This is a genomic window from Kitasatospora sp. NPDC101108, from assembly GCF_055584725.1.
Map to the genome: position 1 here is coordinate 45351 of NZ_JBVJLM010000016.1, position 56752 is coordinate 102102.

At 73.2% G+C, this 56752-nt stretch carries 52 protein-coding genes (1 of these 52 running past the window's edge); 25 read left to right on the forward strand and 27 right to left on the reverse strand.

Going from position 1 to position 56752, the window contains the following annotated elements; translation table 11 throughout:
• Positions 1-128 precede the first annotated feature (128 nt).
• Positions 129-845, reverse strand: coding sequence for a hypothetical protein (locus ACZ6Z8_RS28465; protein ID WP_465612885.1), 717 nt, complete (start codon positions 843-845; stop codon positions 129-131).
• Positions 846-1171: 326 nt separating this feature from the next.
• Here ACZ6Z8_RS28465 and ACZ6Z8_RS28470 point away from each other — a divergent pair, with 326 nt between their 5' ends.
• The 3 genes from ACZ6Z8_RS28470 to ACZ6Z8_RS28480 all read left to right on the forward strand — a co-directional run bounded on the left by ACZ6Z8_RS28470 (position 1172) and on the right by ACZ6Z8_RS28480 (position 2339).
• Positions 1172-1516: a rodlet layer protein gene (locus ACZ6Z8_RS28470; RefSeq protein ID WP_402824283.1), complete on the forward strand. Its 345-nt coding sequence runs from the start codon at positions 1172-1174 to the stop codon at positions 1514-1516.
• Between the two features lie 83 nt (positions 1517-1599).
• Positions 1600-1944 carry a rodlet layer protein gene (locus ACZ6Z8_RS28475; RefSeq protein WP_465612886.1) on the forward strand — a complete coding sequence of 115 codons (345 nt, stop codon included), beginning with the start codon at positions 1600-1602 and terminating at the stop codon, positions 1942-1944.
• Between the two features lie 128 nt (positions 1945-2072).
• On the forward strand, positions 2073-2339 hold the full coding sequence (locus ACZ6Z8_RS28480; protein WP_465612887.1) for a hypothetical protein: 267 nt from the start codon (positions 2073-2075) through the stop codon (positions 2337-2339).
• Between the two features lie 71 nt (positions 2340-2410).
• Here ACZ6Z8_RS28480 and hemB read toward each other — a convergent pair whose 3' ends face one another.
• From hemB to ACZ6Z8_RS28515, 7 genes are all read right to left on the reverse strand, one after another.
• The gene (hemB, locus tag ACZ6Z8_RS28485) at positions 2411-3397 is read right to left on the reverse strand and encodes a porphobilinogen synthase (protein WP_465612888.1); all 987 of its coding nucleotides are present in this window, start codon (positions 3395-3397) and stop codon (positions 2411-2413) included.
• Between the two features lie 84 nt (positions 3398-3481).
• Entirely contained in the window at positions 3482-5128 is a 1647-nt protein-coding gene (locus ACZ6Z8_RS28490; RefSeq protein ID WP_465612889.1) for a bifunctional uroporphyrinogen-III C-methyltransferase/uroporphyrinogen-III synthase, read from the reverse strand.
• Positions 5125-6132: a hydroxymethylbilane synthase gene (gene hemC, locus ACZ6Z8_RS28495; protein ID WP_465612890.1), complete on the reverse strand. Its 1008-nt coding sequence runs from the start codon at positions 6130-6132 to the stop codon at positions 5125-5127. The genes ACZ6Z8_RS28490 and hemC overlap by 4 nt, the downstream gene beginning before the upstream one ends.
• A 41-nt stretch (positions 6133-6173) precedes the next feature.
• Positions 6174-7514, reverse strand: coding sequence for a glutamyl-tRNA reductase (locus ACZ6Z8_RS28500; protein ID WP_465612891.1), 1341 nt, complete (start codon positions 7512-7514; stop codon positions 6174-6176).
• 25 nt (positions 7515-7539) lie between these two features.
• Complete coding sequence (locus ACZ6Z8_RS28505; RefSeq protein ID WP_465612964.1) at positions 7540-8436, reverse strand: redox-sensing transcriptional repressor Rex; 897 nt, start codon at positions 8434-8436, stop codon at positions 7540-7542.
• Positions 8437-8543: 107 nt separating this feature from the next.
• Entirely contained in the window at positions 8544-9290 is a 747-nt protein-coding gene (locus ACZ6Z8_RS28510; protein ID WP_465612892.1) for a 3'-5' exonuclease, read from the reverse strand.
• Between the two features lie 162 nt (positions 9291-9452).
• Positions 9453-9728: a glutaredoxin family protein gene (locus ACZ6Z8_RS28515; RefSeq protein ID WP_465612893.1), complete on the reverse strand. Its 276-nt coding sequence runs from the start codon at positions 9726-9728 to the stop codon at positions 9453-9455.
• Positions 9729-9926: 198 nt separating this feature from the next.
• Between ACZ6Z8_RS28515 and ACZ6Z8_RS28520 the strand changes: the two genes are divergently transcribed.
• The 3 genes from ACZ6Z8_RS28520 to ACZ6Z8_RS28530 all read left to right on the forward strand — a co-directional run bounded on the left by ACZ6Z8_RS28520 (position 9927) and on the right by ACZ6Z8_RS28530 (position 13934).
• A complete protein-coding gene (locus ACZ6Z8_RS28520; RefSeq protein WP_465612894.1) occupies positions 9927-10964 on the forward strand; it encodes an HAD family hydrolase in 1038 nt (345 codons plus the stop codon).
• Positions 10965-11534: 570 nt separating this feature from the next.
• A complete protein-coding gene (locus ACZ6Z8_RS28525) occupies positions 11535-12356 on the forward strand; it encodes an ECF subfamily RNA polymerase sigma factor, BldN family (RefSeq protein ID WP_465612965.1) in 822 nt (273 codons plus the stop codon).
• Between the two features lie 288 nt (positions 12357-12644).
• A complete protein-coding gene (locus ACZ6Z8_RS28530; RefSeq protein ID WP_465612895.1) occupies positions 12645-13934 on the forward strand; it encodes a DUF5667 domain-containing protein in 1290 nt (429 codons plus the stop codon).
• Positions 13935-14004: 70 nt separating this feature from the next.
• Here the strand turns inward: ACZ6Z8_RS28530 and ACZ6Z8_RS28535 are convergent, their stop codons facing one another.
• From ACZ6Z8_RS28535 to proC, 7 genes are all read right to left on the reverse strand, one after another.
• A complete protein-coding gene (locus ACZ6Z8_RS28535) occupies positions 14005-15012 on the reverse strand; it encodes a lysophospholipid acyltransferase family protein (RefSeq protein WP_465612896.1) in 1008 nt (335 codons plus the stop codon).
• Positions 15013-15018: 6 nt separating this feature from the next.
• Positions 15019-16125 carry an NAD-dependent epimerase/dehydratase family protein gene (locus tag ACZ6Z8_RS28540; protein ID WP_465612966.1) on the reverse strand — a complete coding sequence of 369 codons (1107 nt, stop codon included), beginning with the start codon at positions 16123-16125 and terminating at the stop codon, positions 15019-15021.
• A 151-nt stretch (positions 16126-16276) separates the two neighbouring features.
• Positions 16277-16393 carry a 30S ribosomal protein bS22 gene (locus ACZ6Z8_RS28545; protein ID WP_425311139.1) on the reverse strand — a complete coding sequence of 39 codons (117 nt, stop codon included), beginning with the start codon at positions 16391-16393 and terminating at the stop codon, positions 16277-16279.
• Between the two features lie 174 nt (positions 16394-16567).
• Positions 16568-16777, reverse strand: coding sequence for a helix-turn-helix domain-containing protein (locus ACZ6Z8_RS28550; RefSeq protein ID WP_045699258.1), 210 nt, complete (start codon positions 16775-16777; stop codon positions 16568-16570).
• A gap of 225 nt (positions 16778-17002) precedes the next feature.
• A complete protein-coding gene (locus ACZ6Z8_RS28555) occupies positions 17003-18199 on the reverse strand; it encodes an acetoin utilization protein AcuC (protein WP_465612897.1) in 1197 nt (398 codons plus the stop codon).
• Between the two features lie 76 nt (positions 18200-18275).
• Positions 18276-19490: an MFS transporter gene (locus ACZ6Z8_RS28560; protein ID WP_465612898.1), complete on the reverse strand. Its 1215-nt coding sequence runs from the start codon at positions 19488-19490 to the stop codon at positions 18276-18278.
• Between the two features lie 86 nt (positions 19491-19576).
• Positions 19577-20404, reverse strand: a complete 828-nt coding sequence (proC, locus tag ACZ6Z8_RS28565) for a pyrroline-5-carboxylate reductase (protein ID WP_465612899.1) — start codon at positions 20402-20404, stop codon at positions 19577-19579.
• A 228-nt stretch (positions 20405-20632) separates the two neighbouring features.
• Here proC and ACZ6Z8_RS28570 point away from each other — a divergent pair, with 228 nt between their 5' ends.
• Together ACZ6Z8_RS28570 and ACZ6Z8_RS28575 are read left to right on the forward strand one after the other, a co-directional pair.
• Positions 20633-21082 carry a hypothetical protein gene (locus ACZ6Z8_RS28570; RefSeq protein WP_465612900.1) on the forward strand — a complete coding sequence of 150 codons (450 nt, stop codon included), beginning with the start codon at positions 20633-20635 and terminating at the stop codon, positions 21080-21082.
• Between the two features lie 125 nt (positions 21083-21207).
• On the forward strand, positions 21208-21522 hold the full coding sequence (locus ACZ6Z8_RS28575; RefSeq protein WP_465612901.1) for a hypothetical protein: 315 nt from the start codon (positions 21208-21210) through the stop codon (positions 21520-21522).
• A 3-nt stretch (positions 21523-21525) separates the two neighbouring features.
• Here ACZ6Z8_RS28575 and ACZ6Z8_RS28580 read toward each other — a convergent pair whose 3' ends face one another.
• The 9 genes from ACZ6Z8_RS28580 to ACZ6Z8_RS28620 all read right to left on the reverse strand — a co-directional run bounded on the left by ACZ6Z8_RS28580 (position 21526) and on the right by ACZ6Z8_RS28620 (position 33075).
• A complete protein-coding gene (locus tag ACZ6Z8_RS28580; RefSeq protein WP_465612902.1) occupies positions 21526-22038 on the reverse strand; it encodes a hypothetical protein in 513 nt (170 codons plus the stop codon).
• A gap of 86 nt (positions 22039-22124) precedes the next feature.
• Entirely contained in the window at positions 22125-23969 is a 1845-nt protein-coding gene (gene ilvD, locus ACZ6Z8_RS28585) for a dihydroxy-acid dehydratase (protein ID WP_465612903.1), read from the reverse strand.
• Positions 23970-24111: 142 nt separating this feature from the next.
• The gene (locus ACZ6Z8_RS28590; RefSeq protein ID WP_465612904.1) at positions 24112-24882 is read right to left on the reverse strand and encodes a class I SAM-dependent methyltransferase; all 771 of its coding nucleotides are present in this window, start codon (positions 24880-24882) and stop codon (positions 24112-24114) included.
• Between the two features lie 45 nt (positions 24883-24927).
• Positions 24928-25731 (reverse strand): sugar phosphate isomerase/epimerase family protein, encoded by an 804-nt coding sequence (locus ACZ6Z8_RS28595; protein ID WP_402824413.1) that lies wholly within the window; start codon positions 25729-25731, stop codon positions 24928-24930.
• Positions 25732-26266: 535 nt separating this feature from the next.
• Positions 26267-27229 carry a Ppx/GppA family phosphatase gene (locus tag ACZ6Z8_RS28600; RefSeq protein ID WP_465612905.1) on the reverse strand — a complete coding sequence of 321 codons (963 nt, stop codon included), beginning with the start codon at positions 27227-27229 and terminating at the stop codon, positions 26267-26269.
• 165 nt (positions 27230-27394) lie between these two features.
• Positions 27395-28252, reverse strand: coding sequence for a glycerophosphodiester phosphodiesterase (locus ACZ6Z8_RS28605; protein WP_465612906.1), 858 nt, complete (start codon positions 28250-28252; stop codon positions 27395-27397).
• A 106-nt stretch (positions 28253-28358) separates the two neighbouring features.
• Complete coding sequence (locus tag ACZ6Z8_RS28610) at positions 28359-29651, reverse strand: SUKH-4 family immunity protein (protein ID WP_465612907.1); 1293 nt, start codon at positions 29649-29651, stop codon at positions 28359-28361.
• Positions 29652-29774: 123 nt separating this feature from the next.
• On the reverse strand, positions 29775-32594 hold the full coding sequence (locus ACZ6Z8_RS28615) for a toxin glutamine deamidase domain-containing protein (protein ID WP_465612908.1): 2820 nt from the start codon (positions 32592-32594) through the stop codon (positions 29775-29777).
• A 28-nt stretch (positions 32595-32622) separates the two neighbouring features.
• Positions 32623-33075 carry a hypothetical protein gene (locus ACZ6Z8_RS28620; protein ID WP_465612909.1) on the reverse strand — a complete coding sequence of 151 codons (453 nt, stop codon included), beginning with the start codon at positions 33073-33075 and terminating at the stop codon, positions 32623-32625.
• A gap of 246 nt (positions 33076-33321) precedes the next feature.
• On the opposite strand from ACZ6Z8_RS28620, the gene ACZ6Z8_RS28625 reads away from it, so the two are divergent.
• Positions 33322-34137 (forward strand): DUF3109 family protein, encoded by an 816-nt coding sequence (locus ACZ6Z8_RS28625; protein WP_465612967.1) that lies wholly within the window; start codon positions 33322-33324, stop codon positions 34135-34137.
• A 76-nt stretch (positions 34138-34213) separates the two neighbouring features.
• Here the strand turns inward: ACZ6Z8_RS28625 and ACZ6Z8_RS28630 are convergent, their stop codons facing one another.
• Both ACZ6Z8_RS28630 and ACZ6Z8_RS28635 read right to left on the reverse strand, forming a co-directional pair.
• Positions 34214-35383 (reverse strand): NADH-quinone oxidoreductase subunit D, encoded by a 1170-nt coding sequence (locus tag ACZ6Z8_RS28630; protein ID WP_465612910.1) that lies wholly within the window; start codon positions 35381-35383, stop codon positions 34214-34216.
• Positions 35380-36396, reverse strand: a complete 1017-nt coding sequence (locus tag ACZ6Z8_RS28635; protein ID WP_465612911.1) for an SAM-dependent methyltransferase — start codon at positions 36394-36396, stop codon at positions 35380-35382. The genes ACZ6Z8_RS28630 and ACZ6Z8_RS28635 overlap by 4 nt, the downstream gene beginning before the upstream one ends.
• Before the next feature lie 129 nt (positions 36397-36525).
• Here ACZ6Z8_RS28635 and ACZ6Z8_RS28640 point away from each other — a divergent pair, with 129 nt between their 5' ends.
• From ACZ6Z8_RS28640 to ACZ6Z8_RS28710, 15 genes are all read left to right on the forward strand, one after another.
• A complete protein-coding gene (locus ACZ6Z8_RS28640; RefSeq protein WP_465612912.1) occupies positions 36526-37755 on the forward strand; it encodes a sensor histidine kinase in 1230 nt (409 codons plus the stop codon).
• Positions 37756-37781: 26 nt separating this feature from the next.
• Positions 37782-38471, forward strand: a complete 690-nt coding sequence (locus ACZ6Z8_RS28645; RefSeq protein WP_465612913.1) for a response regulator — start codon at positions 37782-37784, stop codon at positions 38469-38471.
• 143 nt (positions 38472-38614) lie between these two features.
• A complete protein-coding gene (locus ACZ6Z8_RS28650) occupies positions 38615-39574 on the forward strand; it encodes a Rossmann-like and DUF2520 domain-containing protein (protein WP_465612914.1) in 960 nt (319 codons plus the stop codon).
• Positions 39574-40479 (forward strand): pantoate--beta-alanine ligase, encoded by a 906-nt coding sequence (gene panC, locus ACZ6Z8_RS28655; protein ID WP_465612915.1) that lies wholly within the window; start codon positions 39574-39576, stop codon positions 40477-40479. Before ACZ6Z8_RS28650 ends, panC begins: the two co-directional genes overlap by 1 nt.
• A gap of 43 nt (positions 40480-40522) precedes the next feature.
• Positions 40523-40972, forward strand: coding sequence for an aspartate 1-decarboxylase (panD, locus tag ACZ6Z8_RS28660; RefSeq protein ID WP_465612916.1), 450 nt, complete (start codon positions 40523-40525; stop codon positions 40970-40972).
• Positions 40973-40987: 15 nt separating this feature from the next.
• Positions 40988-42661, forward strand: a complete 1674-nt coding sequence (locus ACZ6Z8_RS28665) for an L-aspartate oxidase (protein ID WP_465612917.1) — start codon at positions 40988-40990, stop codon at positions 42659-42661.
• A gap of 4 nt (positions 42662-42665) precedes the next feature.
• Positions 42666-43637 carry a carboxylating nicotinate-nucleotide diphosphorylase gene (nadC, locus tag ACZ6Z8_RS28670; RefSeq protein ID WP_465612918.1) on the forward strand — a complete coding sequence of 324 codons (972 nt, stop codon included), beginning with the start codon at positions 42666-42668 and terminating at the stop codon, positions 43635-43637.
• Between the two features lie 59 nt (positions 43638-43696).
• Entirely contained in the window at positions 43697-44482 is a 786-nt protein-coding gene (locus ACZ6Z8_RS28675) for a type III pantothenate kinase (protein ID WP_465612919.1), read from the forward strand.
• 83 nt (positions 44483-44565) lie between these two features.
• The gene (locus tag ACZ6Z8_RS28680; protein ID WP_465612920.1) at positions 44566-45312 is read left to right on the forward strand and encodes a hypothetical protein; all 747 of its coding nucleotides are present in this window, start codon (positions 44566-44568) and stop codon (positions 45310-45312) included.
• A gap of 106 nt (positions 45313-45418) precedes the next feature.
• Positions 45419-46975: a bifunctional lysylphosphatidylglycerol synthetase/lysine--tRNA ligase LysX gene (gene lysX / locus ACZ6Z8_RS28685; RefSeq protein ID WP_465612921.1), complete on the forward strand. Its 1557-nt coding sequence runs from the start codon at positions 45419-45421 to the stop codon at positions 46973-46975.
• A gap of 251 nt (positions 46976-47226) precedes the next feature.
• Positions 47227-47679, forward strand: a complete 453-nt coding sequence (locus tag ACZ6Z8_RS28690) for a BlaI/MecI/CopY family transcriptional regulator (protein WP_465612922.1) — start codon at positions 47227-47229, stop codon at positions 47677-47679.
• Between the two features lie 9 nt (positions 47680-47688).
• A complete protein-coding gene (locus ACZ6Z8_RS28695) occupies positions 47689-48225 on the forward strand; it encodes an amino-acid N-acetyltransferase (protein WP_402824175.1) in 537 nt (178 codons plus the stop codon).
• 91 nt (positions 48226-48316) lie between these two features.
• The gene (locus tag ACZ6Z8_RS28700) at positions 48317-48667 is read left to right on the forward strand and encodes a histone-like nucleoid-structuring protein Lsr2 (RefSeq protein ID WP_402824173.1); all 351 of its coding nucleotides are present in this window, start codon (positions 48317-48319) and stop codon (positions 48665-48667) included.
• A gap of 663 nt (positions 48668-49330) precedes the next feature.
• Complete coding sequence (locus tag ACZ6Z8_RS28705) at positions 49331-51850, forward strand: ATP-dependent Clp protease ATP-binding subunit (RefSeq protein WP_097237352.1); 2520 nt, start codon at positions 49331-49333, stop codon at positions 51848-51850.
• A gap of 276 nt (positions 51851-52126) precedes the next feature.
• Positions 52127-54478 carry an immune inhibitor A domain-containing protein gene (locus tag ACZ6Z8_RS28710; protein ID WP_465612923.1) on the forward strand — a complete coding sequence of 784 codons (2352 nt, stop codon included), beginning with the start codon at positions 52127-52129 and terminating at the stop codon, positions 54476-54478.
• 107 nt (positions 54479-54585) lie between these two features.
• Here ACZ6Z8_RS28710 and ACZ6Z8_RS28715 read toward each other — a convergent pair whose 3' ends face one another.
• A complete protein-coding gene (locus ACZ6Z8_RS28715) occupies positions 54586-55218 on the reverse strand; it encodes a TetR/AcrR family transcriptional regulator (RefSeq protein WP_465612924.1) in 633 nt (210 codons plus the stop codon).
• A gap of 221 nt (positions 55219-55439) precedes the next feature.
• Between ACZ6Z8_RS28715 and ACZ6Z8_RS28720 the strand changes: the two genes are divergently transcribed.
• Positions 55440-56752, forward strand: partial view of an MDR family MFS transporter gene (locus ACZ6Z8_RS28720; protein WP_465612925.1) — the 5' portion only. The gene runs 280 nt beyond the window's last position; the window shows 1313 of its 1593 coding nt (coding positions 1-1313); its start codon is at positions 55440-55442; its stop codon lies off the right edge, out of view.

The following is a 56752-nucleotide window of genomic DNA, read 5'->3' on the forward strand; positions in this document are numbered from 1 at the left end:
TGTACTCGCAGGAGGGGTTGGGGGGCGGGCTGGGGGGGGCCCGGCGGGCAGGGCGGGCGGCCGGGGCGGGCCCCCGCCCCCCCGCCGGGCCCCGGGGGGGGCGGGCCCCCCCCGCGTCCGGGACGGGCTCAGAGCCGGGCCAGGCCGGCCAGACGGCCGAGGTCGGCCTGCTGCACCAGGCCCGCGGCGGTGCCGGTGGCCGTCTCGGTCGCGTTGGTCTGCTGCAGCACGCCGGCGGCCGTCGCGGTGGTGGTGTCGGCCAGGTCGTTCACCGCCTCGGTGGCGGAGAGCCGCTGCTGGTCGCCGCCGAGGCTCGCGGTGGCCCCGGGGACGGTCTGCACGGCGGCGGGCACCAGCCGCGGGTCCACCTCGTCCACCCGGAGCCGGCCGTCGGCGAGCTGGCCGGTGCCGTCCTGCACCAGCGCCAGCGGCTTGCCCACGTCCAGGCCCGGGGTCTTGGCCTGCAGCGGCGCCGCCGGGGCCTCCAGCAGCACCTCGCCGAGGTCGGCGCTCTGGTCGACCAGCGGGAGCGGCAGCTGGGCCTTGGCGCTCGGGCCGAGCTTGCCGGTGGCCAGCTGGGGCACCACGTGGTTCGGGACCAGCCCGTTGTCGGTGGTCCGGCCGGGTGCCGGCGGCATGAGCAGCGAGGTCGGGATGCCGGCGGTGAGGTGGCTGCCCAGCGGCGTCAGCGGTACGTCCGCCGGGACCTGCTGGGTGGACAGCTTGTCCTCCAGGGCTCCGACCTGGTCGGGGGTGACCTTGGCGGCGGAGGCCGCTCCCTGGGAGGCGAGCACGCCCGCACCGACCGCCAGCAGCATCGCGCCGGCCCGCTTGGAGAACTTCATGCTTTTCACCGTTCTGCCTGTCCGTACTGGGGACGTCCTGGGGATCCAGGACTGTGGATCCATCGGGGAGGGCTGCGGGGCCGCAGCCGGAAAGCAATCTGCGCAACGAGTGACCGTGAGTTCGGATTGCGGGCGTTAACCGATTCGGCGTAATAATCCCACCGGAAACCACCCCCGGACGCGCCTCCCGGACTCTTTTCAAAAATCCCCGTAACCTTCCGTGCCGTCATTCTTTGATCTGGACGTCAGTGACTGCAGACCGGGTCTGAGCGTTCGACGCGTTGCTACGCACGGAAACCGAAAGCATTTCAGAGAGGGATCTCCCCATGATCCAGAAGTCCTTCGCCGCCGCCGGCCTGGCCGTCGCCGCGCTGGCCGGTGCCGCCGCGCCCGCCTCGGCCATCGCTGACGCGGACGGCGCTGCCGCGTCCATCGAGGGCAACGGCGGTACCAACTTCACCGGGACGGTCGGGAACAACAGCCCGAACTTCCACTTCCTGGACAACCCGAACATCTGCCTGCCGGAGATCCACAACATCGCTGTCGCGGTGCTCGGCGTGGCCGTCCCGGTCGAGGTCCCGGTCGCCAACAGCGGCGGCAAGCAGTACTGCACCGTCGGCCAGGGCACCCAGAGCCACGGCGACGGGGGCGTGTCCCACCTGGTCGGCTGACGACCCCACAGCTCTCCCCCGCACAGCTCCCCCGAACCACCCTCGAATCGCTCCCCGATTCATCCTTGAGAGGAAAACCGGAAATGATCAAGAAGACCATCGCCGCCGCCGGCCTCGCCGCCGCCGCTCTCGCGATGTCCGCCGGCTCGGCTTCCGCCATCGCCGACTCGGACGGCGCGGCCACCACCGTCCAGGGCAACGGCGGCACCAACCAGACCGGCACCCACGGCAACGGCAGCGCCAACTACCACGCCCTGGACAACCCGAACATCTGCGTGCCGGAGGTCCACAACATCGCCGTCGCCGTCATCGGCGTCGCGGTTCCGGTCGAGGTGCCGGTCCTGAACGTCAACCCGAAGCAGTACTGCAACGTCGGCCAGACCACCCAGTCCGCGGGCGACGGTGGTGTCTCGCACCTGATCGGCTGATCAAGGCGCATGGCACGGACGGAGGGCCCGGGGAGGAAGGTCTCCCCGGGCCCTCCGGGCTTGACCGAAGAAGAGCACGAGTCAGAGGCAGAGCGCCCGCGGGGCGCTCCCACAGAGAGGGCAGATCCATGAAGAGCACGCTGGCCAAGGCCGTCCTGACCGCCACTGCCGCGCTGGCGCTCGCGGGTGCCGCCACCCCGGCGTTCGCGCACGTCGGCCTGGAGGGCGGCGGCGGCCTCGTCGCCACCGCCGACCAGCCGTTCCTGGCCGGGGGCGAGTGGGGCGTCGCCCACACCTCCGACATCATCGCCGGCGGTGCCGTCGGCGGCGCCGCCACCTCCACCGACCTGGTCGGCGGCGGCGGCGGCTTCGCCCACATCAACGGCTGGAAGTAGCGGCACGCCGGAAGGCCGGGCCCCCGCACTGAGCGGGGGCCCGGCCTTCCGTCTGCGCCACGGCGCCGTGCCTACTGCTGCTTGAGCATCCGGGCGGCCTCGACCGCCCAGTAGGTGAGGATCTGCTCGGCACCGGCCCGGCGGATCGAGGTGAGCGTCTCCAGGATGGTGCGCTCCCGCTCGATCCAGCCGTTGGCGGCGGCGGCCTCCACCATCGAGTACTCGCCGGAGATCTGGTACGCGGCCACCGGCACCGGCGAGGCGTCGGCGACCTGCCGCAGGACGTCCAGGTACAGCATGGCCGGCTTGACCATCACCAGGTCCGCGCCCTCGGCGAGGTCCAGCTCCAGCTCGCGCAACGCCTCGCGGGCGTTCGCCGGGTCCTGCTGGTAGGTCTTGCGGTCGCCCTTGAGCGAGGAGTTGACGGCCTCGCGGAACGGGCCGTACAGCGCGGAGGCGTACTTGGCGGTGTAGGCGAGGACGCTGACGTCCTGGTGCCCGGCCTCGTCCAACGCCCGCCGGACGACGGCGATCTGACCGTCCATCATCCCCGACGGGCCGACCATGTGGACGCCGGCCTCGGCCTGGACCACGGCCATCTCGGCGTAGCGCTCCAGGGTCGCGTCGTTGTCCACGCTGCCGTCCTCGGCCAGCACACCGCAGTGGCCGTGGTCGGTGAACTCGTCCAGGCAGAGGTCCGACATGACCACCAGCCGGTCGCCGACCTCCGCGACCACGTCGCGGATGGCCTGCTGCAGGATCCCGTCCGGGTTGGTGCCCTCGGAGCCGACGGCGTCCTTCACCTCGGGCAGACCGAACAGCATGATGCCGCCCACGCCCGCCTCGGCGGCCTCCACCGCGGCCTTCCGCAGGCTGTCCCGGGTGTGCTGGAGCACGCCCGGCATCGAGGCGATCGGCCGCGGCTCGGCGATGCCCTCGCTGACGAAGGCGGGCAGGATCAGCTCCGCCGGGTGCAGCCGGGTCTCGGCGACCAGTCGGCGCATCGCCGGGCTCTGCCGCAGACGACGGGGGCGAACGTACGGGAATTCAGCGGACACGGCTTCTCTCTCCGAACGGTTGTGCAGCACTGGGGGCGGCGAACCGCCGCCCCCAGCGAGATGGTTGGCGACCCTCAGCGGGTCTCAGCGGGCCTTGCGGCGGGATCCCGGACGGCGCTCGCTGGGCCGGTAGACCGGCTCGCCCGCGGCCGTCGCGGTGTCGCGGCGCTTGGCTCCGAAGTCTGCCAGCGCCTGGGCCAGCGCGGCCGCCGACGGCGCCGGGGCCATCACGTCGACCCGCAGGCCGTGCTCCTCGGCGGTCTTGGCGGTGGCCGGCCCGATGCAGGCGATGACCGTGACGTTGTGCGGCTTGCCGGCGATGCCGACCAGGTTCCGGACGGTCGAGGACGAGGTGAACAGCACCGCGTCGAAACCGCCGCCCTTGATCGCCTCGCGGGTCTCGGCCGGCGGCGGCGAGGCGCGCACCGTCCGGTAGGCCGTCACGTCGTCGACCTCCCAGCCGAGCTCGACCAGGCCGGCCACCAGGGTCTCGGTGGCGATGTCGGCGCGCGGCAGCAGCACCCGGTCGATCGGGTCGAAGACCGGGTCGTACGGCGGCCAGTCCTCCAGCAGCCCGGCCGCGGACTGCTCGCCGGAGGGCACCAGGTCCGGCTTGACGCCGAAGTCCACCAGCGCCTGCGCGGTGGTCTCGCCGACCGCCGCGACCTTGATCCCGGCGAACGCCCGGGCGTCCAGGCCGTACTCCTCGAACTTCTCCCGGACGGCGCGCACCGCGTTCACCGAGGTGAACGCGATCCACTCGTACCGGCCGGTGACCAGGCCCTTGATGGCCCGCTCCATCTGCTGCGGGGTGCGCGGCGGCTCGACCGCGATGGTCGGCACCTCCTGCGGCACCGCGCCGTACGAACGCAGCTGCTCGGACAGGCCGTGGGCCTGCTCCTTGGTGCGCGGCACGAGGACGTTCCAGCCGAACAGCGGCTTGGTCTCGAACCACGAGTGCGAGGCCCGGTGGGCGACCTGCTCGCCCACCACGGCTATCACCGAGGTCGCCGGGTCCACCGGGGCGGACACCGGCGAGGGCAGCACTCGGGCGGCCTTGAGGTCGGCCGCGATGGCGGACAGCGTGGAGGTGAAGGTGCGCTGACGGGTGGTGGTGCCCGACAGGGTGGCGCTCAGCGCCGAATCCGGCTTGCGGCCGTTGGACACCAGCGCGCTCGCGGTGGCCGGCAGCTGGCCCAGGGTGGTGCGCACCACCAGGGTGGTCTCCGGCGCGCCCAGGTCGACCTGGGCACCGGACAGCAGCTGGGCGCCGTCCACGAAACGGACGTCGGTGCCGGCCGCGCCGCGCAGCGGGACACCCGCGTACGCCGGGACGCCGACCGACTGGGCGACGCCCGGGATCACCTCGAAGGGGATCCCGTCACCCGCGCAGCTGAGCATCTCCTCGGCGGCGCAGCCGTCCAGGCCCGGGTCGCCGTCGACGGTGCGGACCACGTGCTTGCCGGCCCGGACGGCCTCGGCGACCAGCTTGGCCAGGTCGAAGTCGGCGCCCTCGGCGGCCGGGGAGTGCACCTGCACGCCGGCCGGGCAGTGGGTGCGCACGGCCGCGGCGGTCAGCGGGTCGGCGACCAGGACGTCGGCCGAGGACAGCACCTCGACCGCGCGCAGGGTCAGCAGGCCCGGGTCCCCCGGACCCGCCCCCAGGAAGGTGCACCGTCCGGTGGGCTGCCCGGCCGGGAACAGGGCGTCGGTGGCGGCGGTGGGGCTCATCGGGCTCGCTCCCCCATCAGGGTGGCCGCGCCCGCGTCGAGCAGCCGGGCGGCCAGCGCGTGGCCGAGGGCCCGTGCCTGCTGCTCGGCGGTCTCGTCGAGGACGATCGGACCGTTGGCGGACATCTTCAGCAGGGCGGCGCCGTCGGGGTCTCCGACCACACCGTCCAGCTGCAGTTCGTTCTCCCGGCTCCAGGTGGCCAGTGCGGCCACCGGCGCCGAGCAGCCGGCTTCCAGGGTGGCCAGCAGGGCGCGCTCGGCGGCCACGGCGACCCGGGTGGGGGCGTGGTCCAGCGCGGCGAGCGCGGCGGTCAGACCGGCGTCGGAGGAGTTGCACTCGATCGCGAGCGCGCCCTGGCCGGGGGCCGGGATCATCAGCTCGGGGTCGAGGTGCTGCGAGATCTCGGCGCCGCGGCCCAGCCGGTTGAGGCCGGCCGTGGCCAGCACCACGGCGTCCAGCTCGCCGCCGGACACGTAGCCGATCCGGGTGTCCACGTTGCCGCGGATCGCGACGGTCTCCAGCTGCGCCCCGCGGGCCCGGGCCCAGGCGTTCAGCTGGGCCATCCGGCGCGGCGAGCCGGTGCCGATCCGGGCCGCGCGCCCGGCGCCGGCCAGCTTCTCCACCAGCTCGTCCAGGGTCAGGCCCTCGGCCGCGACCAGGGCGTCGCGGGCGTCCTCGCGCTGGGGGACGGCGGCCAGCGCCAGGCCCTCGGGCGCGGCGGTCGGCAGGTCCTTGAGCGAGTGGACGGCGAAGTCGATCCGGCCCTCCAGCAGGGCGTCCCGCAGCGCGGAGACGAACACGCCGGTGCCGCCGATCTGCGCGAGGGCCTCCCGGGAGGTGTCTCCGTAGGTGGTGATCTCGACCAGCTCGACGGGGCGGCCGGTGAGCCTGGTCACCTCGCGGGCGACCATGCCCGACTGGGCCATGGCGAGCGCGCTGCGCCGGGTGCCGAGCCGCAGGGCGGCGGCTCCCGGAGCCTGCTCGGTGAGCGGTTGACCATTCATGAGGTGATCGTCCCGGTGGTACTCGTGGGATGGCTGACGGTTCATCTGGTGCTCCCGCCCGAAGGCTGGGGCCGGCCGCCGACGGGCGTGCCCGACACGGCGTGCACGGCCGCCGGGTCGAGGTCGAACAGCTCGCGCAGGGCGTCCGCGTAGGAGGCGCCGCCGGGCTCGGCGGCCAGCTGCTTCACCCGGACGGTCGGGGCGTGCAGCAGCTTGTCGACGACGCGGCGGACGGTCTGGGTGATCTCGGCGCGGGAGCGTTCGTCGAGGTCGGGCAGCCGGGAGCCCAGCCGGCCCAGTTCGGCGGCGACCACGTCGGAGGCCATCGCCCGCAGCGCGACCACGGTCGGCGCGATCCGGGCGGCCCGCTGGGCGGCGCCGAAGGCGGTCACCTCGTCGGCGACGATCCGGGTGACCGCGTCCACGTCGCCGGCGCCGGGGCTGGCGGCGTGCGCGTGGGAGAGGCTCTCCAGGTCGACCAGCAGGGCGCCGTCGAGCTCGTGCACCGCGTGGTCGACGTCGCGCGGCATGGCGAGGTCGAGCAGGGCGAGCGGTTCCGGGGAGGTGCGGACGGCGACCGCGGCGGCCACGTCCTCCGCCCGGACCACCACGCCGGCCGCGCCGGTGCAGGAGATCACCAGGTCGACGTCGGCCAGCGCCTCCGGCACCTTGGCGAGGTCCAGGGTGCGGGCCACGTCCGGGCCGAGGATCTCCACCAGGCGCTCGGCGCGGGCCGCCGTCCGGTTGGCGATCAGCAGGTCGGTGACGCCGGAGCGGACCAGGGTGGCGGCGGCCAGCGAGCTCATCGAGCCCGCCCCGACCACCAGCGCGCGCTTGCCGGCGATCTCGCCCGCGCCCGCGGCGACCTGCTCCAGGCCGAAGGTGACCAGCGACTGGCCGGCCTTGTCGATGCCGGTCTCGCTGTGCGCCCGCTTGCCGACCCGCAGGGCCTGCTGGAACAGCTCGTTCAGGCCGCGCCCGGCGGTGTGCTCGTCCTGGGCCTTGGCCAGCGCGTCGCGCAGCTGGCCGAGGATCTGGCCCTCGCCGACCACCATCGAGTCCAGGCCGCAGGCCACCGAGAACAGGTGGTGGACGGCGCGGTCCTCGTAGTGGACGTACAGGTGGGAGGTCAGCTCCTCCAGGTCCACCCCGCTGTGGTGGGCCAGCAGCAGCGACAGCTCGGCGACGCCGGCGTGGAACTTGTCCACGTCCGCGTACAGCTCGATCCGGTTGCAGGTGTTGAGCAGGGCGGCCTCGGCGACGGTCGAGGACGCGGCCGCGTCGTGCAGCAGCCGGGTCGGCACCTCACCGGTCAGGGCGGCGCGCTCCAGCACGCCGACCGGCGCCGTCCGGTGGCTCAGTCCGACGACGAGAAGACTCATGCCCGCCCCCCACAGCTCTCGGTGTTCATGCGGGCATCACCGCGGACAGCTCGCCCTCGCCGCCCTTGGCGGCCTTGCCCTTGGTGGCCTGCTCGGCCTGGTCCTTGGCCACCGGCTCGGCTCCGGCGCGGCCCTTGCCGTTGCCGCCGGCCGCCCGGCGCAGCTTGGCGGCGGCCGCCCGGACCGGACCGGGGGCGCGGTCCAGCACCGACTCGGTGCGGTCGGGCTCCTCCCCGGCCTTGCGCTGCTCGTGGAAGGCGAGGATCTGCAGCTCGATGGAGAGGTCCACCTTGCGCACGTCCACGCCGTCCGGGACGGTCAGCACGGTCGGGGCGAAGTTCAGGATGCTGGTCACGCCTGCCTCGACCAGCCGGTCGCACACCTGCTGGGCGGCGCCGGGCGGGGTGGTGATCACGCCGATCGAGACGTGCTGGCTCTCGACGATCGACTCCAGCTCGTCCATGTGGCGCACCGGCAGTCCGGCGGCGGTGGAACCGACCACGTTCGGATCGGCGTCCAACAGGGCGGCGACCCGGAAGCCGCGGGACGCGAAACCGCCGTAGTTGGCGAGGGCGTGGCCGAGGTTCCCGATGCCGACGATGACGACCGGCCAGTCCTGGGTCAGACCGAGTTCGCGGGAGATCTGGTAGACGAGGTACTCGACGTCGTAGCCGACGCCGCGGGTGCCGTAGGAGCCGAGGTAGGAGAAGTCCTTGCGCAGCTTGGCCGAGTTCACGCCGGCCGCGGCGGCCAGTTCCTCCGAGGAGACGGTCGGCACCGAGCGCTCGGAGAGTGCGGTGAGGGCCCGCAGGTAGAGGGGGAGCCGGGCGACGGTCGCCTCCGGGATGCCCCGGGCACGCGAGGGTCGGCGCGCGGCGCCCTGGTCAGGCGTCTGCGAACTGCTCTGTGGTGATCGGCCGATTGCCACGGTGCTCCTGTGGGTGAAGCTGGGCTTTGGCAGCCAGGCTAAGCGTTTGTGAACGTGTGCACAAAGATGGTGTCCGATTTGTCCCCGCACAGTGATGCGCATCACGCCGTCGAACACATAGCACCGGCCTGCGTCAGGACGAGCTCCGGGGCCGCGGCACCGGGCAGCCAGGGGCCGTACGGCGCCTCCCGGCGCAGCAGCGGCACGGGTTCTCCGGACGGACGGGAGCGGGCCCGGCCCAGCCGCGGCCAGGGCACCCGGGCGGCCTCGCGCAGCGGGCCGGCCCAGTCGTCCGGCGGACAGGACGGGGCGCCCACGCAGTGCCGCAGCAGCTCGGCGGTCACCCGGGCGTCGCCGAGCGCGGTGTGCGCCGGATACCAGCCCAGACCGGCCGCCTCCGCGCAGGCCGCCAGCCCGTAGCCGCGGACCTCCGGCAGGTGGGCGCGGGCCAGCCGCATCGTGCACAGCAGCGGGACGGGCGGCAGCGGCACCCCGATCCGGGCGAACTCGCGGTCCAGGAAGGCGTGGTCGCAGCTGACGTGATGACCGACCAGCACCCGGCCCGCCAGCAGCTCCAGCAGCCGGGGCGCGATCTCCCGGAACCGCGGGGCGCCCTCGACGTCCGCCTGGCGTATCCGGTGCACATGGGTCGGGCCGACCGGGCCCAGCGGATCCAGCAGGGTGGCGAACTCCCCCTCGGGGCGGAGCCGCTCGCTCAGCAGCACCACCGCCACCTCGACCACCCGGTGCCGCCACGGGCTGCGGCCGGTCGCCTCGACGTCCACCACGGCGAAGCCCCGGCCACCGGGCAGGGCTTCGGGCGTGACGGGGGTCGGACGGGGAAGCATGGCGGCACTCCTCGGTGCTCAGCCCCCCACGGGCGCAAACGCGTCCGATCGTAAGCCGACCGAGGCACCCCGCCCCAAGCCGAAACGGAGTGTCTTTGGCAACGATTCGGCGAACCGCCCCCGCCGGTCGGCGGGGGCGGTGGCACGCGGACGAACGGTTCCTCAGGCGCCCAGGGCCTTGCGCAGCCGGCTCTCGTCGACCCGCCAGAAGTCGTGCTGTCGGCCGTCGATCAGGGTGACCGGGATCTGCTCCCAGTAGCGGCGGTAGAGCTCCTCGTCCTGGGTGATGTCCTTCTCCTCGAAGGACGCGCCCAGCTCCGCCGCCACCCGGACGATCACCTCCCGCGCCTCGTCGCACAGGTGGCAGCCGGGCTTGGCGACCAGGGTCACGGTACGGTCCGCCGGCTCGGGGCTCTTGCGTCGCAGCAGTGGGCTCACCCCGTCATTGTGCGCCAGTGCGGCCCGCCCGCCGCCTCCGGGACACCCCGGGGACACCCCGGGGGCGGGCCGGGGGTGGGCCGGGGGTAGGCCGGGGGTGGGCCGGGGGTAGGCCGGGGGTGGGCCGGGGGAGCTGTTCACCGCACGGGCACGGCTCCGTCACGGCCGCTCCCCTCCCGGCTGGATATGCTCGATGACATGGCCGTGCTCCGAAGGCTCACCCAGGCGAGGCGCTCCTCCACCGAGCGGAGCGCCCTGGCGGGCGAGGCCGCCGCCGCGGCCGCCGAGGCCGCGCTGCGCGCCGAGCCGCTGTCCCCCCTCGCGACGGACGGCCCCACCGCGGACGCCCCCGGCCCCGGGCAGGCGACGGCGGCGAGCACCACGACCGGGGCCCCCGCCGCCGGCAAGCCCGGGAAGGCCCCCAAGGCGCCGGCCGGGAACCACACCCCCGACCGGGACGACCCGCGCGCCGCCGCCTTCTTCGACTGCGACAACACCATCCTGCGCGGCGCGGCCATCTTCTACCTCGGCGTCGGCCTCTACCGCCACGGCTTCCTCACCCGCCGGGACATCGCCCGCTTCGCCTGGCAGCAGGCCATGTTCCGGCTGCACGGCACCGAGGACCCGGACCACATCTCGGACGCCCGCACCACCGCCCTCGGCATCGTCGCCGGGAAGCGCACCGCCGACCTGGAGGCGATCTGCGAGGAGGTCTTCGAGCAGGTCGTCGCCGACAAGATCTGGCCCGGCACCCGCGCACTGGTCCAGATGCACCTGGACGCGGGCCAGCGGGTCTGGCTGGTGACCGCCGCCCCGCTGGAGGTCGCCCGGATCATCGCCCGGCGGCTCGGCATGACCGGCGCGCTGGGCACCGTCGCCGAGGCCCGGGACGGCCACTACACCGGGCGGCTGGTCGGCGACCTGCTGCACGGCCCGGCCAAGGCCGCCGCGGTGGGCGCGCTGGCCCGGTGCGAGCAGCTGGACCTCGACCGGTGCGCGGCCTACAGCGACTCGGCCAACGACATCCCGATGCTCTCGCTGGTCGGCCACCCGTACGTGGTGAACCCGGACGGCGCGCTGCGGCGGCACGCCCGGGCGCAGGGCTGGCGGGTGCGCGACTTCCGGACCGGCCGCAAGGCGGCCCGGGTCGGGCTGCCGGCGGCGGCCGCGCTCGGGGTGGCGGCCGGCGCGACGGCGGCCGCGGTGGCGCTGCGGCGTCGTCGCCGGCACGGCTGAGCCACCCCCGGGCCGGGCCGGACGGCCTCCCGGCTCCCGTCCGGGGAACCGTTTCTGCCCCTCCCCCTGACGGGTGACGATGCGTCAATCAGTGCCCTGACCTGCCCCCTCGTACGAGCGAACTCCCCAGCGCCACCCGGCCGTCCGCGTCCGCTGTACGAACTTGTCACCCCGTGACCGGTTCTGATCGTTCGCCAGTCCGGGAAAGTCGGGGGTTGCCGAGCCCCAAGGCTGGGAAACCGCCCGCAGTACCGCCGAATTGGTCACCCTGGGCGCCCGAACGGTCACGTTGAGCCGGATGAACGATGACATCTCCGGTCATTGTCGGCCGAATATGCACAACAAATGGATCCCAAACGACCACTTCGACCACACGGTGTAGCTGTCATTGCACAAAGCGTTATTCTCTCCTGGATGCACGTCACCCATGCATCCCGCTCGAACGGGTGCCATGGGGAGTGCTCTCCGCGCAGGCGGAGGTGATCCGTCCACAGTTCTGCCTCTGGGAGTCCCGTGTACCCACCCGTCCGGAACGACGCGCCTGCACCCTCCCGCCCGTCGTCCGCGCCCCTGCGCCCCCGCACCGGCCTCCGCGGGCGCCCGACCGCCGAGCGGCAGATCTCCACCGGCCTGGACCTGCTGCGCACCCTGCTCCGCAGCCAGCTCGCCGCCTCACCCCAACTCGTGCCCGCCGGCGTGCCGTTCGGCCACCAGCACGGCCCCGGCCTGGCGCTGCGCACCACCGCCGCCGGCTCCACCGGCACCGGCTCGCGCGGCCGCACCGGCACCACCGGGGTCGGCCGCAGCCGCGCCCGCACCGCGCCGAGCCCCGGCTACGAGACCGAGCACAACCCGATCATGGAGCTGGTCGAACGGGCCCAGGCGGGCGAGAGCGAGGCCTTCGGCCGGCTCTACGACCACTACGCGGACACCGTCTACCGCTACATCTACTACCGGGTCGGCAGCCGGGCCACCGCCGAGGACCTCACCAGCGAGACCTTCCTGCGCGCGCTGCGCCGGATCGGCACCTTCACCTGGCAGGGCCGGGACTTCGGCGCCTGGCTGGTCACCATCGCCCGCAACCTGGTCGCCGACCACTTCAAGTCCAGCCGCTTCCGGCTGGAGGTCACCACCGGCGAGATGCTCGACTCCAACGAGTGCGAGCGCAGCCCGGAGGAGTCGGTGCTGGAGTCGCTCTCCAACGCCGCCCTGCTGGACGCGGTGCGCCGGCTCAACCCGCAGCAGCAGGAGTGCGTGACGCTGCGCTTCCTCCAGGGGCTCTCGGTGGCCGAGACGGCCCGGATCATGGGCAAGAACGAGGGCGCCATCAAGACCCTCCAGTACCGCGCCGTGCGCACCCTGGCCCGGCTCCTCCCGCCCGACGCGCGGTGAGGCGGCGGTGACCGAGGGGGCGATAGGGCCCGGACGGGCCCTGTTCCGGCGACGGCCCGGAGGCCCGTCACCACGCGTACCCGACCGACACGTCCGGGTGAACGGTCGGTCCGATGATCAGCCGTGCGTAACCGACCGCCCGCACCGCTCGTTGCCCAGCGTGCAAGCCCCCACCAGGCGTACGGTCAAGCCGAATTGCGACCTGTCACCCGATGGAGTGGCTTTGGCCCGCCGGGGCAACCGTCCGGCAGGCCGGGGTGTCGACAACGACGAAGGGAGGTGTGGCCCGTGACGGCAAACGTGCTGGAGCACCGGCGGGCGAAGGCCTTCGCCGAGGCGCTGGAGGCCCACCAGGCGGAGCAACGCCGCGCGGCCGGCGCCGATTCGGCCAACACCGCTTCCGCCGAAGCGGGTTCGGTCGCGATGGCCGAACTGGTCGGCCTGGCCGACGCACTGGGGGCGCTACCCGGACCGGCCCTGGACCAGGAGGTCCGGACGGTCCAACGAGCCCAGCTGATGGCCGCGTTCGAGCAGGCCTTCGCGGGCGGGCCGGGCGCCGCGGTGCCCCGCCAGCGCCGCCACCGGGCCATCCGGACGGCGCCACGCGGCCGGTGGAGCCGCCGGTTCGCGATCGGCGGGCTGGTCGCCGGGCTCGCCGTCGGCAGCCTGGCCGGGGCCGCCGCCGCGAGTTCCAGCGCCCTGCCCGGGGACACGCTGTACGGCATGAAGCGCGGCCTCGAAGGGCTCCGGCTGGACCTCGCGGACTCCGACTCGGAACGCGGCCGGCTGCTGCTCGACAACGCCGCCACCCGGCTCGGCGAGGCCAACGACCTGGTCGGCCAGACCGGTTCGAGCACCGTGCTCAGCCCGGCCACCGTCGACCGGGTCCGCCGGGCGCTGGACGACATGCACGCCGACGCCCTCAAGGGCCGCGACCTGCTGCGCTCGGTCTACCGCAGCAACGGCTCGCTGGACCCGATGCGCGCGCTGGCCGGCTTCGCCCACGACGAGGACGGCCGCTGGAGCGAGCTCCAGGGGCGGCTGCCGGTCCAACTGACCGAGCAGGCACACCTGGTCGACCAGCTCTTCGACGACATAAGCGAGGACGTCGCGCCCCTGCGCCTGGCCCAGCCCCCCGCCAAGAGCGGTGGCCCGGCCGGCACCGGAGCGGGCGACGCCTCGTCCTCCTCGACCGGCGGCTCCCCGGCCGGATCCGGCGCCAACGGCTCCGGCGCCGCGACCGGCTCCGGGCAGTCCCAGGGCAGCCCGGGCAGCCGTCCCGGTGCCGACCACGCCCCGGCGGGCCCCGGCAGCACGGCCGGCACCGGGAAGGGCCCCGGCCTGCCGAGCACCCTGCCCAGCAGCGCCCCGGACGCGGTCAACGGGCTGGTCGGCGACCTCACCAGCGGTCTCTCCGGCGCGGGCAAGCCCTCGCCGAGCGCCGACGCGGCCCCGCCGCAGGTGCCGCAGCCGCCGTCCGGCCCGCCCAGCGCGTCGACGGGTGCCCAGCAGGGGGTGGACGTCCCTCCGCTGATCCCGGGTCTGCTGCCCGGGCTGCGGATCCTCGGCGGCAGCTGAGCGGTGCGGTGTGACGGTGCCCCGGCGGAGTCCGCTCCGCCGGGGCACCGTCACACCTGGGCACGTCGGGTCAGAAGAACACCGACCGCCGCTGCACCAGCAGCTGGTACAGGGTGTGCTGGATGGTCTCGCGCACCTCGTCGGCCAGGTCGAAGACCAGCATCGGATCGTCCGCCGCCTCCGCCGGGTAGCCGTCGGTGGCGATCGGCTCGCCGAAGCGGATCGTCCACTTGGTCGGCAGCGGCAGCATCCCGAGCGGCCCCAGCCACGGGAAGGTCGGCGTGATCGGCACGTACGGCAGGCCGAGCAGCCGGGCCAGCGTCTTCAGGTTGCCGATCATCGGGTAGGTCTCCTCCGCCCCGACGATCGAGCACGGCACGATCGGCACCCCGGCCCGCAGCGCCGAGGAGACGAAACCGCCGCGGCCGAAGCGCTGGAGCTTGTAGCGCTCGGAGAACGGCTTGCCGATCCCCTTGAAGCCCTCCGGCCAGACCCCGACCACCTCGCCGCGCTCCAGCAGCGCCTGGGCGTCCTCGTTGCAGGCCAGGGTGTGGCCGGCCTTGCGGGCCAGTTCGTTGACGCCCGGCAGCACGAAGACCAGGTCCGCGGCGAGCATCCGCAGGTGCCGGTGGTGCGGGTGGTGGTCGTGGATGGCCACCTGGGTCATCAGGGCGTCCAGCGGGAGGGTGCCGGAGTGGTTGGCGACGATCAGCGCGCCGCCCTCGGCCGGGATGTTCTCGACCCCCTGGACGTCGATCCGGAAGTACTTCTCGGCCAGCGGGCGCAGCAGCGAGAGCAGCACCTCCTCGGTGAGCTCCCGGTCGAAGCCGAACTCGTCCACCTCGTAGTCGCCGGTGATCCGGCGGCGCAGGAAGGCCAGCCCCTCGGTGGCCCGGCCCTCCCAGCCCTTGCCGAACAGCCGGGTGGCCGCCGGGCCGAGCTGCCCGGACAGCGCCCCGCCGACGGCTCCGGCGAGCCGGTCGGCCAGGCCGGGGCCCTCGGGAGAGCTCCAGCTGGGGGCGGACTCGATCGGGATGACCTTGGCCTCACCCGGCACGTTCTCGGCGGCGGCACTCATCGCGGGTCAGCTCCTCGGTCGGCGGGGGCGGTTCGGTACGGCGTTCGGTACGGCGGCCGGGGCCTCCGGACCGAGCAGGGCGGCCAGCCGGTCGGTGGCGGCGGCCAGCCGCTCGGGCGGCAGCAGGCCGGGGCCCTGGGCGGCGGCGAAGTCGGCGAAGGCCTCCGGCGTGCTGAACTCCGGGTGGTAGCCGAACACCTCCCGCAGCCGGGTGGTGTCCACCACCCGGCCGTGGGTCAGCAGCCGCAGCTGCTCCGACGAGACGTCCACCAGCCGGGTCTGCCGGGCCAGTCCGGCCATCCAGCTGACCGCGGGCAGCAGCAGCGGCAGGGTGGGGCGGCCGAGCCGGCGGGCGCACTGGGACAGCAGCAGCACGCCCTCCCCCGCCACGTTGAAGGTGCCGGTGTTGACGGTGTCCGGAGCGGGCTCCTCGGCGGCCCGGCAGAGCACCGCGACCGCGTCGTCCTCGTGGACGAACTGGAGCCTGGGGTCGTAGCCGAGCACGGTGGGCAGCACCGGCAGCGCGAAGTACTCGCTGAGCGGGGTGTCGGCGCCCGGGCCGACGATGTTGGCGAAGCGCAGCACCGTCACCGCGACGTCCGGGCGGCGCCGGGCGAAGCCGCGCACGTAGCCCTCGACCTCGGCCGCGTCCTTGGCGAAGCCGCCGCCGGGCGGGTCCTTCGGCTGCATCCGCTCGCTGAACACCGCCGGGTCGCGGGGCGCGGAGCCGTAGACACCGGTGGTGGACTTCACCACCAGCCGACGCACCCCCGGGGCCTTCTGGCAGGCGCCGAGCAGTTGCATGGTGCCGATGACGTTGGACTCCTTCACCGCGGAGCGGTTGGTGGAGCCCAGACCGGTGGCGCTGACGCTGAGGTGCACCACGGTGTCCACCCGGTACTCGGCGATCACCCGGGAGACCGCCGGGCGGCGCAGGTCGAGCTGGTGGAAGGTGTACGGCGCGGCGGGACCGTCCGGCTCCTCGACCGGCAGCCGCGGCGGCTGCACGTCCACGCCGACGACCCGGTCCACGCCCGGCCGGCGGCGGACCTCGGCGGCGAAGCGGGCACCCAGATGGCGTGCCACGCCGGTGACGAGCACGACCACGCCCACGGTGCTGCACCCCATTCCCTCGACCCGAGCGGCCTGCGTGCACCGTACCGCGCCGCCGCGCCGGGCCGTGAAACGACACCGCCCGCCCCGGGCCACTGGGGCCGGGACGGGCGGTGGAAGCGCTGGGCGCGCTGGCGCGGCCAGGGGGCGCTTACTTCTTGTTGCGACGCTGGACCCTCGTACGCTTGAGAAGCTTGCGGTGCTTCTTCTTGGCCATACGCTTGCGACGCTTCTTGATGACAGAGCCCACGGAACAACCCTCGCTCACTGAGACTCTCGTCCGTGAGAGACGGAGTCCATACGACTGACGTGAGGGCCTAGCCTACCGTCCGCCTGGCCGGGCCTGTAAATCGCACTCCCGGCAGCCGGGAAACTCCCGGGAAATCCGGGGCGAACGGGGGCGCGTCCACGGCTGCGGACGCGCCCCCGCCCGACCCGCCGGCTACGCGCTCTCAAGCCGCACGTACGACTCCTTGAGGTACTCGTGCACCGCCTGCTGGGGCACCCGGAAGGACCGTCCGACCCGGATGGCCGGCAGCTCTCCGCTGTGCACCAACCGGTACACGGTCATCTTGGACACCCGCATGACCGCGGCGACCTCGGCCACGGTCAGGAAGACGACTTCCTGCAGGGGACGCTCGACGGAACTCATGACCATCACCCGACCCTTACCCGTGTGCAAGGCACCGGCTTCCCCTCCGGTGACTCCACCGGCACACGTGTATCCCCAGAGTAGTTATGGGTGGTACCAGTGGGAAGAGGGGAGATGCAGTCCTCGTACCGTGGGGGATAGCACCGTTGCAGTAGGTGGCCACTCGGCGGATGGCACCGGTCGGCGTACGCACGGCCCGCCCGGCGACTGGCCGGGGCGGCTGATTCAGGCCAGCAGTCCGTGGTGGGGGAACACCGCGCGGCGGCTGGCGAGGATGGCCTGATCGAGTCGGTCCGCCGGATCGTAACCCGCCTCGAAGTCGCGCCAGGCCGGGCGCGCGCCGTCGGTCATCCGCAGCGGGGCGGGGCGGCGGGTGCGGCGGTAGACCTCGGCGCGCCAGTCCTCGGGGGTCTCGGTGACCGGGTCGACGGGCCGGCCGGCCGCGGTGGCGACCAGGTGGGTCCAGGTGCGCGGGACGACGTCCACCACCGCGTAGCCGCCGCCTCCGGTGGCCACCCAGCGGCCGCCGGCGTGCCGGTGGGCCAGTTCGTGCAGCTCCTCGGCGATCAGCCGCTGGGCGTCCACGGTCACGGCGAGGTGGGCGAGCGGGTCCTCCAGATGGGTGTCCGCGCCGTGCTGGGTGACCAGGACCTGCGGCCGGAAGGCATCGAGCAGCTCGGGCACCAGGGCGTGGAAGGCGCGCAGCCAGCCGGCGTCCCCGGTGCCGGCCGGCAGCGGCAGGTTGGCGGCGGAGCCGGGGGCGTCCGGGCCGCCGGTCTCGGTGGGCCAGCCGGTCTGCGGGAAGAGGGTGGCCGGGTGTTCGTGCAACGAGATCGTCAGCACCCGGGGGTCGTTCCAGAAGGCCTCCTGGACGCCGTCGCCGTGGTGGACGTCCACGTCGACGTAGGCGACCCGCTCGGCGCCGAGTTCGAGCAGCCGGGCGATCGCCAGGGCCGGGTCGTTGTAGACGCAGAAACCGGAGGCCTTGCCGGGCATCGCGTGGTGCAGTCCGCCGGCGAAGTTGACGGCGTGCGGGGTCTCGCCGCGCCAGACCGCCTCGGCGGCGGCGACCGACTGACCGGCGATCAGCGCGGAGGCCGAGTGGACCGCGGGGAAGGACCAGTTGTCGTCGGTGCCGAGCCCGTGCCGGGGGTCCGACTGCTCGGGGTGCGCGGCGGCGTGCTTGACCGCCTCGACGTACTCCCGGGTGTGCACCAGTTGCAGGGTGGACTCCCCGGCGGCCGGCGCGGACCGGACGGTCACCCCCGGCCCGGCGCTCAGCCCGAGGGCCTCGACCAGGCGCATGGTGAGCGCCAGCCGGGTCGGGTCCATCGGGTGGCCGGGGCCGAAGTCGTAGGCGGTGACGGCCTCGTCCCAGAAGAGGTGCAGGCCGCAGGGGGTGTCACGCTCGGCTTCGGGCATGGCCTCCACCGTAGTGGGTGGCGGCGGACCGGCGGCGGTCAGGGCACGCCGACCCGTCGCGAACGGTCCCGGGCCGTCACGCCGCGGCGGGCGCCGCCACCGGGGCCGGGGCGAAGCGCTCGGCCAGCGGCAGCACGGCGAGCACCAGCAGCATCGGGGCGAGCAGCGCCCAGCGGTACGAGCCGGCGTCCGCGATCGCCCCCACCAGCGGCGAACCGATCAGAAAGCCCACGTAGTTGAAGAGGTTGAGCCGGGCCACGGCGGCGTCCGAGTCGGCCGGGAAGAGCCGGCCGCCGGCCGCGAACACCTGCGGGATGACCGCGCAGATGCCGAAGCCGAGCACGGTGAACGAGGCGATGCCCGCCCAGGCCGTGGGGGCCACCGCCGCCAGTCCGAAGCCGAGCGCGGCCAGCGCCGCGCCGCCGCGCACCACCGCGACGGCGCCGAAGCGCTGCACCGCGCGGTCACCCAGGGCCCGGCCGAGCAGCATCGCGACCATGTAGCCGAGGTAGGAGAGCTTGGCCAGGTCCTCGCGGCTGCCCAGGCCGTCGGTGAGGTACTTGACGCTGTAGTTGGAGACCGAGGCGTCCGCGATGTAGGCGAAGGCCATCGCCAGGCACAGCGGCAGCAGCGGGCGCCAGGGGATGGACCGGGCGGCGGCCTCGGCGGCCTCCCGTACGGCGTCGCCGAGTTCGGCCGGTCCGGCGAACCGTGTGCCGGTCAGCACCGCGAGCGGGGCGATCACCGCTCCGGCCGCGCCGAACAGCACCGGCAGCCCCAGGTCGACGTGCGAGCCGAGGCCCGCGATCGCCGCGCCGAGGATGCCGCCGAGGCTGAACGCGGCGTGGAACCCGATCATGATCGAGCGGCCGTAGCGGTGCTGGAGGCCCACCCCCAGCATGTTCATGCTGGCGTCCAGTGCGCCCACCAGCAGTCCGAACGCGCCCAGGGCGAGAGCGAGTTGCCACAGCGAACCGCCCAGCCCGGCACCCGCCAGGCTGAGGCAGACCGCCGGCTGGACCACCCGCAGCACGGCCCGGGCGCCGGTGCGCTTCACCAACCGCTCGGAGAGGATCGAACCCACCCCGGCCAGGATCGGTACCGCGGCCAGGAACACCGGCAGCAGCCCGTCGCTCAGCCCGTACCGGTGCTGGATCTCCGGGATGCAGGTGACCAGCAGCGCGAAGGTGGTGCCCTGGAGCAGGAAGCTGACGGCGAGCGCCGCCCGGCCGACGCGCAGGCCGCGCGCCATCGGGGACGGGACGGGCTGCACGGACGGCGCGGCACTCATGCGGGAACCTCGCTACTGGCCGGTACGGACGACGGTGGCCGAGAGCGTAGGGGCTGCGCCGCGATTGCGGGAGGGGTCGCGCGCGATCACTTCCCGCCGGAGGCCAGCTCCCGGGAACGGTCCCGGGCCGCCTCCAGGGCGCCCAGCAGCGCGGCCCGCACCCCGTGGTTCTCCAGCTCGCGGATGGCCGCGATGGTCGTCCCGGCCGGGGAGGTGACCGCCTCGCGCAGCTTGACCGGGTGCTCGCCGGAGTCGCGCAGCATCACCGAGGCGCCGATCGCGGACTGCACGATCAGGTCGTGCGCCACCTGCCGGGGCAGGCCGAGCAGGATGCCCGCGTCCGTCATCGCCTCCACCAGGAAGTAGAAGTAGGCCGGGCCGGAGCCGGACAGCGCGGTGGCCGCGTCCTGCTGGGACTCCGGCAGCCGCAGCGCCTTGCCGACCGAGCTGAAGATCTCCTCGGCGCGCGCCAGGTGCTCCTCCCGGGCGTGCGAGCCGCCGGAGATGACGCTCATCCCCTCGTCCACCAGCACCGGCGTGTTGGGCATCACCCGGACCACCGGGGTGCCGGCCGCCAGCCGCTCCTCGAACCAGGCGGTGGGCACGCCGGCCGCCGCCGAGATCACCAGCCGGTCCGGGCTGATGTGCGGGGCCAGCTCCTCCAGCAGGGTGCCCATGTCCTGCGGCTTGACCGCCAGGATCAGGGTGTCGGCCAGCTTGGCGGCCTCGGCGTTGGAGACGGCCACCACGCCGTAGCGGGCGGCGAGTTCGGCCGCGCGCTCGGGCCGACGGGCGGTCACCAGGACGTCCGACGGGGCCTTGCCGGCCCGCAGCAGACCGGAGAGCAGGGCCTCGCCGATCTTGCCGGTGCCCAGGAAGGCGATCTTCTGTCCGTGTGCTGCGCTGCTGCCCATGGTCCGCTCCTAGCCTCGGTACTGCGGCCATCCTCGCACCGCTCGGCAGTGCCCGTCGGGACCGTCCGGTCCGTGGTCGGCGGGACCGTCCGGTCCGTGGTCGGCGGGCCGCGGAGAGGCCGTCGGACGACCGGTCGCCCGACCGCCGGTGAGGCGTCGCGCCCCTAGGGAGAAAACTCGGGGGTTTCCCCTATGGCCTCCGGGCCCGGGCAGGCGCACCGTGGAGCCATGGCACACGACGGAATGTCCCGACGAGAGAACCGGCAACTCGCCGTCGCCTCGGCGACGCTGGGCCCGTGGCGGACGGCCGCGGGAGTCGGTGCGGTGGTGGGGGCGACGGCCCTGGGGATCGAGGCGATCTCCGGCGACTGGTCGCTGAGCATGCTGGCCGGACCGGCCGGCTGGGGCCTGTTCTTCTTCTTCCTGGTCGGCTGGGCCGGCAACCAGCTGCGCGGGGACGGCGGCGACCGGCGGCTCAAGGGGTGGGCTCGGGAACACCCGTGGCAGTCGGCGCTCCCGGCTGCCGGCGGGCTGCTGGTGCTGGACACGCTGGCGCAGATGTTCCTCGGCGACGAGGGCCTGTTCGGCGCGCTCCTGCTGTCGCTGCTCCCGGCCGCCGTCCTGCTGGGGATCGCCGGGGTGGTGCACGGGGTGAAGCAGGCCCGCGGCAAGGGCTGACGGCGCCTTTCCGGACAAACGGTGGTGAACCCCGCGACCGCGCACACGGGTTCACCACGGCCGCCGCTCGGTCAACGACGGCCCCGCGGCGCCCAGGCGCCGGTTCGGGCGCCACGGCGAAGCCGGTGAGCTGGACGGTCACCTCGGTCGCGGACGTCGCGGGCGACACCTGGACCGCCCGCACCATCGTCCGCCGGACCACGGACTTCCGGTTCTACGACCCGGCCAAGTACCGGGCCGACCCGCAGAAGATCAACATCAGCCAGAGCAACAGCTTCGCGGGCAACAGCTCCTGCACGCTCCACGACGGGTTCTTCCACCCGGCCTTCGCCCAGTTCGACCGCCCCCACCCGGAGCGGACCGGGCCGACCGCCGACCCGTACGACCACAGCAAGGACCTGGACGGCGGTTCCGCTTGCAAGACGCTCAGCCGCGAGTGACGGTCAGCGCCTGCGCTTCGCGCCGGGTCGGCCGCTGCGGCCGGTCCGGCGCTTGCCGTACTGCTCGACGGCCCGCTCGTGGGCGGCGCGCTTGACCCCCTCGCCGGGGGCCTCGACCAGGCTGCGGGCGAAGTAGGCGGCCAGGCCGCCGGCCCCGCCGATCAGCCAGACGGCGCCGAGCGACCTGTCCTCGGCCATCCAGCCGGTGAGCTGGTCCTTGCCCTCGGTGAGCACCTTCCAGGTGCGCCGGACGGACATCATCGAGCAGACCGCGATCGCGGCGGTCAGCAGCCCGTTCAGGAAGCCCCCGTTGTCGGAGAGCGCCACGCCCTCGACGCCGAAGCGCAGCACCAGCGCGGCGGCGGCGGTGGCGGCCAGGGCGCCGACCGAGACGCCGATCCGGCGCAGCCAGTAGCCGTTGTCCCGGTTGACCCAGGTGGTGCCGAAGAAGCGGATCGGCTCCGGCTCGGGGGCGCCGGCGGGCTTGGGGGCGGGGGTGGGGGGCTGCTCGCTCACGTCGTCGATTATCACCCGAGCGGCACATGCGGCGGAGGAGCCGTCCCGGTCGGCGGGACGGCTCCTCCTGGGAGTAGTGGTCGGGCTCAGCCGAGCTTGCTGACGTCCCGGACGGCGCCCTTGTCGGCCGAGGTGGCCATCGCCGCGTAGGCCCGCAGGGCCTGGCTGACCTGGCGGTCGCGGTTCTCCGGCCGGTAGCCGTGTCCGGCCTCCAGGGCGCGGCGGCGCTCGGCGAGGACCTCGGCCGGCACCTCCAGGGAGATCGTCCGGGCCGGGATGTCGATGGCGATGGTGTCGCCGTCCTCGACCAGGGCGATGGTGCCGCCGGAGGCGGCCTCCGGGGAGGCGTGGCCGATGGACAGGCCCGAGGTGCCGCCGGAGAAGCGGCCGTCGGTGATCAGCGCGCAGGCCTTGCCGAGGCCGCGGCCCTTGAGGAAGGAGGTCGGGTAGAGCATCTCCTGCATGCCCGGGCCGCCCTTGGGCCCCTCGTAGCGGATGACGACGACGTCGCCCTCCTTGACCCGCTTGGCGAGGATCGCCTCGACCGCGTCCTCCTGGGACTCGCAGACCACCGCCGGGCCGCTGAAGGTCCAGATCGACTCGTCGACGCCGGCGGTCTTCACGATGCAGCCGTCCTCGGCGAGGTTGCCGTACAGCACGGCGAGGCCGCCCTCGACGGAGTAGGCGTGCTCGACGCTGCGGATGCAGCCCTTGGCGGCGTCGGTGTCCAGCGACTCCCAGCGCTCGGACTGCGAGAAGGCCTCGGCGGAGCGCTTGCAGCCGGGTGCGGCGTGCCACAGCTCGACGGCCTCGGCGGAGGGCGAACCGCCGCGCACGTCCCAGGTCTTGAGCCACTCGGCGAGCGAGTCGGAGTGGACGGTGTGGACGTCCTCGTTGAGCAGGCCGCCCCGGTACAGCTCGCCGAGGATGGCCGGGATGCCGCCGGCCCGGTGCACGTCCTCCATGTAGTACGAGCCGTTGGGCGCGACCTTGGAGAGGCAGGGCACCTTGCGGGAGATCGCGTCGATGGCCCGCATGTCGAAGTCCAGCTCGGCCTCCTGGGCGGCGGCGAGCAGGTGGAGGATGGTGTTGGTCGAGCCGCCCATGGCGATGTCCAGGGCCATGGCGTTCTCGAAGGCGGCGCGGCTCGCGATCGCGCGGGGCAGCACCGAGTCGTCGTCCTGGCCGTAGTGGCGGTTGGCGATCTCGACGACCGTCCGCCCGGCCTTCTCGTACAGGGCCCGGCGGGCGGTGTGGGTGGCGAGCACCGAGCCGTTGCCGGGCAGCGAGAGGCCGATGGCCTCGGTGAGGCAGTTCATCGAGTTGGCGGTGAACATGCCGGAGCAGGAGCCGCAGGTGGGGCAGGCGTTCTCCTCGATGATCGCGATGTCCTCGTCGGAGACGTTCTCGTTGACCGCCTGGGAGATCGCGTCGATCAGGTCCAGCTTGCGCACGGTGCCGTCGACCAGGGTGGCCTTGCCGGCCTCCATCGGGCCGCCGGAGACGAAGACGGTCGGGATGTTGAGGCGCAGCGCGGCCATCAGCATGCCGGGGGTGATCTTGTCGCAGTTGGAGATGCAGATCAGCGCGTCGGCGCAGTGGGCGTTGACCATGTACTCGACCGAGTCGGCGATCAGGTCGCGCGAGGGCAGCGAGTAGAGCATGCCGCTGTGGCCCATCGCGATGCCGTCGTCGACGGCGATGGTGTTGAACTCGCGCGGGATGCCGCCCGCCTGCTTGATCGCCTCGGAGACGATCCGGCCCACCGGCTGGAGGTGGGTGTGGCCGGGGACGAACTCGGTGAAGGAGTTGGCGACCGCGATGATCGGCTTGCCGAAGTCCTCGCGGGCTACGCCGGCGGCCCGGAGAAGCGCCCGGGCGCCTGCCATGTTGCGACCGTGGGTGACCGTACGGGACCTCAGCTCGGGCACTGTGCTCCACTCCTTCGGGGCTGTCGCCGGCGCCCCGCCGGTGGGGAGGGCGCGGGGGCCGTTGTGGCTTACGAGCCTACGCCCGCCGTCCGGCCGGCGGACGGCCCGTCCGCGATGCGGGCAGTCCGCCGGGGCCGGTGGGTCAGCCCCGCTTGACGGCGACGGTGACGTCCAGGACGAACGGTTCGACCACCACGCCGTCCGGGAACTCGGCGAGCACGGCCCGCCGTTCGGCGGCCAGGACGGGGGCGCGCTCCTCGGGGCCGAGCGAGGCCAGGTAGGAGCGGGAGGTGAGGTCGGTGAGCAGGTGGTCGACGGTGATCCGGCGCTCCCAGCGCAGCACGGCCCGTTCGACGGCGAGGCCGGCCGGGGCGAAGTGGCGGGTGTGGGCGCTGATGCCGCCGTAGCCGTGGTAGCGGTCGGGGAGGGCGGCGGCCATCCGCTCGCCCCGGGCCCGGACCCACGGCACCGTCTCGTCCTGCACGTTCCACCAGGTGGCGACCGCCCCGCCGGGCCGCAGCACCCGGACGGCCTCGGGGACGGAGCGCTCCGGGCTGGTCCAGTGGAAGGCCTGGGCGTAGGTGACCAGGTCGGCGGAGCCGTCGTGGAAGGGCAGGTCGTCGCCGTAGCCGCGGACCAGCGGCAGGGTGGGCGAGGAGAGCAGGAACTGGGCCGCCATGCCGTCGCTGGGCTCGACCGCGACGACGTCCGCGCCCCGGCCGGCCAGCAGCCGGGTGGCGATGCCGGTGCCGGCGCCGACGTCCAGGGTCCTGGCGCCCTTGAGGCTCCGGCCCCAGAGCCGCTCCACCGTGTCGAACAGCTCGTCGGGGTAGCCCGGCCGGCCCCGGTCGTACTCGGCGGCGACCGCGCCGAAGCTGACCGCGACCTCGCGGCGGCTCGGACCGTTCGTCATCTCTCCCCCTCCGTACCGCAGTTCGCGCCCTGGCGGGCCCGCGTTTCAGCGTACGCGCGAGGGGGTGGCGAGGTGCAAGCGGGTGAAGGCGAGGGCCTCGGCGAGATCGGCCTCGCGTTCGGCGGGGGACGCGGAGCGGCGGGTGTTGACCTCCAGCACCACGTGGCCGTCGAAGCCGGTGCGGGCGAGGTGCTCCAGGAACTCGGCGCAGGGCTGCTTGCCCCGGCCCGGGATCAGGTGTTCGTCCTTGCCGGAGCCGCTGCCGTCGGCCAGGTGGACGTGGGCGAGCCGGTCGCCCATCCGCTCGGCCATGGCGAAGGCGTCGATCCGGGAGGTGGCGACGTGCGAGAGGTCGATGGTGAAGTGCCGGTAGTCCTCGTCCGTGACGTCCCAGCCGGGCGAGTAGGCGAGCACCTCGCGGTCGCGGTAGCGCCACGGGTACATGTTCTCGACGGCGAAGCGGACGTCCGTCTCGCCCGCCATGCGGTTGATCCCCTCGACGAACTCCCGGGCGTACTGCCGCTGCCAGCGGAACGGCGGGTGGACGACGACGGCGCTCGCGCCGAGCTTCTCGGCCGCCGCCCGGGCCCGGACCAGCTTGGTCCACGGGTCGGTGGTCCACACCCGCTGGGTGATCAGCAGGCAGGGCGCGTGCACGGCCAGGATCGGCAGCTGGTGGGCGTCGGAGAGCCGGCGCAGGGCCTCCAGGTCCTGGCTGACCGGGTCGTTCCAGACCATCACCTCGACGCCGTCGTAGCCGAGCTTGGCGGCCAGTTCGAAGGCGACGGTGGTGCTCGCCGGGTACACCGAGGCGGTGGACAGCACCACCTTGGTGTCCGGGATGTGCAGGGCCGGGTGCCGGGGCAGCACCAACCGGTCGGTGGTGCGCAGCAGCGGCGGGCGGGCGGCGTCGCGCTTGGCGGCCTTGACCGAGCGGACGGACTGGACGGCGGCCTTGGCGGCGCCGGCGGCCCGGGCGGTGCGGGTCTCCCTGGGCGGCTGCCGGGGGTGCTCGGACTGCTTCACGGACTTCTTCGCGGACTTCTTCGCGGCCGTCTTGGCGGCGGTCTTCTCGACGGCCTTCTTCGCGGTGCGCTGGGCCGCCTTCACGGCCTTGGTGGCCTTGGCGGCCGGGGTGGCCCTGGTGGCCTTGGCGGCCGGTGCCGAAGTGGCGCCCTTGACCGCCTTGCCGAGGCGACCGCGCGGGGCCGTCGGCCGCGACTGCCCGTCCGCTCCGGGAGCGCGGCCCTCCTGCGTTCCGTCCTCGCCCGCTGGTTGCACCACGGGAGACAGCGTAAGCGGAGCACGCGCCGAACGGGGCGGGATGCCCGGCGGAGTGACCATCGGCACGCCGGTTCGCGGCGGCGCCCCGGGTGGACCGCGGCTACGGGGTGAGCGCGGCGCGGCGCTCGGTGGGGCTGCCGTCCATGGCGTCCAGCTGGCGCAGGATGATGCCCTCGCGCAGCGCCCAGGGACAGACGTCCAGCTCCTCCAGGCCGAAGAGGTCCATCGCGGCGTCGGCGACCAGCGCCCCGGCCAGCAACTGCTTGGCCCGGCCCTCGGAGACGCCGGGGATCTGCGCGCGTTCGGCGACGGTCATCACGGACAGTCGCGGCAGCCAGGCGGAGAGCCCGCTGCGGGTGAGCCGGCGGTCGGCGTACGGGCCGGCGTCGGCGGGGGCGGCGCCGGTCATCCGGGCCAGCTGCTTGAAGGTCTTGGAGGTGGCGACGGCATGCTGGGGCGGCCCGAGCCGGGAGATCTCGCCGACCACGTGGGCGATCCCCGCCCGGATGTGCCGTCTCAGTTCGCGCAGCTCGTCCGGGTCGGCGACGTCCCCGGGCAGCCAGCGGGCGGTCAGCCGGCCGGCGCCCAGCGGCAGCGAGCAGGCGACGTCCGGCTGCTCGTCCAGGCCGCAGGCGATCTCCAGCGAGCCGCCGCCGATGTCCAGGTTGAGCAGTCGGCCCGAGGACCAGCCGAACCAGCGGCGGACGGCGAGGAAGGTGAGCCGGGCCTCGTCCTGCCCGGAGAGCACCCGCAGTTCGACCCCGGTCTCGTCGGTGACCCGGCGCAGCACCTGCTCGCCGTTGGCGGCCTCGCGCACGGCGGAGGTCGCGAACGGCAGGATGTCGACCACGCCCTTGTCCTCGGCGACCCGCAGCGAGGAGGCGATGTGCCCGATCAGCCGCTCGATCCCGGCCTCGCTTATCGCGCCGGACTCGTCCAGCAGCTCGGCGAGGCGCAACTCGGCCTTGTGCGAGTAGGCGGCGAGCGGGGCGGCACCCGGATGGGCGTCCACCACGAGGAAGTGGACGGTGTTGGAACCTACGTCGAGCACACCGAGTCGCATAACTCTCCACGCTACGCGATTCGAGCGTCGAGACGATCGGTTGTGTCGGTATTCGCGCTGGTCCAGGTCCTTCCCGTCCGTTCCCGACCGTTCCGGGTGCGATCGGCGGCCGCTGCCCGGTGCCCGTCGCCCGTCGCCTGCTGCCCGCTGCCCGCTGCCCGCCGCTCAGTGGCCGCGGGCTCCGGCCCGGTGCTCGGTGCGGCAGTTGGCGTCCACCCAGCGGCGGGCCGGCCCCGGGGTGTCGGTGATCAGGCCGTCGGCGTCCCGGGCGGTCATCAGCTGCCAGGCCTCCTCGCCGTCCAGGGTCCAGACGTAGACCTCGCGCCCGGCCTTGCGCTCGGCGGCGATCCGGGCGGCGCTGGCCAGGCCGGTGTCCAGGGCGATGCCGTTCAGCTTCAGGTCCTTCGGGTCCTCGGCGATCGCGCCGCTCTGGATCAGCACCACCGGCAGGGCGGGCGCCACGGCGTGGGCCTGGCGCAGGTGGTCGACCGAGAAGGAGTAGAGGACGACGTGTGCCTTGCTGCCGGCCGCGATCCGGGCGATCCGGGCGACGTCCTCGGGACGCTGCCACTTGATCTCCATCAGCAGCGTGGCGCTGCTGTCGGAGAGCCGCTTGAGCAGTTCCTCCAGGGTCGGGACGGGCTGGGCCGGGCCGGGGCCGACGGTCACCCGCAGGGCGGCGACCTGGGCGGCGGTCAGGTCGGCGACGGCGCCCTTGCCGTTGGTGGTGCGGTCCACGGTGGGGTCGTGCATCAGCACCGGGACGCCGTCCCGGGTGGTCTGGACGTCGGTCTCCAGCCAGTCGGCGCCCTGGTCGAGGGCGGTCTCGAAGGAGACCATGGTGTTCTCGGGCGCGTTGAACGGCGCACCCCGGTGGCCGATCACCACCGGGGACGCGCACACCGCCGGTGCGGTGGCCGAACGGGCCTGCAGCGCGGGGCCTCCGCCCGCGGCGCAGCCGGCCGTCAGGACCGCGAGCGCGGCGAGGACGGCCGTACGGGCGGCGGGGGGCGGGGCGGTCACGGGCTCGGTGCTCCAGCTGCTGCTCGGTTCTGCTCGGTGGTCGTCTGAATCCTTCTGACAGCTCCGCGGCGGTGTCCGGTTCCCGGCACCGCGGCCCGGGCTCGGATCAGAGCAGACCGTCCCACAACTGTTCCACGATGACGGCCCACCAGTTCTCCGGATCGCCGTAGACCGTACCGTCCAGCTCCGCCAGGCCCCGCTGCAGGGCGTCCACCGCCGCGCCCGCGGCCGCCGGGTCCAGCCCGCGCAGGGCGGGCCACCAGCCGGCGAACAGCTCCAGGCAGCGGACGAAGACGCGCAGGTCGGCGTTGCAGTGGCGGGCCGTCCCGTAGTCGGGGTCGACCGCCCGGACGGCGCCCGACCCGGTGTCCAGGGTGATCAGTGCCCAGCCGTCCGTGCCCAGCACCAGCTGCCCGGCGAACGCCGAGCGCTCGCGTTCGGCCACCCGGGTGCCGCGGCCGAGCGCCGCGAGGTGCGGGGCGAGCGGCGGCAGGACGGTGCCCGGGCGGGAGCCGTCCGCGATCGCCTCCGCCCCCGGGTGGTGCAGCGCGAAGAACCCGTCCACCGCCTTCGGCACCCCGGCGGACAGCAGCAGCGCGGCCGCGTCCCCGGGCAGCTCCGCGCGCGCCGTGTCCGCCGGATCGAAACGCTGCACGCCCGCCGGGCCGAAGCGCCGCACCAGCCGCTCCGCCAGGGCGGCGTCCGGCTCGCCCGGCAGCTGCGGCACCGCGCGCGGGAACGGCACCCGGTTGCGCCCCGGCCCGTCCGGCGGGGTGGGCAACTCCCGTACGGCGGCCGCCCGGTGGTCGGAGCGCGGGCCGTACGGCAACTCGAACTCCAGCCGCGCGTGCGGCAGTTCGGCGGCCAGCGCGTACGACCAGTAGCCGCCGGGCAGCGCGCTCAGCCGCAGGTCGGTCCGCACCGCCAGCACGTCCTCGGCCGGGACGCCCTGCTCGCGCAGCCACCACCAGCCGCGCAGCGCCGGGTGCGGCAGCCCGGCGGCCGAGCGCAGCGCCAGCTCACGGGTCGCGCCGGTGCCGTCCCGGTAGGTCAGCTCGGCCCGGGCGCCCCGGCCGGTGGCCGGCGGCCTGGTCGGGTCGTAGCCGCCCGCGCCCACGAAGTCCCGGTAGAGCCCGACCACTTCGTCCACCGGCACCGAGGGCCACACCGTGAACCGCCCGCTCTCCCGGTCCACCACGGCACACGCGGCCCCCACCTCCAGCGGTGCCCGCCGCTCCCCGCTCCGCGGATCCACCTCCAGCCGCGGCGGCTCCGCCCACACCACCCATCCGAGCTCGAACTCGTGCGCGCAGACCCGCCGCACCGCCCCGGCCCCCTGCGGCAGATCCCCGTTGATCCACCGATGCCCGGCCTCCACCGCCTGCGCCCGCGAGATCACCCGTCCACCCCCGTCAACATCCACTCCGACCCCACCATCATCCAGCCCCCGCGGTCAGTTCGAACCGGTCACCTCGGTGTCGCACCTCGCGGCACCGCTCCGCGGCCTGCGGCGGCGTCGGGCTCAAGCCGTCACCAGGTCCAGGGGGCGGCCCTCCGGGGAGAGGGCGACGGCCCAGAGGCCCTGGGTGGCGGGGTGGAGGGGGGTGGGGCTGTGGCGGGCGAGTTGGTGGTCGAGGTAGGTGACGGTGTCCCGGTGGTTGACGGCGTTCCAGGCGTGGGGGCGGCCGTAGGCGTCGAGGGTGAGGAGCACGGCCTGGGCGCCGTGGCCGGCCCGCCGGAGTTCGTCGGCGAGGCGGGTGAAGGCCTGGCCGCCGTCGCCGAGGTCGCGGAAGGGCGCTCCGAGTTCGCGTTCGGCGCGGTCGCGTCCGCCGCGTTCGCCGGCGTCGCCCTCGGTGGGGATGCGCGGGGCCGCGCAGGTGGGGCGGCCGGTGTAGGTGTCGACGGCGGAGAGGGCGATCTCCAGGCTGTTGTTGGCCCGTCCGGGCTCGCGGTGGCCGCCCGCGTTGAGGGCTTCGGGCCAGCCGCCCACGGCCGGGTCGGGGTGGCGGAGGGGCAGGCCGTCATCGTCGCGCGGCACCCGGCGTTCCAGTTCGGCCTGGTGCTCGGGGTCGACCGGCCCGAGGCCGCCGGGCAGGCCGTACGGGCGGCTGTCGGCGATGGTGCGCAGCCGGGGTCCCGGGTCCTCGGCGAGCGGGCCGCGCCGGGCGCGCAGCGCGAGGTGGAGGGCCATGGCGTGGGCGGTGGCGACCGGAACCGCGCCCCAGGCGAGGGTCGGGTCGGCGGGGGCGGCGGCGCTGTCCCGGCGGCGGCCGTCGGCGTGGTGGGGCTCGGGCCGGCCGAGGACGGGGGCGGTGCCGACGATCGGCGGCTCGACCGGGGCCGGGGCCGGGGCCGGAACCGGGGCGGCCGGGCCGGGGGCGACGCCCGCCGGGGTGCGGGGCACGCCCGGCCGGGGCTCGGCGCCGGGCTGGGGTCCGCCGGCCACGGGGGCGCCGCCGACCGGGGAACCGGCGCCGGGCGTGCCCGCGACCGGCGCGCCCGCCCCGACGCCGACGCCGACGCCGCCACCGACGCCACTGCCGAACGGCGCGGCCAGATGCGCCGGGGAGCCACCGCCGACCGCCAGCGGGCCGGGCCCGACACTGCCGACCGTTCCCGTCCCCTGGTAGCCGCCCGGGTAGGCCGGTGTCCCGAACTGCGCGGGCACGCCGACCACCCCGACCGGCCGGACGACCGGCGCCGCATCCGCGGCCGGGACGTACCCGGACCCGTATCCGGGCCCGTACGAGGGACCGCCACCGGCCGGCGGCGCCGCGGGCGCGGGCGGCGCGCTCACCGAGTCGGTCCGTACGGTCACCGGCACGCTGCCGCCACCACCGCCGCCACCGTGGTGGCCGGGCACCTGGAGCGGGTAGTCCCCGTCGGACCAGCTCGCCGCCACCGCTCCGCCGCCCTGGTAGGCGGCCGCCCGGGACGACGGCCCGTCGTCCCGCGCGGGCGGCGACCAGTCGGCGGCGGCCGTCCCGGCCCGGTGCGAGCCGCCGTGCGAGGGACCGGAGGTCGTGGCCGGCGCGGCGGCGGCCACCGGATCGGCCGCCGGGACCGCGGACGGACCGGCGGAGGAGACCGCGGACGGGACCACCGGGTGGTCCAGGACGGAATCAGCGCCGGGGAGCGAGGCGGAGAGCACGGACGGGACCGCCGTCGGGTCCACCGGCGGCACCACGGCCGATGCCGTCACCGCACCCGGCGCCTTGGGGCCACCCGTGGCCTCGCGCGGATCGGTGAGGTCGGCGAGCGGCAGCCCGTGCAGTCCCTTCAGTTCCTCGCCCTGCCGGTCGGTGAGCACCGGCTGCCCGTGCTCGTCCAGCCGGACGGCCAGGTCGGCCACCCCGACCACCGGTTTGCCGTCCGGCCCGGTGACGACGAGCAGCCCGGCGGCGTCGGCCACCGGGGTGCCGTCGGAGCGCAGGATGACCGGCTTGCCGTCGGGGCCGAGGACGGGCTGCCCCCGGCCGTCGAGCTTGACGCTGAGCCCGGGCACGCCGACCAGCGGCTTGCCGTCCTGCCCGGAGAGGACGACCAGGCCGGTGCCGTCCCGGCCGAGCACGCCGGGCTCGCCGAGGGCGGCGGGCAGTCCGGCGGCGAGCGGGTCGAAGCCGCCCTTGGTGCGGTAGGAGGCGGTGGTGACGCCGGTGCCCGAGGCGGTGCCGAGCCGCAGCAGGGTGACGGCGGCCGGCTCCTTGAGCGCGCCGGCGAGGGCGTCCTTCATGCCGCGGCCGAGTTCGGCGAGCAGTCCGGCGATCTTCAGCGCGGCGGTCTCCACCGCGACGGCCTCGACGCCCGCGGCGACCTGGGTGGTGGCCGCGTTCTTCACGCCGTCGGCGAAGCCCGCCACGGACTTCTCCAGCCCGCCGAAGACCCCGGTCTGCCCGGTCCGCGCACGCTGCCCGGCGTCGGCGGCGACCACGGCCGCGGTCTGCTGGACCTTGGCGGCCTGCTCCTGGGCCTGCTTGAGTTCGGCGGCCAGGTTCTGCAGGGTGGCGATGATCTCGGCCTTGCAGCCGTCGACGGCCTGGGCGGCGCCGTCGAAGGCGGTGGCGACCAGCCCGACGGCGGTGTGGGCGTCCTGCAGGCGGCCCTTGCCGCCGTCGCTGTACGTCCGCCAGTACGCCGCGAACGCGTCGACGGCGTGGCCGGAGTTGTCGGCGCCCACCCGCTGGACGGACTCCCCGCCGCGGCGGGTGATCCGGTCGGCCTCGGTGGCGAACTCCCGCCAGTGCGCGGCCGCCTTGCGCAGGGCGTCCTCGTCGGCCTGCGGCCACGGGTGGCCGGTCCTGGCCAGGAGCGGGACCAGTTCCTCGGGCAGTTTCCGGGACATGCGCTTCTCCCCCTTCGAGCCGGGCCGTTCAGACCGACATGTCCTGGGGGACGGCCGGTGCCGCCCCCGGGGTTGCCCCGGTGCCCGAATACACCGCCGGCCGGGCGACCGAAGCAGGCGTACCGGCCGTGGGGGCCGGGCTCCCCCCGAAGCCGTCCGCGGTCGAGGTGTCGGTGTCCGTGGTCCGTTCCGCCATCGCGTGCAGTCCGGCACCGACCTGGCCGACCTGGCCGGCCAACGCCCGCAGACCGCCGAGGAGTTCGCCGTGCGCGGGGCCGTACACGGCGGCGAAGGCGCTGCCCGGCTGGTCGGTGCCCCAGGGCGTGCCGAGCTCGGCGAGGCCCTTCTCCAGGGCGCCCACGGCCTTGCCGAGTTCACGCCCGAGCTTCTGGAACTCCCGCGCCTCGCCGTGCAGTTCCCACGGCTTGAGGACGAACCCGCCGCTCCCGCCGTCGGACGCCCCGGTGCTGCCGCCTGCCATCCCCGTACCTCCCCGTAGCGGACTGGCCGCCATCCTAGGCACCCGCCCGGCCCGGCCCGCACGGACGGCGGGACCCTTCACCCCGCCTTCACCGCGCCGGGGACCGGCCCGGCACCCGCCCCGGCCGCGCCCACCGGCCCGTACGCACCCGCGAAGCTCTACCCTTGCCGGGTGGCACCAGCAGAAACGTCCAAGAAGAAGGCCAAGGCGAAGCCCGAGGCCTCCCCCGCCCCCGTCGACCTCGCGATGCCGACCCTGCGCCGCGAGATCCCGCGCGACGAGGTCCCGCTCGACTTCCCGCGTGCCTGGGTCGAGTTCGCCGACCCCGCCGACGACGAGCAGGTCTTCCGCTGCGACCTCACCTGGCTGACCTCCCGCTGGTCCTGCGTCTTCGGCCAGGGCTGCCACGGCATCCGCGAGGGCCGCGGCGAGTCGGACGGCTGCTGCACGCTGGGCGCCCACTACTCGGACGAGGACGACGAGAAGCGCGTCCTGGGGCACGCGGCGCGGCTGACGCCCGAGCTGTGGGAGAACTTCGCCGAGGGCACCGACGCCAAGGGCCGGATCAGGTCGGACGGCGGCGTCACCATGCTGGACGAGGACGGCGACCGCCAGACCCGCCGGGTCAACGGGGCCTGCATCTTCGTGAACAGCCCCGGCTTCGCGGGCGGCGCCGGCTGCGCCCTGCACGCGCTCGCCCTCAAGGAGGGCCGGGAGCCGCTGGAGACCAAGCCGGACGTCTGCTGGCAGCTGCCGATCCGCCGCACCTACGACTGGATCGACCGCCCCGACGACACCCGCTACCTCCAGGTGTCGATCGGCGAGTACGACCGCCGCGGCTGGGGCCCGGGCGGCCACGACCTGCACTGGTGGTGCACCGGCGCTCCGGCCGCCCACCAGGGCGCGGAGCCGGTGTACGTCAGCTACCGCCCCGAGCTCACCGAGCTGATGGGCGGCGAGGCGTACGAGGTGCTGGCCCGGCTGTGCGAGGAGCGGATCGCCACCAAGGGCGACCGCAAGGTGGCCCCGCACCCGGCGGACCCGGCCCGGAAGAAGAAGTAGCGCCCCACCGGTCGGTGGCGCCCCGCCCGTCGGTGGTGCCCCACCCGCCGGTGGTGCCCCACCCGCCGGTACCGGTCTACTTGTCGATGTCCCCGACCACGAAGAACATCGACCCGAGGATCGCCACCATGTCCGCCACCAGCGTCCCCGGCAGCAGCTCGGTCAGCGCCTGGATGTTGTTGAAGGACGCCGAGCGCAGCTTGAGCCGCCACGGCGTCTTGTCGCCGCGCGAGACCAGGTAGTAGCCGTTGATCCCGAGCGGGTTCTCGGTCCACGCGTAGGTGCTGCCCTCGGGTGCCTTGAGCACCTTGGGCAGCCGCTGGTTGACCGGGCCGGGCGGCAGGGTGGCGAGCTTGTCGAGGCAGGCGTCGGCGAGGTCCAGCGAGTTGAGGGTCTGCTCCAGCAGGCACTCGAAGCGGGCCAGGCAGTCGCCCTCCTCGCGGGTGACGACGGTGAGCACCTGCCGCAGCTCCTCGGAGCCGTACGCGAGGTAGGGCTCGTCGCGGCGCAGGTCGAGGTCGAGGCCGCTGGCCCGGGCGATCGGCCCGCTGACCCCGTACGCCTCGGCCTGGGCCCGGGTGAGGACGCCGACCCCGGCGGTGCGGGCGCGGAAGATCTCGTTGCCGAGGACGAGGTCCTCGAAGACCGGCATCTGCGAGCGGACGGTGGCCACGGCGGTGCGGACCCGGCCGAGCCAGCCGGCCGGGAGGTCCTCCTTGAGGCCGCCGACCCGGTTGAACATGTAGTGCATCCGGCCGCCGGAGGCCTCCTCCAGCACGTGCTGGAGGTCCTCGCGGCCGGTGAAGGCGTGGAAGATCGGGGTGATACCGCCCAGTTCCAGCGGGTAGGAGCCGAGGAACATCAGGTGGTTGAGCACCCGGTTGAGCTCGGCGAGCAGGGTGCGGATCCACACCGCCCGCTCGGGGACCTCCATGCCGAGCATCCGCTCGACGCCGAGCACGACGCCGAGTTCGTTGGAGAAGGCGGAGAGCCAGTCGTGCCGGTTGGCCAGCATGATGATCTGCCGGTAGTCACGGGCCTCGAACAGCTTCTCCGCGCCCCGGTGCATGTAGCCGATCACCGGCTCGGCGGTGACGATCCGCTCGCCGTCCAGCAGCAGCCGCAGCCGCAGCACGCCGTGGGTGGCCGGGTGCTGCGGACCGATGTTGAGCACCATGTCGGTGGTGCCCGCCTCGCCGGTGAAGTTCTCGGCTCCCGCCCCGATGCCGACCGTGGTCTCCCTCATGACCCCAGAGTCTGCCATCCCGGCAGGGCCTCCAGGCTCCGCGGTACCGGCATGCGGACGGCCTGCAAGACCCATCCGAAGCCGCCCAGCCCCGCCGGGTCGGTGAGCTCGGCCCCCTCCCCCGCTCCGCCGAGGGCCCGCAGGTACGCCGCCGGGTCGAGGGAGGCGAGCGCCAGCGGCGGGCGCCCGCCGCTGACCCCGAGCGCGCGCAGGGCCTCGCGCTGGGTTGTCCACAGGCTGTGGAGACCGGGCACCGCGATCGCGTCCAGCGCGACGTGCGCGGTCACGTCGCAGGAGCCGTCCGGCACCGGGGCCACCTCCCGGCCGTCCCGGAAGCCGGTGAAGGTCCCGAACGGGGGCCGCCGCCCCGCCGTGTGCCCGTAGTCGACGGCGACGGCCAGTCCGCGCTCCAGCCCGGACACGGCCCGCGCCCAGGCGGCGTCCCGGGACCCGCCGAACTCCACCACCTCCCCGGGCTCGGCGACCGGCCACCAGCGCTCGGCCCAGGCCGCGTCCGCCGCCGAGACCGGCTCGCCGAGGCGCTCCCGACCGGTCGCGGGGTCCACCTCCCGGTAGCGCAGCACCCCCTCCCCGTCCACCTCCCCGGCGTCCAGCGGCACGTTGTCCAGCCATTCGTTGGCGAACAGCAGCCCGGTCACCCCGCGCGGCGGCTCCGTCGTCCACAGGGCTGTGGACGGAAGGCCGTCGGGCCGCCGGGCGATCTCCACGCCGTACGGGCGCAGCCGGGCGAGCACCTCACCGGGCAGTTCGGCCAGCACCCCGGCCAGCAGTTCGCCGCGCCCGGCCCCGACGTCGACCAGGGCCAGCTCCTCCGGACGGCCGAGGGCCTCGTCAACCTCCAGCAGCAGTCGGGCCACCGCGCGGGCGAACCCGGGCGAGGCGTGCACGGAGGTGCGGAAGTGCCCGGCCGGGCCCTCCGGCCTGTGGTAGAAGCCGCTGTCCGGGTCGTAGAGGGCCCGTTCCATGGCCGGCGCCCACCGCATCCAAGTCATGGGGCGGGACGCTACCGGGCCCCGGAGGACCCCTCCCAACCGGAACGGGCACGTCTCCGACCTACGGAGTAGGACGGATCGCCCTACCGGCGGACCTGGGCACCTCGCCCGACTGCCTAGGCTGGAGAGGTGCATCGACTCAACGCCTGGCTCCGCCGTCACCCCATGGTGGTCGACGCCGCCTGGGCGTCGATCGTGCTCTTCCTCGGCCTGCTGCCGGACGGCAACCTGCCCGACAGCGGCTGGCGGCTCAACTCCGCGATCCTGATCGCGGTGCTGCTGCCGCTGCTGATGGTCTTCCGCCGACGCCAGCCCGACGTCACCGTCGCCGCCGCGACCGGGGTCGCCCTCGGCCAGGTGGCCGCCGACATCGACCCGGGCGCCTCCTCCATCGCCTACCTGGTCTTCGCCTACACCGGCGCCGCCTTCGGCCAGAAGTGGACCTCCCGGCTCGCGCTGGTCGCCGGGCTCTGCGCCGGGCCGCTGGTGTTCTGGCGGATGCAGCCGGTGAAGACCTCCACGGACCACACCGGGATCTACGTCTCCCACCCGTACGGCCTGGGCGAGGCGGCGCTGATCACCCTCCTGATGAGCACCCCGTTCATCCTCTGCTGGGCCTGGGGCCGGCTGACCCGGGTGCGCCGCGCCTACCTGACCGAGCTGGAGGACCGCGCCGCCCGGCTGGAGCGCGAGCGGGACGCCCAGTCCAAGGTGGCGGTCGCGGCCGAACGGGCCCGGATCGCCCGCGAGCTGCACGACGTGGTGGCGCACAACGTCTCGGTGATGATCGTCCAGGCCGACGGCGCCGCGTACGTGCTGGACAACTCCCCGAAGCAGGCGAAGGAGGCGCTCGGCACGATCGCCTCCACCGGACGGCAGGCCCTGGTCGAGATGCGCCGCCTGCTGGGCGTGCTGCGCACCGCCGACACCGCCGAGGAGTACGTCCCGCAGCCGGGCGTCGAGGAGCTGCCGGACCTCCTGGAGCAGGTCCGCACCGCCGGGCTGAGGGTGGACTACGCGACCTCCGGCCACCCGCGGGAGCTGCCCCGCGGCGTCGAGCTGACGGTCTACCGGATCGTCCAGGAGGCGCTGACCAACGTCCGCAAGCACGGCGGCCCCGACGTCCACGCCCGGGTCGCGGTCGACTTCGGCGAACGCGAGCTGGCCGTCCTGGTCGAGGACGACGGCCGCGGCAGCACCGACGAGCAACTGACCGCCGGCGGCGCGGACGGTCTGGGCCACGGCCTGATCGGCATGCGCGAGCGGGTCGGCATGGTCAGCGGAAGCCTCGACGTGGGCCCCCGCCCCGGCGGCGGCTTCCGCATCCGCGCCGTCCTCCCGCTCAAGGCGGCGCACTAACCCCCCGTCCCCTGTTAGGAGCCACCTTGACCATCCGCGTGATGCTCGTCGACGACCAGGAGCTGCTGCGCACCGGCTTCCGGATGATCCTCCAGTCGCAGGGCGACATCGAGATCGCCGCCGAGGCCGGCGACGGCGCCCAGGCCATGGAACTGCTGCGGCACACGCCGGTGGACGTGATCCTGATGGACGTCCGGATGCCGCGCCTGGACGGGGTGCAGGCGACCCGCCGGATCTGCCTGGCCGAGGACGGCAGCCCGCTGCCGAACGCCCCGCACGTGCTCATCCTCACCACCTTCGACCTGGACGAGTACGCCTTCGCCGCGCTGAAGGCCGGGGCCAGCGGCTTCCTGCTCAAGGACGTCCCGCCGACCGAGCTGGTGGCCGCGATCCGCGCGGTGCACGGCGGGGACGCCGTGGTCGCCCCGACCACCACCCGCCGGATGATCGACCGCTTCGCCGAGGTGCTGCCGACTCCGCAGAGCGCGCCCGGCTCGGACGTCCTCGACCCGCTGACCGAGCGCGAGCGGGAGGTGTTCCTGCTGGTCGCCCAGGGGCTGTCGAACGGCGAGATCGCGTCCCGGCTGGTGCTCTCCGAGGCCACCGTGAAGACCCACGTCGGCCGGATCCTGGCCAAGCTGGGGCTGCGCGACCGGGTCCAGGCGGTGGTGCTGGCGTACGAGGCCGGACTGATCCGGGCCGGGGCGACGGACTGATCCGGGCCGGGGCGACGGACCGATCCGGACCGGGGCGACGGACCGATCCGGGCCGGGGCGACGGACCGGCGCGCCCGTACACTGGGGCGGTACGTCCGGTACCCGAAGGTGGACCGGAACGGTCATTCAGGACAAGGGTGGACATGGGTTCCTCCGACTTCGCCGACTTCGAGGAGTTCGCCCCGCTCGGCGACCAGGCCTTCGGCGGTCCCGGCGACCCCGGCAACCGTCCGGCCCGGCTCGCGGTGGGCGTGATCGGCACCGGCCGGGTCGGCCCGGCGCTGGGCGCCGCGCTGCAGCTCGCCGGGCACACCGTGGTCGCCGCCTCCGGGGTGTCCGCCGCCTCCCGGCGCCGCGCCGACGCGCTGCTGCCGGGCGTGCGGATCGTCACCCCGCCGCAGGTCATGGCCGCCGCCGACCTGGTCCTGCTGACCGTCCCGGACGACGCGCTGGCCGACCTGGTGTCCGGCCTGGCCGCCACCGGCGCCGTCCGCCCCGGCCAGCTGCTGGTGCACACCTCCGGCGCCCACGGCGTCGGCATCCTGGAGCCCGCCACCCGGGCCGGGGTGCTGCCGCTGGCCCTGCACCCGGCGATGACCTTCACCGGGACCTCCGTCGACCTGGCCCGGCTGGCCGGCTGCCCCTTCGGGGTGACCGCCCCCGAGGAGCTGCGGCCGGCCGCCGAGGCCCTGGTGGTGGAGATGGGCGGTGAGCCCGAGTGGGTGCCCGAGGAGGTCCGCCCGCTCTACCACACCGCCCTCGCCCACGGCGCGAACCACCTGGTCACCCTGGTCGCCCAGGCCATCGAGCTGCTGCGCACGGCCGGCGTCGCCGAGCCCGGCCGGATGCTCGGCCCGCTGCTCGGCGCCGCCCTGGACAACACCCTGCGCTCCGGTGACGCGGCCCTCACCGGCCCGGTCGCCCGGGGCGACGCGGGCACCGTACGGCGCCACCTGGCGCAGCTCAGTACGGTGTCCCCCGACATCCCGGCGGCCTACCGCGCGATGGCCCGCGCCACCGCGCAGCGGGCGCTCGCCAACGGAACGATCGACGACGCGTCGGCGGCGGCGCTGCTGGACGTACTGAACGAGGAGAGGCAGTAATGGCACGCGGCAAGCAGCCGAACAAGCCCCAGCGGACGCCGAAGGTCCACCGGGCCGTCGTCACCCACACCGTGGACGACTTCGAGGCCGCGTTCTGGCCGGACGAGAGCCCGGTGGACAACGCCGTGGTGATGACCATGGGCGCGCTGCACGAGGGCCACGCCGCGCTGATCCGGGCCGCCCGCAAGCAGGTCGGCCGGGAGGGCCGGGTCGCGGTGACGGTGTTCGTCAACCCGCTGCAGTTCGGCCCGTCCGAGGACCTGGACCGCTACCCGCGCACCCTCGACGCCGACGTGAAGCTGGCCGAGGAGAACGGCGCCGACGTGGTCTTCGCGCCGTCCGTCGAGGAGGTCTACCCGAACGGCGAGCCGCAGGTGCGCCTGGCGGCCGGCCCGATGGGCGACCGCTTCGAGGGCGCCACCCGCCCCGGCCACTTCGACGGGGTGCTGACCGTCGTCGCCAAGCTGCTGCACATCACCGACCCGGACTACGCCTTCTTCGGCGAGAAGGACGCCCAGCAGCTGGCGGTCATCCAGCGGATGGTCGCCGACCTGGACTTCGACGTCGAGATCGTCGGCGTGCCGACCGTCCGCGAGGAGGACGGCCTGGCGCTGTCCTCGCGCAACCGCTACCTCTCCGAGGAGGAGCGCGACCACGCCCTCGCCCTGTCCCGGGCCCTGTTCGCCGGCCGCGACGTCGCCGCCCAGGGCCCGAAGGCCGTGCGCGAGGCCGCCTCGGCCGCCCTGGACGGCGCCGAGGGCGTCACCCTCGACTACCTCGCCCTGATCGACCCGCACGACTTCTCCGAGGCGGCGGACGACTTCCAGGGTGAGGCGGTGCTGGCCGTCGCCGCGAAGGTGGGCTCGACCCGCCTGATCGACAACGTCCGCATCATCGTCCGTTAGTCAGTACCCCCCTCAGGCATGCACTCACAGGAGGCGTGACCACATGCTCCGCACCATGCTCAAGTCCAAGATCCACCGGGCCACCGTGACCCAGGCCGACCTGCACTACGTCGGCTCCGTCACGGTGGACGAGGACCTGCTCGACGCCGCCGACCTGCTCCCCGGCGAGCTGGTCCACATCGTCGACATCAACAACGGCGCCCGGCTGGAGACGTACACCATCGCCGGCCCGCGCGGCACCGGCGTGATCGGCATCAACGGCGCCGCCGCCCGCCTGGTCCACCCGGGCGACCTGGTCATACTCATCGCCTACGGGCAGATGGACACGGCCGAGGCCAAGGGCTACGAGCCGAAGGTGGTCTTCGTGGACGAGCACAACCGGATCACCGGTCTCGGCGGGGACCCGGCCGAGGCCCGGGAGGGCACCGGACTGCTCCGCGGTGACGAGGCGTACCGTGGCGAGGACGGCGCGGCCACCGCGGCCACGCGCTGAAGGAGCCACTGAGCCATGTCCGTTACGCACCGCCTCACCGCCCCGACCCCCGGTTGGACCGCCACCACCGACGTGGTCGTGGTCGGCTCCGGGGTCGCCGGGCTCACCGTCGCCCTCAACGTCCGCAAGGCCGGCCTGCGGGCCATGGTGGTCACCAAGGCGGTGCTGGACGAGGGCTCGACCCGCTGGGCCCAGGGCGGCATCGCGGCCGCCCTGGGCGAGGGCGACACCCCCGAGCAGCACCTGGACGACACCCTGGTGGCCGGTGTCGGGCTCTGTGACGAGGAGGCCGTCCGCACCCTGGTCACCGAGGGCCCGGACGCCGTCCGCCGGCTGATCGCCACCGGCGCCCGGTTCGACCGGGGTCAGGACGGCGAGGTCCTGCTGACCCGCGAGGGCGGCCACCACCGCCACCGGATCGCCCACGCGGGCGGGGACGCGACCGGCGCCGAGATATCGCGCGCCCTGGTCTCCGCCGTCCGCGTCGACCCGGACGTCGAGCTGATCGAGCACGCGCTCGTCCTCGACCTGCTGACCGACGCCGAGGGCCACGCCGCCGGGCTGACCCTGCACGTGATGGGCGAGGGCCAGCGCGACGGCGTCGGCGCCGTCCGGGCCCGCGCGGTGGTGCTCGCCACCGGCGGCATGGGCCAGGTGTTCTCCGCCACCACCAACCCGGCGGTCTCCACCGGCGACGGCGTGGCACTGGCGCTGCGGGCCGGCGCCGCCGTCACCGACCTGGAGTTCGTCCAGTTCCACCCGACCCCGCTGTGGGTCGGCCCGGACGCCGAGGGCCAGCTGCCGCTGATCTCCGAGGCCGTGCGCGGCGAGGGCGCCCACCTGGTGGACGCCGACGGCGTCCGCTTCATGGTCGGGCAGCACGAGCTGGCCGAGCTGGCCCCGCGCGACATCGTCGCCAAGGCGATCACCCGGCGCATGCAGGAGCAGGGCACCGACCACATGTTCCTGGACGGGCGGCACTTCGGTGCCGAGATGTGGGAGCACCGCTTCCCGACCATCCTCGCCACCTGCCGCGCGCACGGCGTCGACCCGGTCACCGAGCCGATCCCGATCGCCCCGGCCGCGCACTACGCCTCCGGCGGCGTCCGGACCGACCCGCGGGGCCGCACCAGCGTCCCGGGCCTGTACGCCTGCGGCGAGGTCGCCTGCACCGGGGTGCACGGCGCCAACCGGCTGGCCTCCAACTCGCTGCTGGAGGGCCTGGTCTTCGCCGAGCGGATCGCCGCCGACCTGGCCGACCGGCACGCGGCCGGCGAGCTGCCCGAGCGCACGGTGGACGTCGCCGCCGCCCGGGCCGCGCGGCCGGTGCCGCTGCCGCCGTCCGAGGCGCGGGCCGAGATCCAGCGGCTGATGTCGCGCGGCGCGGGCGTGCTGCGCTCGGCCGCCTCGATGGCCGACGCCGCCACCGGGCTCGCCCTGATCGCCGAGCAGGCCCGCTCGCACGCGGCCGAGGAGAAGCCGGCCGACCCCCGGGTGGAGACCTGGGAGGCCGCCAACCTGCTGCTGGTCGCCACCGCCCTGGTCGCGGCCGCCGCGCAGCGCGAGGAGACCCGCGGCTGCCACTGGCGCGAGGACTTCCCCGAGCGCGACGACGCTCACTGGCGGCGCCACCTGATCACCACCCTCGCCGCCTCCGGCGACCCCGTCAGCACCCCTGAGGAGCAGTAGAACCATGACCCACTCCCACGAGGAACTCCCCCTGGCCGACCTGGGCGGCGGCTGCGGCGACGGCTGCGCCTGCGGGGACGGCGAGGGCTACGAGACCGGCCTGGACCCGCAGCTCGCCGAGCTGCTGGAGCAGGCCGGGCTGGACCCGATCGAGGTCGAGGACATCGCCACCCTGGCGCTGGCCGAGGACCTGGCCGGCGGCGAGGACGTCACCTCGGTGGCCACCGTGCCCGCCGACGCCGTCGCGACCGCCGACTTCACCGCCCGCCAGGCCGGCGTGGTGGCCGGCCTGCGGGTCGCCGAGGCCGTCGTCTCGCTGGTCTGCGAGGAGGAGTTCGAGGTCGAGCGGCACGTCGAGGACGGCGACCGGGTGGAGGCCGGCCAGGTGCTGCTGTCCGTGCGCTCGCGCACCCGCGACCTGCTGACCGCCGAGCGCAGCGCGCTCAACCTGCTCTGCCACCTGTCCGGCATCGCCACCGCGACCCGGGCCTGGGCGGACGCCCTGGAGGGCACCGGAGCGGTCGTCCGGGACACCCGCAAGACCACCCCGGGCCTGCGCGCGCTGCAGAAGTTCGCGGTGCGCTGCGGCGGCGGCGCCAACCACCGGATGGCGCTCTCGGACGCCGCCCTGGTGAAGGACAACCACGTGGTGGCGGCCGGCGGCGTGGCCGAGGCCTTCCGGGCCGTCCGGGCCGCGTACCCGGAGCTGCCGGTCGAGGTCGAGGTGGACGCCCTGGAGCAGATCCCCCCGGTGCTGGAGGCCGGGGCGGACCTGATCCTGCTGGACAACTTCACCGTCGAGCAGCTGAAGGAGGCCGTCGCGCTGGTGGCCGGCCGGGCGAAGCTGGAGGCCTCCGGCGGACTCACCCTGGCCGACGCCCGCGAGGTCGCCCAGACTGGTGTCGACTACCTGGCCGTGGGCGCGCTGACCCACTCCTCGCCGATCCTGGACATCGGCCTGGACCTGCGCGCCTGACCGTCAGGTCGCGAGCAGTCCCTGCCCCGGCCCCGTCCCGACTCGCAGAAAGCGTCCCCGTGCTCCTCACCATCGACGTCGGCAACACCCAGACCACGCTCGGCCTGTTCGACGGCGAGGAAGTGGTGGAACACTGGCGGATCTCCACCGATCCGCGCCGCACGGCCGACGAACTGGCGGTGCTGCTGCAGGGGTTGATGGGCAACCACGCCGCGGCCCGGGACGCCGCGGTGGAGGGCCTGGCGATCTGCTCGTCCGTCCCCGCCGTGCTCCACGAGCTCCGCGAGGTGACCCGCCGCTACTACGGCGACGTCCCCGCGGTGATCGTGGAGCCCGGCGTGAAGACCGGGGTGCACGTCCTGATGGACAACCCCAAGGAGGTCGGCGCCGACCGGATCGTCAACGCGCTGGCCGCCAACCACCTGTACGGCGGCCCGTGCATCGTGGTCGACTTCGGCACCGCGACCACCTTCGACGCCGTCAACGCCCGCGGCGACTACGTCGGCGGCGCGATCGCCCCCGGCATCGAGATCTCCGTCGAGGCGCTCGGGGTCCGCGGCGCCCAGCTGCGCAAGATCGAGCTGGCCCGCCCGCGCAACGTGATCGGCAAGAACACGGTCGAGGGCATGCAGTCCGGCATCCTCTACGGCTTCGCCGGACAGGTCGACGGCCTGGTCGAGCGGATGGCCCGGGAGCTGGCCAAGGATCCGGACGACGTCCAGGTGATCGCCACCGGCGGCCTCGCGCCCCTGGTCCTCGGCGAGGCCACCACCATCGACGTCCACGAGCCCTGGCTGACCCTGATCGGCCTGCGCCTGGTGTACGAGCGCAACCGGCCCAGCTGACCGGCTCGTTCCGTCGGGCCGATCGTGCGGACTTCCGCGCGACGTTACCGACAAATCGGATATTCCTCACGTAGTGTCAGCCCATGCCTACGCCACACGGATCGCGCGGCGGCATGGCCTTCAGCGCCGACGAAGTCCGCGTGCTGCGCCGAGCCCTCGCCCAAGCCCTGCACCCCGCCGTCCCCGTCCACCTCCAGGGGCCCGACCGGACGGCGTTCGCCGGGCCGGGCGCCGAACTGTGGGCGGAGGACGTCCAGGACGCCCTGCGCCTGACCGAGGCGATCGACGAGGCCGTCCAGGAGGGCGGCCGGCTGCGCGCCTTCCTGCTGGCCGACCTGGGCCGCTACCGCTCCGCCCTGCCCGGCAGCGCTCCCGGGTACCTGGAGCGGCTGGAGGAGGCCGTCACCGACGGCTACCTGCCCGGGCCCGAGGACCTCACCGCGCTGCGCGGGCTGATCCGCCAGCCCTGCGGCCACGGCGAACGGGCCCGCCGCTCCCGGCTGGCCGGGCGCTGCCACGCGCTGGCCGAGGCGGCCGTGCGCGAGCGGCTCGCCCTCACCGCCGGGCCCCCGCGCCACCTGGTGGCCGTACCGAACCCCGCCGCACCCCCGAGCAGTCACCCCACCCCTGTAGGAGGACGGACCATGAGCAGCACCGACTCCCGGGACTCCCGCCCGGAGCAGCCCGCCGCCGCGCCGACCCCGCCCCGCCCGCACCGGATGCCCACCCCGGCCGAGCTCTTCGGCCGTCGGCCCAAGCCCCCCTCCCGCCCGGCCGAACCGGCCGAGGAGACCCCGGACGAGATCGAGCTGCGCACCGGCACCGGCTGACCCCGCCCGGCCCGCCCGACCCCTGGAGGGGGAGACCGCCGCCGCGGTCTCCCCCTCGTGCTCATCCCGACGCGGAGCACGGTGTACGGCTGGCTACCCTTGTGGGGTGAGCGATCAGAGCGTGATTCCCGCGACCGACGACCTTCCCGAGCAGATGCGCGTCCGGCGCGAGAAGCTGGACCGGCTCCGGGCGGCCGGCGTCGACCCGTACCCGGTCGGCTTCCCCCGCACCAGCACCATCGCGGACCTGCGTGCCAAGCACCCGGACCTCGAACCCGACACCGCCACCGGCGAGCGCGCCGGCATCACCGGCCGGGTGATCCTCTCCCGCACCGGCGGCAAGCTCTGCTTCGCCACCCTGCGTGACGGCACCGGCGACCTCCAGGTGATGCTCTCCCTGGACAAGCTCGGCGCCGAGCGGCTGGCGGCCTGGAAGTCCGACATCGACCTCGGCGACCAGGTCGGTGTCGAGGGCGAGGTGATCACCTCCAAGCGCGGCGAGCTGTCGGTGATGGTGGACCGCTGGGAGCTCACCGCCAAGTGCCTGCGCCCGCTGCCGGACAAGCACAAGGGCCTGACCGACCCGGAGGCCCGGGTCCGCCAGCGCTACGTCGACCTGATCGTGAACCCCGAGGCCCGGGAGATCCTGCACCTGCGCAGCAAGGTCGTCCGCTCGATCCGCCGCACCTACGAGGACCGCGGCTACATCGAGGTCGAGACCCCGATGCTGCAGCCGGTGCACGGCGGCGCCAACGCCCGCCCGTTCAAGACGCACATCAACGCGTACGACATCGACCTGTACATGCGCATCGCCCCCGAGCTGTACCTCAAGCGGCTGGTGGTCGGCGGCGCCGAGAAGGTCTTCGAGATCAACCGCAACTTCCGCAACGAGGGCGCGGACTCCACCCACAACCCGGAGTTCACCTCGCTGGAGTCGTACGAGGCCTACGGCGACTACAACACCCAGGCCGAGCTGATCCGCGAGACGATCGTCAACGCCGCCCGGGACGCCCTGGGCACCACGGTGATCAGGGGCCTGGACCCGCACGGGGTGGAGCACGAGATCGACCTGGCGGAGCCGTGGGAGGAGGTCAGCGTCTACCCGGGCATCTCCGCCCACCTGGGCGTCGAGGTCACCCCGGAGACCACCGTCGAGGAGCTGCGGAAGCTGGCCGCCGAGCACGGCATCCCGTTCGAGAAGAACTGGGGCCACGGCCAGATCGTGCTGGAGATGGTCGAGCGCCTGCTGGAGGAGAACGCCGTCCGGCCGACCTTCATCAAGGACTACCCGACCGAGGTGTCCCCGCTGACCCGCCAGCACCGCTCGGTCGCCGGCGTGGCCGAGAAGTGGGACCTGGTGATCTTCGGCACCGAGATCGGCACCGCCTACTCCGAGCTGGTCGACCCGGTCGAGCAGCGCGCCCGCCTCACCGCCCAGTCCCTGCTGGCCGCCGGCGGCGACGTCGAGGCGATGCAGGTGGACGAGGACTTCCTGCGCGCCCTGGAGTACGCGATGCCCCCGACCGGCGGCCTCGGCCTCGGCGTGGACCGCCTGATCATGCTGCTGACCGGCAAGAACATCCGGGAGACCGTGCTCTTCCCGCTGGTGAAGCCGGAGCCGAAGGCTGCCGCCGCGACGGCGGAGAAGACCGAGGAGGAGTGACCTGATGGACTACGTCAGCGCGATCGTGCCGCCGCTGGTCATGGCGATCGGCTTCGGGTTCCTGGTGCGGGCGATCATCCGCAGCCAGGGCGGGGCCCAGAAGGCCAAGGAAGACGTCGACTGATCGACTGACGCCGTCCGCCGCTCCGAACGACCCGTGCGCCGCCATTCCCGATTCCCGGGGGTGGCGGCGCGCCGGTTTGGCGCACTTCACAAGATTTGCCCCATTCACTCCCTATCCTGGCGGCACTATGGTCCGGCAACTCGGCGAACTTGAGAACGCCATCATGACCCGGGTGTGGCGGTGGAACCGACCGGTGACGGTTCGCGAGGTTCTCCTGGATCTGCAGTCGGAACGCGAAATCGCGTACACCACGGTGATGACCGTCCTGGACAAGCTGCACCGAAAGGGCTGGTTGCGCCGCGAGCGGGCCGGCCGGGCCTATCGATATGAACCGGTGTCCTCGCGCGAGGCGTACACGGCGGCCCTGATGAACGACGCCTGGGCCACCAGTGACAATCCGGCCGCGGCCCTGGTGCACTTCTTCGGGCTGATGTCCCCCGAGCAACGCGAGGCGCTGCGGGACGCGTTGCGGGTGGCCGCACTGTTCCCGTCCGATCCGCCGGGCGCGGAATCCGCCGGGGACGGCCCGGATACCGGCGGAGCGGATACCGGGGAGACCGCACCGGGCGCGACGCGATAACGTCCCGCCATGGAGGTCACCATCCGCCGCGCGCGGACCACGGACGTACGGGCCGTACGCGGGCTCATCGATGCCTACTCGCGCGACGGCATTCTGCTCGACAAGCCCACAGTCACACTGTTCGAATCCGTCCAGGAGTTCTGGGTGGCGGAACGCGACGACAACGGCGCGGTGGTGGCCTGCGGCGCCCTGCACGTGATGTGGGAGGACCTCGCCGAGGTCCGCACGCTCGCGGTCGATCCGTCCTGCCGGGGCTTCGGGATCGGGCATCTGCTGCTGGAGAAGCTGGTGCAGACGGCACGCTGGCTGGGCGTCCGTCGGATTTTCTGCTTGACGTTCGAGGTGCCGTTCTTCGCGAAACACGGTTTCGTCGAGATCGGCGAGGTTCAGGAAACCGATGATGGTACGACAGACCCGGCGGCCATCGCTACGGATGTCTATGAAGAACTCCTCCGCTCGTACGATGAAGGTGTCGCCGAGTTCCTTGACCTGGAGCGCGTGAAGCCCAACACACTGGGCAACTCGCGCATGCTGCTGCACCTCTGAGCGGGTCCGGACCGGTCAAGGGTTTGTGTTTTCCGGAGAAAGGCGCTTTCCTTTCCTTAGGCAATGGGTCGTTTAGCGGAAAGGGAAGCCCGTGGCACAGAGGGTGCAGGTCATTCTTGAAGACGATCTCGATGGCGGTTCGGCGGACGAGACGGTGACGTTCGCGCTCGACGGCGTTGCCTACGAGATCGACCTGAAGAGCGCCAACGCGGACAAGCTGCGCGGTCTGCTGGCGCCGTACGTGGAGAAGGGCCGCAAGCAGAGCGGCCGGCTGGCGGGTGCCCGCCGCCCGGGCCGCGGCACGGCGGCGCGTCCGTCCGGCAGCGCTCCCGACACCGCGAAGATCCGCGCGTGGGCCAAGGAGCAGGGCATGGACGTCAACGACCGCGGCCGCGTGCCGAGCAACGTGCGCCAGGCCTACGAGGACGCCAACGCGTCCTGAGCCCGGCGCCGCCGGCCCGCCGGAGCGGATGCGGGGCCCCGGCGGCCGCGTACGGCACCGGCGACACACGCGCGGGGCGCGGAGGGAACCCCTCCGCGCCCCGCGGCGCGCGCCCGGAGGGCCGCGCGGCCGGCGCCGGGGCCCGGGCCGGAACGACCGGCCGGGGCGGCGGGCTCGGGCGGCGGAACAATCACGAGCTGTGCAACGCTGTAGGAGCGAAGCGGTAACGCGGCCACCCCCGGGACGGCGTACGACCGACCCGACCGCCGTCGAACCACCGTCACTGCGGCCCGACTTCTCGCCAGGCGAACACCGCCACCGCGGAAACTGCGCGAGAAGCGCCCCGATACCGGGTATGAATGCAGGTGGACGGGTTCTTCGACCCGTCCAGGGGCAGCATGTACGACCGGCCGAAGAGGGTCCGGCTCCGCCCCGGCGGCTCTTGTTCGCCGATGGCGTAGCGGTTTCCGGTGCATCCGGCCCACCTGTGGGAACACCGATTCCCAGCATCAGGTTGGGATTGGTGTCGGCTGGTCGCGCAGCATCTCGCTCCTCTACCGGGGAGTGAATCCGTGGGCCGCGCCGCTGAGCGGGACTAGCATGCGGAAGGACAGGGCGGGGACGGACCCCGAACTGCCCGACCGCTCTGAGGAGCGATAAACGATGTTCGAGAGGTTCACCGACCGCGCGCGGCGGGTTGTCGTCCTGGCTCAGGAAGAAGCCCGGATGCTCAACCACAACTACATCGGCACCGAGCACATCCTCCTGGGTCTGATCCACGAGGGCGAGGGCGTCGCCGCCAAGGCCCTGGAGAGCCTCGGGATTTCCCTTGAGGCCGTGCGCCAGCAGGTCGAGGAGATCATCGGCCAGGGCCAGCAGGCCCCGTCCGGTCACATTCCCTTCACCCCCCGGGCGAAGAAGGTCCTGGAGCTGTCGCTCCGGGAGGCCCTGCAGCTCGGCCACAACTACATCGGCACCGAGCACATCCTGCTCGGCCTGATCCGCGAGGGCGAGGGCGTCGCCGCCCAGGTCCTGGTCAAGCTGGGTGCCGACCTCAACCGGGTGCGCCAGCAGGTCATCCAGCTGCTCTCCGGCTACCAGACCGGCGGCGGCAAGGAGTCGGCCACGGCCGGCGGCCCCGCCGAGGGCACTCCGTCGACCTCGCTGGTCCTGGACCAGTTCGGGCGCAACCTGACCCAGGCCGCCCGCGAGGCCAAGCTCGACCCGGTCATCGGGCGCGAGAAGGAGATCGAGCGGGTCATGCAGGTGCTGTCCCGCCGCACCAAGAACAACCCGGTCCTGATCGGTGAGCCCGGCGTCGGCAAGACCGCCGTGGTCGAGGGCCTGGCGCAGGCGATCGTCAAGGGCGAGGTCCCGGAGACGCTCAAGGACAAGCAGCTCTACACGCTGGACCTGGGCGCCCTGGTGGCCGGCTCGCGCTACCGCGGTGACTTCGAGGAGCGCCTGAAGAAGGTGCTCAAGGAGATCCGCACCCGCGGCGACATCATCCTGTTCATCGACGAGCTGCACACCCTGGTCGGCGCGGGCGCCGCCGAGGGCGCCATCGACGCCGCCAGCATCCTCAAGCCGATGCTGGCCCGCGGCGAGCTGCAGACCATCGGTGCCACCACCCTGGACGAGTACCGCAAGCACCTGGAGAAGGACGCCGCGCTGGAGCGCCGCTTCCAGCCGATCCAGGTCGCGGAGCCCTCGCTGCCGCACACCATCGAGATCCTCAAGGGTCTGCGCGACCGCTACGAGGCCCACCACCGGGTCTCCATCACGGACGCCGCCCTGGTCGCCGCCGCCACCCTGGCCGACCGGTACATCTCGGACCGCTTCCTGCCGGACAAGGCGATCGACCTGATCGACGAGGCCGGCTCCCGGATGCGCATCCGCCGGATGACCGCGCCGCCGGACCTGCGCGAGTTCGACGAGAAGATCGCCGACGTGCGCCGCGAGAAGGAGAGCGCGATCGACGCGCAGGACTTCGAGAAGGCCGCGTCCCTGCGCGACGACGAGAAGCAGCTCCTGCAGGCCAAGGCCAAGCGCGAGAAGGAGTGGAAGGCCGGCGACATGGACGTCGTCGCGGAGGTCAACGAGGAGCTCATCGCCGAGGTCCTGGCCACCGCCACCGGCATCCCGGTCTTCAAGCTGACCGAGGAGGAGACATCCCGGCTGCTGCGCATGGAGGACGAGCTGCACAAGCGCGTCATCGGCCAGAAGGACGCCATCAAGGCGCTCTCCCAGGCCATCCGGCGCACCCGTGCGGGCCTCAAGGACCCGAAGCGCCCCGGCGGTTCGTTCATCTTCGCCGGCCCGTCCGGCGTCGGTAAGACCGAGCTGTCCAAGACGCTCGCCGAGTTCCTCTTCGGCGACGAGGACGCGCTGATCGCGCTCGACATGTCCGAGTTCTCCGAGAAGCACACCGTCTCCCGGCTGTTCGGCTCCCCGCCCGGGTACGTCGGCTACGAGGAGGGCGGCCAGCTGACCGAGAAGGTCCGCCGCAAGCCCTTCTCGGTCGTCCTCTTCGACGAGGTCGAGAAGGCCCACCCGGACATCTTCAACTCGCTGCTGCAGATCCTGGAGGACGGTCGCCTGACCGACTCCCAGGGCCGCGTGGTCGACTTCAAGAACACCGTCATCATCATGACGACCAACCTCGGCACCCGGGACATCTCCAAGGGCTTCAACCTGGGCTTCGCGGCCACGGGTGACACCCAGACCGGGTACGAGCGGATGAAGGCGAAGGTCGGCGAGGAGCTCAAGCAGCACTTCCGCCCCGAGTTCCTGAACCGCGTCGACGACATCGTGGTGTTCCACCAGCTGTCCGAGGACGACATCATCCAGATCGTCGACCTGATGATCGCCAAGGTGGACGAGCGGCTCAAGGACAAGGACATGGGCCTGGAGCTCAGCGTCGAGGCCAAGAAGCTGCTGGCCAAGCGCGGCTACGACCCGATCCTGGGTGCCCGTCCGCTGCGCCGCACCATCCAGCGCGAGATCGAGGACCACCTCTCCGAGAAGATCCTCTTCGGCGAGCTGCGGGCCGGCCACATCGTGGTCGTCGACGTGGAGGGCGAGGGCAAGGACGCCAAGTTCACCTTCCGCGGCGAGGAGAAGTCGGCCGTCGCGGACACCCCGGCCGCGGTCGCTTCGTCCGGTCCCGACCTGACGAAGTAAAAGCAACATTTAACAGACAACTTCACATCCACCGAGCCCCCGGCGTTCGCGCCGGGGGCTCGGTGCGTTCCGCCTCCCCGCACACGCCTCCCGACCTGGGGTTTTCAAACTGTCCGTCAACTGACGGAAAATCGGCGAGCATAGCGCCGTGGCCATGTCAGGGTCAAGGTCTATCTTTTCCAGCCCCACTTCGGTCAAATGACGTCCACCTGTCTTTCATATTGGTTTACCGGGCCTTGGCCAAGAGTCGGCTCGGTCGGGGAGGGCGTCACAACGTTGAAGACCACCAGGAGAGCCGCAGCGGTCACCACCGCGGCGGCGGTCATCGTCACGCTCGGCGCGGGGCTGCTCCCGAGCAGCGCCGCGGCGGCCGGTTCGGCACCGGTTCCGAAGGACCCGGCCGACGCGGTCCAGGCCGTCAACACTGAGCACAACATCCCGGGCCCGCTGACCGCCAAGGTCGACGCCGAGAAGAAGGCCGCCACCGAGCAGCTGCTCAACGGCACCGCCCAGGTCGAGCAGCACAACGGCAGCACCAGCGTGAAGCTCGGCAAGGACAAGTACGTCGAGCTCGCCCGTGAGCGCACGGACAAGATCTTCACGATCCTGGTCGACTTCGGCGACCAGGTCGACAACACCACCAAGACCGCCGACGGCAAGGTCAAGTACGGCGGTGAGGCCGGCCCCAAGCACAACCAGATCGAGGCGCCCGACCGCGCCACGAACAACTCGACCGCCTGGCAGGCCGACTACAACCAGCAGCACTACCAGGACCTGTACTTCTCCAAGGACAAGCCCTCGCTGAAGACCTTCTACGAGAAGCAGTCCTCGGGCCGCTACTCGGTCGACGGCGTGGTCTCGGACTGGGTCCGGGTGCCGTGGAACGAGGCCCGGTACGGCTCCGACTACTGCGGCTCCAACGTCTGTGCCAGCGCCCAGGACCTGATCCGCGACGCCGTCGACATCTGGTACAAGGACCAGCTGGCGAAGGGTCAGACCGAGGCGCAGATCAAGGCGACCCTGGCCCAGTACGACCAGTGGGACCGCTACGGCTCGCACCACGACGGGAACTTCAACCAGCCCGACGGGTACATCGACCACTTCCAGATCGTGCACGCCGGTGAGGACAAGTCGGCCGGTGGCGGCAAGCAGGGCAGCAAGGCCCTGTGGGCCCACCGCTCGTACGTCTACGGCAACCTGACGGGCCAGGCCGGCCCCGACGGCAACAAGCTCGGCGGCGTCCAGGTCGGCAACACCGGCCTCTGGATCGGCGATTACACCATGCAGCCGGAGAACGGCGGCCTCGGCGTCTTCGCCCACGAGTACGGCCACGACCTCGGTCTGCCGGACCTCTACGACACCGCCGGCAAGGGCATCGACAACTCGGTCGGCTTCTGGTCGCTGATGTCCTCCGGCTCCTGGCTCGGCGAGGGCAAGGACAGCATCGGCGACATGCCGAACGACCTCGACGCCTGGAGCAAGTACCAGCTCGGCTGGCTGAAGGTGGACCGCGCCAAGGCGGGCACCGAGTCGACGCACCACATCGGCCCGGTGGAGTACAACTCCAGCCTGCCGCAGGCGCTCATCGTCGACCTGCCGAAGAAGAGCATCACCACCGACATCAACAAGCCCTTCGCGGGCAACAGCGAGTGGTGGAGCGGCAGCGCCGACAACCTGAACGTCACGCTGACCCGTGACATCGACCTGACCGGCAAGGCCAAGGCCGGCATCAACGCCAAGGCCTGGTACGAGCTGGAGCAGGACTTCGACTACGCCTTCGGCGAGGTCTCCACCGACGGTGGCAAGACCTGGACCGTCGTGGACGGCACCTGGAACGGCGCCGCCCTGCCCAAGGAGAACGGCCGCCCGGCCCTCAGCGGCCTCACCGCCGCCTGGGGCGACCTGTCCTTCAACCTGGACGCTTACGCGGGCAAGAAGATCCAGTTCCGCTACCGCAACACCACGGACGGCGGCCTGCACTACCGCGGCTTCGCGGTCGACAACGTCTCGGTGGTCGCCGACGGCGCCACCGTGTTCAGCGACGACGTGGAGAACGGCGACAACGGCTGGACCGCCGCCGGCTTCACCCGCTTCGGCGGCTCGTACACCAAGGACTACGCGCAGTACTACATCGCGGAGAACAAGCAGTACGTGTCGTTCGACCAGACGCTGAAGACCGGCCCGTACAACTTCGGTTCGGCCGCGAAGCCCAACTGGGTCGAGCACTACTCCTACCAGCCCGGTCTGCTGATCTGGTACTGGGACGCGTCGCAGACCGACAACAACGTCAGCGCCCACCCGGGCCACGGCCTCGTCCTGCCGGTCGACTCGCACCCGGCTCCGATGAAGTGGTCGGACGGCAGCCTGATGCGTCCTCGCATGCAGGGCTTCGACTCCACCTTCGGTTCGCGCCGCGTCCCGGCGCTGACCCTGCACAAGGCTGACGTCGAGACGGTCATCCCGAAGTCCAAGGGCGTCGACGAGTTCAACGACCTGAAGTCCTGGTGGTCGAAGGACGACCAGTACGCCGGTGTCGACGTGCCGAAGACCGGCACCAGCATCGAGGTCGAGAACGAGTCCGCGAACTACCTGGAGACCTGGATCCGGGTCCGCCCGGTCGACAACTGATCGTCCTGACGGTCAGGCCGTGATCGCGCGGCACTGAAGTCTCCACGTCCGGCCCGTCCCCGCCACCGCGCGGGGGCGGGCCGGACGCTTTTCCGCGGCCAGGCGCCTCAGCCGGCCGCCCGAACCGGATGGCTGATCCGGCCGCCGATCTCCAGCGCGACCGTCCGGGCCGCCTCCAGCGCCTCGTCCAGATCGGCCACCGGCACCTTCTCGCCCCAGACGTTCTCCGCGGGGACGGGGTCCTTGCCGTCCTGCTGGAGCAGGAACATCGACGAGTGGATGGTGAACAGCGTCATCGCGGCACGCAGCCGGTCCTGGAAGCTCGCCTCCGGCCCGTGCACCAGCTGCATCATGGTGATGATCCGCTCCCGGAAGGCCAGTCCGGCCGGGGACTCCCGCAGCGCGGGCTGGTTCTCGTGGAAGAAGCGCAGCAGCGGGGCCCGTTCGGCCATCCCGTCCGCGAAGCGGCGGATCAGCTCGTCGCGGGTCTCCGGGCTCCACTCCTGCTCCCGGCCCCACGCGATGGTCTCGTCGATCGGCGCGGCCATCCGCTCGACGATGCCCAGGACGATGTCGTCCTTGGTCTTGAAGTGGTAGTAGAGCGCGGCCTTGGTGACGCCCAGGCGGTCGGCGATCTCGCGCAGTGAGGTCTGCTCGTAGCCATGCTCCGAGAAGAGCTCCAGCGACACCTCGATGATGCGAGCCCGGGTGTCGCTGCGGGGGCTGTGCGGAGTGCCCATGGCCTGCCTCATGACTGCGTCGGTGACTGCTGCGGACCCCAGGGTGGGAGTCCGCCCCGGGCCCATTCTCCCTGCCCAGGGAGCCGGTCTTAAAACTGGCTTGACGACCGGCTAGGAAACAACCTACCGTGCCGACGATCGATAAACTAGCCGGGCGACAAGTAAGTGAGCCGCCACACGGCGCGACGCTCGTCCGAACCACCTCCGGGAGACCCCACCCCATGTCACAGTCCAAGACCGCCGGCCCGGTACCGGAGGACAAGTCGGCCGAGGAGGAACAGCCGCGGTCACCCCGCGAGATCCGCCTCGTGATGGTCGGCTTGGTCGTCACGATGCTGCTGGCCATGCTCGACAACCTGATCGTCGGCACCGCGATGCCGACCATCGTCGGTGACCTCGGCGGCGCCGAGCACCGCTCCTGGGTGGTCACCGCCTACACCCTGACCACCGCTGCCTCCACCCCGATCTGGGGCAAGCTCGGCGACCTGTACGGCCGCAAGGGCAGCTTCCTGACCTCGATCGTGATCTTCCTGGTGGGCTCGGCACTGTCCGGCCTGTCGCAGAACATGACCGAGCTGATCGGCTTCCGCGCCGTGCAGGGCCTGGGCGCCGGCGGTCTCATGGTCGGCGTCATGTCGATCATGGGCGCGCTCGTCCCGCCGCGCGACCGCGGCAAGTACCAGGGCATGTTCGCCGCCGTGATGGCCCTCGCCACCGTCGGCGGTCCGCTGGTCGGCGGCTTCATCACCGACCACCTGAACTGGCACTGGACCTTCTACATCAACCTGCCGCTCGGTGTGGTCGCGCTCGCCGTGGTCATCGTCACCCTGAAGCTGCCGAAGGTCCGCAGCACCGCCCGGGTCGACTACTGGGGCGCCATCCTGCTCACCACCGGCATCACCTCGCTCGTGCTGCTGACCACCTGGGGCGGCCAGCAGTACGCCTGGGGCTCCAAGGAGATCCTCGGCCTGGCCGCGCTCGCCGTCGCCTCGCTGATCGGCTTCTGCTACGTGGAGCAGCGGGTCGAGGAGCCGATGCTGCCGCTGAGCCTGTTCAAGAACCTGAACTTCACCCTGGTCTCGATCATCGGTTTCATCGTCGGCTTCGTGATGTTCGGCTCGACCTTCTTCCTGCCGTTCTACCAGCAGATCGTCCAGGGCGCCTCGGCGACCAACTCCGGTCTGCTGCTGATGCCGTTGATGTTCGGCATGCTGGTCGTCTCGCTGGTGGTCGGCCAGGCCGTGACCAGGACCGGCAAGTACCGGATCTACCCGATCATCGGCACCATCGTGATGACCGGCGGCCTGATCCTGCTCTCCACTATGGGCGTCGGCACCAGCAGCTTCACCTCGGCCTGCTGGATGGTCGTGCTCGGCGCGGGCATGGGCTTCCTGATGCAGATCACCATGCTGGTCGCGCAGAACAGCGTCGAGCTCAAGGACATGGGCGTGGCCAGCTCCACCGCCACCCTGTTCCGCACCATCGGCGGCTCCTTCGGTGTCGCGCTGTTCGGCGCGCTGTTCAACAACCGGGT

Coding starts and splice junctions, on each gene's coding strand:
- ACZ6Z8_RS28510 (WP_465612892.1), bottom strand. CDS start 9,290: ATGCTTCCCCGTCCGACCCCCGTCACGCCCGAAGCCCTGCCCGGTGGC.
- ACZ6Z8_RS28570 (WP_465612900.1), top strand. CDS start 20,633: ATGGCACACGACGGAATGTCCCGACGAGAGAACCGGCAACTCGCCGTC.
- ACZ6Z8_RS28535 (WP_465612896.1), bottom strand. CDS start 15,012: ATGAGTGCCGCCGCCGAGAACGTGCCGGGTGAGGCCAAGGTCATCCCG.
- ACZ6Z8_RS28475 (WP_465612886.1), top strand. CDS start 1,600: ATGATCAAGAAGACCATCGCCGCCGCCGGCCTCGCCGCCGCCGCTCTC.
- ACZ6Z8_RS28630 (WP_465612910.1), bottom strand. CDS start 35,383: ATGAGGGAGACCACGGTCGGCATCGGGGCGGGAGCCGAGAACTTCACC.
- panC (WP_465612915.1), top strand. CDS start 39,574: ATGGCACGCGGCAAGCAGCCGAACAAGCCCCAGCGGACGCCGAAGGTC.
- panD (WP_465612916.1), top strand. CDS start 40,523: ATGCTCCGCACCATGCTCAAGTCCAAGATCCACCGGGCCACCGTGACC.
- proC (WP_465612899.1), bottom strand. CDS start 20,404: ATGGGCAGCAGCGCAGCACACGGACAGAAGATCGCCTTCCTGGGCACC.
- ACZ6Z8_RS28550 (WP_045699258.1), bottom strand. CDS start 16,777: ATGAGTTCCGTCGAGCGTCCCCTGCAGGAAGTCGTCTTCCTGACCGTG.
- ACZ6Z8_RS28620 (WP_465612909.1), bottom strand. CDS start 33,075: ATGGCAGGCGGCAGCACCGGGGCGTCCGACGGCGGGAGCGGCGGGTTC.
- ACZ6Z8_RS28490 (WP_465612889.1), bottom strand. CDS start 5,128: ATGAGCCCCACCGCCGCCACCGACGCCCTGTTCCCGGCCGGGCAGCCC.
- ACZ6Z8_RS28715 (WP_465612924.1), bottom strand. CDS start 55,218: ATGGGCACTCCGCACAGCCCCCGCAGCGACACCCGGGCTCGCATCATC.
- ACZ6Z8_RS28480 (WP_465612887.1), top strand. CDS start 2,073: ATGAAGAGCACGCTGGCCAAGGCCGTCCTGACCGCCACTGCCGCGCTG.
- ACZ6Z8_RS28650 (WP_465612914.1), top strand. CDS start 38,615: ATGGGTTCCTCCGACTTCGCCGACTTCGAGGAGTTCGCCCCGCTCGGC.
- hemC (WP_465612890.1), bottom strand. CDS start 6,132: ATGAATGGTCAACCGCTCACCGAGCAGGCTCCGGGAGCCGCCGCCCTG.
- ACZ6Z8_RS28555 (WP_465612897.1), bottom strand. CDS start 18,199: ATGCCCGAAGCCGAGCGTGACACCCCCTGCGGCCTGCACCTCTTCTGG.
- ACZ6Z8_RS28690 (WP_465612922.1), top strand. CDS start 47,227: ATGGTCCGGCAACTCGGCGAACTTGAGAACGCCATCATGACCCGGGTG.
- ACZ6Z8_RS28625 (WP_465612967.1), top strand. CDS start 33,322: ATGCCGACCCTGCGCCGCGAGATCCCGCGCGACGAGGTCCCGCTCGAC.
- ACZ6Z8_RS28705 (WP_097237352.1), top strand. CDS start 49,331: ATGTTCGAGAGGTTCACCGACCGCGCGCGGCGGGTTGTCGTCCTGGCT.
- ACZ6Z8_RS28470 (WP_402824283.1), top strand. CDS start 1,172: ATGATCCAGAAGTCCTTCGCCGCCGCCGGCCTGGCCGTCGCCGCGCTG.
- ACZ6Z8_RS28465 (WP_465612885.1), bottom strand. CDS start 845: ATGAAGTTCTCCAAGCGGGCCGGCGCGATGCTGCTGGCGGTCGGTGCG.
- ACZ6Z8_RS28590 (WP_465612904.1), bottom strand. CDS start 24,882: ATGACGAACGGTCCGAGCCGCCGCGAGGTCGCGGTCAGCTTCGGCGCG.
- ACZ6Z8_RS28680 (WP_465612920.1), top strand. CDS start 44,566: ATGCCTACGCCACACGGATCGCGCGGCGGCATGGCCTTCAGCGCCGAC.
- ACZ6Z8_RS28560 (WP_465612898.1), bottom strand. CDS start 19,490: ATGAGTGCCGCGCCGTCCGTGCAGCCCGTCCCGTCCCCGATGGCGCGC.
- ACZ6Z8_RS28615 (WP_465612908.1), bottom strand. CDS start 32,594: ATGTCCCGGAAACTGCCCGAGGAACTGGTCCCGCTCCTGGCCAGGACC.
- nadC (WP_465612918.1), top strand. CDS start 42,666: ATGACCCACTCCCACGAGGAACTCCCCCTGGCCGACCTGGGCGGCGGC.
- ACZ6Z8_RS28520 (WP_465612894.1), top strand. CDS start 9,927: ATGGCCGTGCTCCGAAGGCTCACCCAGGCGAGGCGCTCCTCCACCGAG.
- ACZ6Z8_RS28500 (WP_465612891.1), bottom strand. CDS start 7,514: ATGAGTCTTCTCGTCGTCGGACTGAGCCACCGGACGGCGCCGGTCGGC.
- ACZ6Z8_RS28665 (WP_465612917.1), top strand. CDS start 40,988: ATGTCCGTTACGCACCGCCTCACCGCCCCGACCCCCGGTTGGACCGCC.
- ACZ6Z8_RS28695 (WP_402824175.1), top strand. CDS start 47,689: ATGGAGGTCACCATCCGCCGCGCGCGGACCACGGACGTACGGGCCGTA.
- ACZ6Z8_RS28635 (WP_465612911.1), bottom strand. CDS start 36,396: ATGACTTGGATGCGGTGGGCGCCGGCCATGGAACGGGCCCTCTACGAC.
- ACZ6Z8_RS28600 (WP_465612905.1), bottom strand. CDS start 27,229: ATGCGACTCGGTGTGCTCGACGTAGGTTCCAACACCGTCCACTTCCTC.